The organism is Cellulosimicrobium sp. NPDC055967 (assembly GCF_042269845.1).
Lineage (GTDB): Bacteria > Actinomycetota > Actinomycetes > Actinomycetales > Cellulomonadaceae > Cellulosimicrobium.
Genome location: NZ_JBHJYJ010000016.1, coordinates 1 through 45,343 on the forward strand (window position 1 = coordinate 1; position 45,343 = coordinate 45,343).

35 protein-coding genes are annotated in these 45,343 nt (G+C 75.6%); 15 read left to right on the forward strand and 20 right to left on the reverse strand.

Going from position 1 to position 45,343, the window contains the following annotated elements; genetic code table 11:
- Positions 1-105: 105 nt before the first annotated feature.
- The 3 genes from ACFC2L_RS17070 to ACFC2L_RS17080 all read right to left on the reverse strand — a co-directional run bounded on the left by ACFC2L_RS17070 (position 106) and on the right by ACFC2L_RS17080 (position 2,576).
- Positions 106-861 (reverse strand): hypothetical protein, encoded by a 756-nt coding sequence (locus ACFC2L_RS17070; protein WP_375825527.1) that lies wholly within the window; start codon positions 859-861, stop codon positions 106-108.
- Entirely contained in the window at positions 858-1,475 is a 618-nt protein-coding gene (locus ACFC2L_RS17075) for a nitroreductase family protein (RefSeq protein ID WP_375825528.1), read from the reverse strand. Before ACFC2L_RS17075 ends, ACFC2L_RS17070 begins: the two co-directional genes overlap by 4 nt.
- 117 nt (positions 1,476-1,592) lie before the next feature.
- The gene (locus ACFC2L_RS17080; protein WP_375825529.1) at positions 1,593-2,576 is read right to left on the reverse strand and encodes an aldo/keto reductase; all 984 of its coding nucleotides are present in this window, start codon (positions 2,574-2,576) and stop codon (positions 1,593-1,595) included.
- Positions 2,577-2,686: 110 nt separating this feature from the next.
- On the opposite strand from ACFC2L_RS17080, the gene ACFC2L_RS17085 reads away from it, so the two are divergent.
- On the forward strand, positions 2,687-4,309 hold the full coding sequence (locus tag ACFC2L_RS17085; RefSeq protein WP_375825530.1) for a PLP-dependent aminotransferase family protein: 1,623 nt from the start codon (positions 2,687-2,689) through the stop codon (positions 4,307-4,309).
- On the opposite strand, the gene ACFC2L_RS17090 is transcribed toward ACFC2L_RS17085, so the two are convergent.
- Positions 4,290-4,682 (reverse strand): hypothetical protein, encoded by a 393-nt coding sequence (locus ACFC2L_RS17090; RefSeq protein ID WP_375825531.1) that lies wholly within the window; start codon positions 4,680-4,682, stop codon positions 4,290-4,292. The two genes, ACFC2L_RS17085 and ACFC2L_RS17090, sit on opposite strands and share 20 nt — an antisense overlap.
- 31 nt (positions 4,683-4,713) lie before the next feature.
- Positions 4,714-6,513, reverse strand: coding sequence for an oleate hydratase (locus ACFC2L_RS17095; protein ID WP_375825532.1), 1,800 nt, complete (start codon positions 6,511-6,513; stop codon positions 4,714-4,716).
- A gap of 159 nt (positions 6,514-6,672) precedes the next feature.
- Between ACFC2L_RS17095 and ACFC2L_RS17100 the strand changes: the two genes are divergently transcribed.
- Positions 6,673-7,167: a DUF6174 domain-containing protein gene (locus ACFC2L_RS17100; RefSeq protein ID WP_375825533.1), complete on the forward strand. Its 495-nt coding sequence runs from the start codon at positions 6,673-6,675 to the stop codon at positions 7,165-7,167.
- Between the two features lie 58 nt (positions 7,168-7,225).
- On the opposite strand, the gene ACFC2L_RS17105 is transcribed toward ACFC2L_RS17100, so the two are convergent.
- The 3 genes from ACFC2L_RS17105 to ACFC2L_RS17115 form a co-directional block, all read right to left on the reverse strand.
- Positions 7,226-10,144: an FAD-binding and (Fe-S)-binding domain-containing protein gene (locus ACFC2L_RS17105; RefSeq protein ID WP_375825601.1), complete on the reverse strand. Its 2,919-nt coding sequence runs from the start codon at positions 10,142-10,144 to the stop codon at positions 7,226-7,228.
- A gap of 1,045 nt (positions 10,145-11,189) precedes the next feature.
- Complete coding sequence (locus tag ACFC2L_RS17110) at positions 11,190-13,292, reverse strand: YhgE/Pip family protein (protein ID WP_375825534.1); 2,103 nt, start codon at positions 13,290-13,292, stop codon at positions 11,190-11,192.
- Positions 13,289-14,131 (reverse strand): hypothetical protein, encoded by an 843-nt coding sequence (locus tag ACFC2L_RS17115; RefSeq protein WP_375825535.1) that lies wholly within the window; start codon positions 14,129-14,131, stop codon positions 13,289-13,291. The genes ACFC2L_RS17110 and ACFC2L_RS17115 overlap by 4 nt, the downstream gene beginning before the upstream one ends.
- A 115-nt stretch (positions 14,132-14,246) precedes the next feature.
- Here ACFC2L_RS17115 and ACFC2L_RS17120 point away from each other — a divergent pair, with 115 nt between their 5' ends.
- Both ACFC2L_RS17120 and ACFC2L_RS17125 read left to right on the forward strand, forming a co-directional pair.
- Complete coding sequence (locus ACFC2L_RS17120; protein WP_375825536.1) at positions 14,247-14,954, forward strand: TetR/AcrR family transcriptional regulator; 708 nt, start codon at positions 14,247-14,249, stop codon at positions 14,952-14,954.
- A 63-nt stretch (positions 14,955-15,017) separates the two neighbouring features.
- Positions 15,018-16,061, forward strand: coding sequence for an NAD-dependent epimerase/dehydratase family protein (locus ACFC2L_RS17125; RefSeq protein WP_375825537.1), 1,044 nt, complete (start codon positions 15,018-15,020; stop codon positions 16,059-16,061).
- A 97-nt stretch (positions 16,062-16,158) separates the two neighbouring features.
- Here the strand turns inward: ACFC2L_RS17125 and ACFC2L_RS17130 are convergent, their stop codons facing one another.
- On the reverse strand, positions 16,159-16,602 hold the full coding sequence (locus ACFC2L_RS17130) for an OsmC family peroxiredoxin (protein ID WP_375825538.1): 444 nt from the start codon (positions 16,600-16,602) through the stop codon (positions 16,159-16,161).
- A 255-nt stretch (positions 16,603-16,857) separates the two neighbouring features.
- Between ACFC2L_RS17130 and pnuC the strand changes: the two genes are divergently transcribed.
- The 7 genes from pnuC (at position 16,858) to ACFC2L_RS17165 (ending at position 25,827) form a co-directional block, all read left to right on the forward strand.
- The gene (pnuC, locus tag ACFC2L_RS17135) at positions 16,858-17,511 is read left to right on the forward strand and encodes a nicotinamide riboside transporter PnuC (RefSeq protein ID WP_375825539.1); all 654 of its coding nucleotides are present in this window, start codon (positions 16,858-16,860) and stop codon (positions 17,509-17,511) included.
- A complete protein-coding gene (locus ACFC2L_RS17140) occupies positions 17,508-18,635 on the forward strand; it encodes an AAA family ATPase (RefSeq protein ID WP_375825540.1) in 1,128 nt (375 codons plus the stop codon). Before pnuC ends, ACFC2L_RS17140 begins: the two co-directional genes overlap by 4 nt.
- A gap of 82 nt (positions 18,636-18,717) precedes the next feature.
- Positions 18,718-20,325, forward strand: coding sequence for an ATPase (locus ACFC2L_RS17145; protein ID WP_375825542.1), 1,608 nt, complete (start codon positions 18,718-18,720; stop codon positions 20,323-20,325).
- On the forward strand, positions 20,322-21,650 hold the full coding sequence (locus ACFC2L_RS17150; RefSeq protein WP_375825543.1) for a hypothetical protein: 1,329 nt from the start codon (positions 20,322-20,324) through the stop codon (positions 21,648-21,650). The genes ACFC2L_RS17145 and ACFC2L_RS17150 overlap by 4 nt, the downstream gene beginning before the upstream one ends.
- Positions 21,647-23,635: a hypothetical protein gene (locus ACFC2L_RS17155; RefSeq protein ID WP_375825545.1), complete on the forward strand. Its 1,989-nt coding sequence runs from the start codon at positions 21,647-21,649 to the stop codon at positions 23,633-23,635. The genes ACFC2L_RS17150 and ACFC2L_RS17155 overlap by 4 nt, the downstream gene beginning before the upstream one ends.
- Positions 23,625-24,236, forward strand: a complete 612-nt coding sequence (locus tag ACFC2L_RS17160) for a hypothetical protein (RefSeq protein ID WP_375825546.1) — start codon at positions 23,625-23,627, stop codon at positions 24,234-24,236. Before ACFC2L_RS17155 ends, ACFC2L_RS17160 begins: the two co-directional genes overlap by 11 nt.
- 22 nt (positions 24,237-24,258) lie before the next feature.
- On the forward strand, positions 24,259-25,827 hold the full coding sequence (locus ACFC2L_RS17165; RefSeq protein WP_375825547.1) for an AMP-dependent synthetase: 1,569 nt from the start codon (positions 24,259-24,261) through the stop codon (positions 25,825-25,827).
- 4 nt (positions 25,828-25,831) lie between these two features.
- On the opposite strand, the gene ACFC2L_RS17170 is transcribed toward ACFC2L_RS17165, so the two are convergent.
- Positions 25,832-26,554, reverse strand: a complete 723-nt coding sequence (locus tag ACFC2L_RS17170; RefSeq protein ID WP_375825548.1) for a hypothetical protein — start codon at positions 26,552-26,554, stop codon at positions 25,832-25,834.
- A 311-nt stretch (positions 26,555-26,865) separates the two neighbouring features.
- Here ACFC2L_RS17170 and ACFC2L_RS17175 point away from each other — a divergent pair, with 311 nt between their 5' ends.
- Together ACFC2L_RS17175 and ACFC2L_RS17180 are read left to right on the forward strand one after the other, a co-directional pair.
- The gene (locus tag ACFC2L_RS17175; RefSeq protein WP_375825549.1) at positions 26,866-30,468 is read left to right on the forward strand and encodes a S8 family serine peptidase; all 3,603 of its coding nucleotides are present in this window, start codon (positions 26,866-26,868) and stop codon (positions 30,466-30,468) included.
- A gap of 105 nt (positions 30,469-30,573) precedes the next feature.
- Positions 30,574-31,263, forward strand: a complete 690-nt coding sequence (locus ACFC2L_RS17180; RefSeq protein WP_375825550.1) for a DUF4241 domain-containing protein — start codon at positions 30,574-30,576, stop codon at positions 31,261-31,263.
- A gap of 105 nt (positions 31,264-31,368) precedes the next feature.
- Here the strand turns inward: ACFC2L_RS17180 and ACFC2L_RS17185 are convergent, their stop codons facing one another.
- The 9 genes from ACFC2L_RS17185 to ACFC2L_RS17225 form a co-directional block, all read right to left on the reverse strand.
- Positions 31,369-32,787 carry an alkaline phosphatase family protein gene (locus tag ACFC2L_RS17185; RefSeq protein WP_375825551.1) on the reverse strand — a complete coding sequence of 473 codons (1,419 nt, stop codon included), beginning with the start codon at positions 32,785-32,787 and terminating at the stop codon, positions 31,369-31,371.
- Positions 32,784-34,088, reverse strand: coding sequence for a metabolite traffic protein EboE (gene eboE, locus ACFC2L_RS17190; protein WP_375825552.1), 1,305 nt, complete (start codon positions 34,086-34,088; stop codon positions 32,784-32,786). Before eboE ends, ACFC2L_RS17185 begins: the two co-directional genes overlap by 4 nt.
- Positions 34,089-34,116: 28 nt before the next feature.
- A complete protein-coding gene (locus ACFC2L_RS17195) occupies positions 34,117-34,995 on the reverse strand; it encodes a TatD family hydrolase (protein ID WP_375825553.1) in 879 nt (292 codons plus the stop codon).
- The gene (locus ACFC2L_RS17200; RefSeq protein ID WP_375825554.1) at positions 34,995-35,696 is read right to left on the reverse strand and encodes an EboA domain-containing protein; all 702 of its coding nucleotides are present in this window, start codon (positions 35,694-35,696) and stop codon (positions 34,995-34,997) included. Before ACFC2L_RS17200 ends, ACFC2L_RS17195 begins: the two co-directional genes overlap by 1 nt.
- Positions 35,693-36,655, reverse strand: coding sequence for a sugar phosphate isomerase/epimerase family protein (locus tag ACFC2L_RS17205; protein ID WP_375825555.1), 963 nt, complete (start codon positions 36,653-36,655; stop codon positions 35,693-35,695). The genes ACFC2L_RS17200 and ACFC2L_RS17205 overlap by 4 nt, the downstream gene beginning before the upstream one ends.
- Positions 36,652-37,569, reverse strand: coding sequence for an SCO3242 family prenyltransferase (locus ACFC2L_RS17210; protein WP_375825556.1), 918 nt, complete (start codon positions 37,567-37,569; stop codon positions 36,652-36,654). The genes ACFC2L_RS17205 and ACFC2L_RS17210 overlap by 4 nt, the downstream gene beginning before the upstream one ends.
- The gene (locus tag ACFC2L_RS17215) at positions 37,566-38,804 is read right to left on the reverse strand and encodes an inositol-3-phosphate synthase (RefSeq protein WP_375825557.1); all 1,239 of its coding nucleotides are present in this window, start codon (positions 38,802-38,804) and stop codon (positions 37,566-37,568) included. The genes ACFC2L_RS17210 and ACFC2L_RS17215 overlap by 4 nt, the downstream gene beginning before the upstream one ends.
- Before the next feature lie 290 nt (positions 38,805-39,094).
- Positions 39,095-40,549 (reverse strand): hypothetical protein, encoded by a 1,455-nt coding sequence (locus ACFC2L_RS17220; RefSeq protein WP_375825558.1) that lies wholly within the window; start codon positions 40,547-40,549, stop codon positions 39,095-39,097.
- 69 nt (positions 40,550-40,618) lie between these two features.
- Positions 40,619-41,170, reverse strand: coding sequence for an RNA polymerase sigma factor (locus ACFC2L_RS17225; protein ID WP_375825559.1), 552 nt, complete (start codon positions 41,168-41,170; stop codon positions 40,619-40,621).
- Between the two features lie 140 nt (positions 41,171-41,310).
- Here ACFC2L_RS17225 and ACFC2L_RS17230 point away from each other — a divergent pair, with 140 nt between their 5' ends.
- Both ACFC2L_RS17230 and ACFC2L_RS17235 read left to right on the forward strand, forming a co-directional pair.
- On the forward strand, positions 41,311-43,152 hold the full coding sequence (locus ACFC2L_RS17230; protein WP_375825560.1) for a DUF4012 domain-containing protein: 1,842 nt from the start codon (positions 41,311-41,313) through the stop codon (positions 43,150-43,152).
- Positions 43,153-43,429: 277 nt separating this feature from the next.
- A complete protein-coding gene (locus ACFC2L_RS17235) occupies positions 43,430-44,470 on the forward strand; it encodes a hypothetical protein (protein WP_375825561.1) in 1,041 nt (346 codons plus the stop codon).
- Positions 44,471-44,565: 95 nt separating this feature from the next.
- On the opposite strand, the gene ACFC2L_RS17240 is transcribed toward ACFC2L_RS17235, so the two are convergent.
- Complete coding sequence (locus ACFC2L_RS17240; RefSeq protein ID WP_375825563.1) at positions 44,566-45,186, reverse strand: hypothetical protein; 621 nt, start codon at positions 45,184-45,186, stop codon at positions 44,566-44,568.
- Between the last annotated feature and the right edge of the window lie 157 nt (positions 45,187-45,343).

Sequence of the window (45,343 nt, forward strand, 5' to 3'; positions counted from 1 at the left end):
GGGCAGGGCAATCTGCTCGGTAACCCACGACCTTCATAGCGAGGCCCCGCCCGCGCGACCCGGGCCGACCCGGGAGCTACTCATACCGTCTGACCGACGCGCCGGCTACGAGGGCCAGGCGCCGGGCTCCTCCACGGGGCCGACGAGGCCGACGCGCACGTCGGCGAGGAGCTGCTGCCACGCGCCCTCGTCGAGCGGGCCCTCACAGTCGAGCGCGAGCACGACGGACTGGGTCGACGCGCCGCCGTCGAACGTGGGCACGCTCGCGACGCGCGCAGCACCCCGCACCTGCACCGGGCCCCGCGGGGTGTCGACGTCCCAGTCCTGCGCCACCGCGTTCATGCCCTGGATCGCCACGCCGTCGGAGGTGAGCGGGAGCAGGACGTCGCGCGTGGCCGCCGGGTCGCCGCCGTCCGCGTCGACGGTCTCCGCGAGCAGCGCCTCGGACACCTCGCGGGCGCCCGTCGTCGGAGGCGCGGCATCGCTCGTGCCGTGCCACGAGAGCACGCACGCACCGGCGGACCCGACGACCTGCCACCCCGCGCGCGCGACGAGCGGCGCCGCGGTCGGCGCCCCCGACAGGCTCACGACCTCGGGGGTATCGGCGACCGGGGCGGCGCCCGGGTCCGGGCCGGTCGCCCCGTCCTGCTCGCCCGGGGACGTCCCGGATCCTGGCTCGGTGTCCGGGGAGGAGGGCGAGCCGTCGGTCGCGTCCGGACCAGGGACGCTGTCCGGCCTGCTCGTCCTGGTCGCGTCGTCGGTCGGGTCGGGCGCCTGGCCCCCGGTGCACGCGCTCGCGACGGCCACGGCCAGCACGACCCCGACCGCGAGCGCCACGCCCTGACGCGGCCCGCGGGTCATGACCGACCACCCCACCGGCCGCGGTGCACGACGTCGTCGAGCGGCTTGCGCTCGCGACGTCGCGGCGAGCCCGTGGTCGCCCGGTCGGCGGGGTGCCCGACGGCGACGACCCCGGTCGGGGCGTACGTGTCGGGGATGTCGAACGCCGCGCGCAGCCGCGCGACCTCGCCCGGCGCGACGCCGAAGAAGCACGCGCCGAGCCCCTCGTCGACGGCGGTCTGCAGCATGAGCAGGGCGGCCATCCCCGCGTCGACGTGCCAGTACGGCACGGCCCAGCGGTTCTCGTCGCGGTCGGCCCAGCCCTTGTCGTCCTCGGCGTACCGGTCGAGGTAGACGTCCTTCGACGTGAGGACCACGACCAGCACGGGCGCGGTGCGCATCCCCGCGAGCCACGTGCTCATGCTCCGCTCGGGCTGCTCGGGCGAGCTCGCCGCCCAGAAGCGCGCGACGTCGTCGGGCTCGGTGAGCACGAGGAACGACCACCCCTGCGCGAACCCCGCGCTCGGCGCGCGGACCGCGTTGCGCACGAGGCTGTCGACCGCGTCCGGGGCGACCGGCTCGTCGGTGAACCGGCGCACCATGCGCCGGCGTCGGACGACGTCCTGGAACTCCACGTGGCCCCCTCGGCACGGTCCGGCAGCAGGTCCCCGCACCCTACCCGGCGACGTGCCGCGTCGTCCGGCCCGCCCGGCCCGACGGCGGAGCGTCGGACCGGGCGGGGGCGCGCCGGCTCAGGCGGCGTCGAGGCGGGCGCGCAGCTCCGGGTCGAGGTCGAGGTCCGCCGCGCCGAGCAGCTCGTCGAGCTGCTCGATCGTGCTCGGCCCGACGAGCGGGACCACCGGGTGCTCGCCCCCGAGGAGCCAGGCGAGCACGACCTGGTTGGGCGTCGCACCGAGCTCGCCCGCGACCTCGTGGAGGAGGCGGATGCGCTCGCGCGTGGTCGGGTGGTCGAACCCGTCCCACAGCGGCTTGTCGCGGCGCACGTACGCGCCCTGGAGGATGGGCGAGTACGCGGTGACGGCGAGCGGCGGGCGCCCGTCGACGCCCGTGGACGCCGCGTAGTCGAGCAGCTCGTACGACGCCCAGTTGTGCCGGCCCACCGCGGGCGTCGGGTAGGCGTAGGTGAAGTTCTGCTGGACGAGCCCGTAGGGTGCGACGCCCTGGCGCAGCGCCTCCTCGCGCGCCTCGACGACGCGCCACAGCGCGACGTTCGAGATGCCCGTGATGCCGACGACGCCCTCGGCCTGGAGCTTGCCGAACGCGCCGACCGTCTCGGCGAGCGGCGTCTCGTGGTCGTCGACGTGCCCGTAGAGCACGTCCACGTGGTCGATGCCGAGGTGGCGCAGGCTCTCGTGCGCCTCGTACCCGATGACGTCGGCGCCGAGGCCCTGGAAGTTCGTGGGCTCGACGTTCTGCAGCGGCAGGGCGGGGTCCTTCTTGGCCGCGCCGAGCTTGGTCGCGATGCGGACCTCGTCGCGCACGCCGCGGCTCGCGAGCCAGCGGCCGAGCAGGTCCTCGCTGTCGCGGCCGTGGCCGCCGGCCCACAGGCTGTAGTTGTTCGCCGTGTCGAGGAACGTCCCGCCCGCTTCGGCGAAGCGGTCGAGGATCGCGAACGAGGTGTCCTCGTCGACGAGCGTGCCCATGTTCATCGTGCCGAGGCACAGGGTCGACACGTCGAAGGAGGTGCGCCCGTCGCCGATGGTGCGGTACCGCATGGTGGTCTCCCGAGGTTCGTGGTGGACCCGAGTGGTCCGTGGTGGACCCGTGGTCCTGATGACGTGCTCCACGCTACGGAGAGATCGGCACGGGTGTACGGTCCGATTCCATGGTGCTGAACCAGACCAATTCCTCGTCGGTGGCCGGTCCGGCCGCGGCCGTCGCGCGCCCCGGCCCGACGGCGGAGCTCGCCTGGGAGGCGCTGCTCGACCTGGGGACGGGGCCGGGCTCGCGCGTCGAGCGGCTCGAGCGCGCGGTCCGCGACGCGGTGCGCGCCGGGCGCGTCCCCGTCGGCGCCGCGCTGCCGCCGAGCCGACAGCTCGCGGAGACGCTCGGGGTCTCGCGCTGGGTCGTCACGGAGGCGTACGGCCAGCTCGTCGCCGAGGGGTTCCTCGAGGCGCGCACCGGCTCCGCGACGCGTGTCTCCGCCGCGGCCCGGCCGACGAACCCGGTGGGGCCCGGGGCGGGCGCAGGTCACGACGCAGGTCGTGCGGGACGAGCGGCGGACCGTCGACCCGCGCCCACCCTCCCGGACTCCGGGCGGGCCGCGGGGTCGGCCCGGGCACGCACCAGCGCACGCGCCCGGTTCGACCTCGCCCCGGGCGTGCCCGACCTGCGGCACGTCCCGCGCGACCCGTGGCTCCGCGCGGCGCGCGAGGCGTTCGCGGACGCGTCGAACGACGACCTCGGCCAGCCCGCCCCCCCGGGGCACCCGCACGCGCGGGCCGTCGTCGCCGACCACCTGCGCCGGGCACGCGTCGTCGCCGGGCCGGACGACGCCGTCGTGCTCGCGCGCGGAGCGACCGACGGCATGGCGCGCGTCGCCGCGGCGCTCGTCGAGGCGGGCCACACGCACGTGCTCGTCGAGGACCCGAGCTGGTCGGTGCTGCGCGACGTCGCGGGGCGCGTCGGCCTCGTGCCCGTCCCGGTCCCCGTGGACGACGCGGGCGCGGACGTGGACGCGCTCGTCGCCGCGTCGCGGCGGACCGGGGCGCGCGCGGCGCTGCTGACGCCCGCCCACCAGTTCCCCACCGGCGCCGCGCTCGCCCCCGAGCGGCGCGAGGCGGTGCTCGCGTGGGCCCGTGCCGTCGACGGCCTCGTGGTCGAGGACGACTACGACGCCGAGTTCCGCTACGACCGTCGGCCCGTCGCCGCGCTCCAGCAGCTCGACCCCGACCGCGTGGTCCTGCTCGGCTCGGTGAGCAAGACGATGAGCCCGGCGTTCGGCGTCGGGTGGATGGTCGTGCCCGCGCGCTGGCGCGAGTCCGTGGTGCGCGCGGCCGCCACGACGCACGGCCCGACGGCGGCCCCGTCCACGGTCGACCAGCTCACGTTCGCGCGGTTCGTCGCCGCGGGCGGGTACGACCGCCACCTGCGCGCCGCGCGCGGCCGGTACCGCCGCCGTCGCGACGCCGTGCTCGCCGCCCTCGCGCGCGAGCTGCCGGGTGCCGCGGTGAGCGGCATCGCGGCGGGGATGCACGCGCTGCTCACCCTGCCCGGCTCACCCGACGACCCCGCGCCCGACGCCGCGCACGTCGTGCGCGAGGCCGCGCGGCGCGAGGTCACCGTCGTCGACCTGCGCCGCTACCAGGTGCGCCCCGCCGAGCGGTCGACGACCCTCGTGCTCGGGTACGGCAACCTCGCCGACGCCCGCGTCGACGAGGCCGTCGCCCGCCTCGCCGACGCGGTGCGGAGCGCCCGCAGGAGCGCCGTCAGCCCTTCAGGACGGTGACGAGCGCGGGGAGCGGGTCAGGGAGGTCGCGCGCCCGGCGCTCCTCCACCCACGCCCCCCGCACGACCTGGCTCCAGGCCGGCTCCGCCCGGCATCGCGCGGCGATGCGACCAGCCAGGTCGGGCCGCCCGACGATCGCCTCCTCGACGATCCCCGCTCCGAGCCACGTGACGAGGCGCTCGTCCTCGCTCGCGACGGCCTGCGCGACGAGCGCGTCGAGCAGCGGCAACGGGTCGGCGTCGTGCTCGACGCAGCTCCGTGCCACTTCCGAGACCTCGACCTCCGCCTCCGACCGCAGACGCTCGGCTCGTGTGCCCGCGGTCAGCAGGAGCCAGCCGAGGTAGCGTCGCGCGAGGTCCTCCGGTGTCGACATGCGCCCGATGCTGCCACGCCGGGCCGCGAGGTCACTCGTCGTGGGACAGGAGGCTGAACTCGGCGAGGAGCTCGCCGATCTCCGTGGCGTCCACCTTCTTCTGGAGCCGGTCGCGCAGGATCCGCGGCCCGGGGAGGTCGAGCTCCTCCCCGTCGCGCAGGGCGCTCACCGCGGCGAGCAGCTTGCGGACGTCGTACGTGCTGTTGAAGACCTCGGGGACGCCCCGCTCCAGGTCGAGGAGCTGGTAGGCCGCCTCCATCCCGGTGCGCACGGAGTACTCGGTCGTGAAGATCGTGTCCCGCGTCGTCTCGGCGAACTGGCCGATGAACGCGAAGTTCTTCGCGCCGTCGGGCACGACCTGCGGCCGGTCGCCCGCGTGCCGGGGCATGAAGAACGCCGTGACGTACGGCATCATCACGGGCACGCAGCTCGCGGCCTCGGCGGCGAGAGTCGGGATGTCGGCCTCGGGGACGCCGAGGTGGTACAGCCACTCCTGCGTGATCTCCTCGCCCGTGCAGTCCTGGAGCGGCTTCTTCACGTAGTCGCCCGGCGTCTCGACGAACAGCCCGTACACCCACACGACGATCTCGTCCGGCGACTGCGCCTTGAAGTGCGGCTGCCGGTTGACGGTCCAGCTCATGAGCCACGCCGAGTCGCGCGCGGTGACGATGCCGCCCGTGACGACCCTGCCGCTGAACGGGTCGCGCTTGCAGATGCGCTCGATGTACTCGGGGATGCGCCGGTCGAGCGTCGTGACGGTCGCGGACTGCCACTTGGTGCGCGGGATGTCGGTGCTGAACACGTCGGGCCGGCCGAACGCCGGGTCCTTCGCGGCGACGCGCCGCCACAGGTCCCACGCGGGCGCCGGCCCCGTGTCCAGGCGGGCGGGGGTGTGCTGGTCGCCGTTGTCGGAGTTCTCCGTGAGCGAGCCGATGGTCGCGATGACGAGGTCGTCCTCGCCGAGGTCGATCGTCTGCTCGACGGCGGCGCCACCGGACTCGTGGCCTGCCCCGTGGTCCAGCAGGTGCAGCCGCGTCGCGACCTTGCGGTCGGGCGCGAGCTCGAAGTCGACGTCGGTGACCTCGACGTGGAACCGGAACGTGACGCCCTGGTCCATGAGCCAGCGCGTGAGCGGCAGCACCATCGACTCGTACTGGTTGTACTTGGTGAACTTCAGCGCCGAGAGGTCGGGCAGGCCGCCGACGTGGTGGATGAACCGGTGCAGGTAGAGCTTGAACTCGAGCGCGCTGTGCCACTCCTGGAACGCGAACATCGTGCGCCAGTACAGCCAGAACTGGCTGTCGAGGAAGTGCTTCGACATCACCTCCTCGATCGACTTCCCCTCCATGTCCTCGCGCCGCGCGAGGAAGATCTTCGTGATCTCCTTCTGCGCCTTCTCGTCGAGGCGGAACAGGTTGTCGAACCGCGCGTCCTTGCCGCGGTCCTCGGTGACGCGCTGGAGCGAGAAGTTCGGGTCGTCCTTGTTGAGCCAGTAGAACTCGTCGAGGACCGAGACCCCCTCGGTCTCGATCGACGGCACGGAGCGGAACAGGTCCCACAGGCACTCCATGTGGTCCTCGAGCTCGCGCCCGCCGCGGATGACGAACCCGCGCCGCGGCTCCTTGATGCCGTCGAGAGCACCGCCGGGGAGCTTGAGGCGCTCGTAGACGGTGATCTTCTCGCCCGGGACCTGACCGTCGCGGACGAGGAAGCCCGCCGCAGAGAGCGAGGCGAGCCCCGCTCCGACGAGATGGACGGACCCGATCCGGTCCGTCCGCTCGGGCCTGCGCGGTCGCGCGAAAGCCTCGTAGTTGCCGCTCGAGTAGTACATGCCACTCCCTCTCACCGCCGACGACCGGAAAGGAGCGCCGCCCGCGGTGGCGCTCCCCTGCCATGCTCACGCCGGGCACGAGCGACCGCATCTCGGTGCACGAACGTGCACGGGTCCCCGCGACCGCAAGACCGGGACACCCGGGCACACGAGCAGGGCATGGAGACGACGCCGCCCCGCCCCCGCCCGTCCCGGACGACGGCGGCGCTCGCCCTGGCCGGCCTGCTCGCCCTCTCGGCCGGGGCGTCCGCGTGCGCGCCCGCGGGCGTGTCGTGGCCGGTCGCCGGGCTGTCGGACGCGCGGGACCGGTGGGCCGCGGCGGGGTACGACGACTACGCGTTCACGCTCACGTCGTCGTGCGGCGAGCGGAACCTCGTCGGGGACTTCGACGTCGAGGTCGTGGGCGGCGAGGTGGTCGCGGTGTCCGCGAGCCTCGCGCACCTGGAGATGACCCCGGAGTCGTACGTCGAGAGCGGTGGCCGCACGGTCGACGGGTTCCTCGACCTCGTCGACGAGCGCCACGACGACGTCACCGACGTCGCGTTCGACGGCGAGCTGGGCTACCCGACGTCGCTCACGCTCGACCCGATGCCGCGCGCGATCGACGACGAGGAGTGCTACGCGATCACGGACGTGCACCCCGCGCACGGCTGACTGCCGCCCACCCGGGCGACCGCACGCCGTCGGGCGACCCGGCCGCGCAGCGTGACGCTCAGAGCCGCTCGGCGAGCAGCTCGACGAGGGCCTTGCCCTGCACGCCGGCGAGGTCGTCGGCCTGGGTGCGGCAGGAGAACCCGTCCGCGAGGTACACGTCGCCGGGGGCGGCGTCGCGCAGCGCGGGCAGCAGCGCGTTCTCCGCGACCGCGACCGACGTCTCGTAGTGGCCCTTCTGCATGCCGAAGTTGCCCGCGAGGCCGCAGCAGCCGGCGAGGACCTTGATCGTCGCGCCCGCGTCGCGCAGCAGCCGCTCGTCCGCGGCGAAGCCCATCACCGAGTGCTGGTGGCAGTGCGGCTGCACGACGGCGGTCACGTCCGACAGGTCGGGCACGCGCCACCCGGACTCGCGGCCGGGCGCGGTGTCGACCGACGTGAGGAGCTCGGCGAGCGTGCGCGTCGCCGCGGACACGGCCTGGGCGCGCGGGTCGTCGGGGAACAGGTCCACGAGGTCGGAGCGCAGCACGGCCGTGCACGACGGCTCGAGCCCCATGATCGGGATGCCGTTCACGGCGTACGGGCCGAGCACGGACAGCAGGTTCTCCAGGCGCTTGCGCGCGCCGTCGAGCTGGCCCGTGCTGATCCACGTGAGGCCGCAGCACGCCTGCTCGTCCGGCACGACGACGTCGTACCCCGCCGCGGTGAGCACCTTGACGGCGGCCTGCGGCACGCCCGGCGACATGTTGTCGCTGAACGAGTCGGTCCACAGCACGACCTTGGGGCGCTCGTCGCGCACGGGGTGGCCGGGCCGCTCGCCGATGCGCAGGCCGGGCACGCCCTGGGTCGCGCCGCCGCGCTTCCACCACGTGCGGAAGGGCACCTCGGCGAACGTGGTCATCGAGCGGCGCGTGTCCATGCCGCCCGCCCAGAGGACCGTCTTCGCCAGCGGCCGGAAACCGAGCAGCTTGTTGGCCAGGCGCGGCATGCCGGTCGCGAGCCGTGCCCAGATCGGCAGCCAGCCGAGCGAGTAGTGGTCGACCGGGCGCAGCTTGCCGCGGTACGTACGGTAGAGGACCTCGGACTTGTACTGCGCCATGTCGACACCCGCGGGGCAGTCGCTCGAGCACGCCTTGCAGGACAGGCACAGGTCGAGCGAGTCGCGCACCTCGGGCGCCGCGAGACCGCCGACGAGAGTGCCGTTCACGGCCTCCTGGAGCACGCGGGCGCGGGCGCGCGTGACGTCCTTCTCGTCCTTGGTCGCCTGGTACGACGGGCACATGAAGCCGCCCGCGGCGCTGGTGTCGGCGCGGCACTTGCCGACACCGACGCAGCGGTGCACGGCCTGGGTCATGTCGCCGTGGTCGTGCGCGAACGAGAAGCCCTGGTAGCCGGCGCGACGCGAGATCTTCGTGACCTTCGCGGGCGCGGCCGTGCTCGTCCCGGGCGTCCCCGGCGCGCCGACCTTCGAGAGCAACGGGTGCGCGTGCGGGCGGCGCAGGTCGTCGTCGACCGCGCTCGGGCGCACGACGACGCCCGGGTTCATCACGTCCCGCGGGTCGAACAGCGCCTTGAACTGCTCCATGAGCGCGATCGCCTCGGGGCTGTACATGACCGGGAGCAGCTCCGAGCGTGCGCGGCCGTCGCCGTGCTCGCCCGAGAGCGAGCCGCCGTACTTCGCGACGAGCTCGGCCGCCTCCAGCATGAACGTGCGCAGCACCGACCCCGACGCCTCGAGCGGGATGTCGATGCGCAGGTGCACGCACCCGTCGCCGAAGTGCCCGTACGGCAGGCCGTCGACGCCGTAGCGCGCCATGAGCGCGTCGAGGTCGCGCAGGTAGTCACCCAGCTTCTCCGGCGGGACGGCGGAGTCCTCCCAGCCCGGCCACGCCTGCTCGCCCGCGGGCGTGCGCCCGGCGAGCCCCGCGCCGTCGGCCCGGATCTGCCACATCTTGGTCGCCTCGGGTCCCGCGGGCAGCATCATCGTGGCCTCGCTGCCCGACGCCGCGACGATCGCCTCCGCGTTCGCCATCGCCTCCTCAGGGGTCGCGCCCCCGACCTCGACCATGAGCCAGCCGGCGCCCGGCGGCAGCGGCGGGACGGACGCGTCGCCCTTGGCGCGACGCACGACGTCGACGAGCCGCGCGTCGAGGCCCTCGACCGCGAGCGGGCTGAGGTTCAGGAAGGTCGGGACGTCGTCGGCCGCGGACGGCATGTCCGGGTAGCCCAGCACGACGAGCGTCGGCTTGGACGGCACCGGCACCAGGCGGACCGTCGCCTCGAGGATCGTCACGAGCGTGCCCTCGGTGCCGACGAGCGCCTTCGCGAGGTCCGACCCGTTCTCCGGCAGCAGGTGCTCGAGCGAGTACCCCGACACCTGGCGCCCGAACCGCCCGAACTCCGTCCGGATCAGCGCGAGGTTCTCCCGGACGAGCTCCGCGAGCCCGGGGACGTCGGCGAACGTCGGGTCGCCCTTGCCAGCCGTGAAGCGGCGGCCGCGGCCGTCGACGACGTCGAGCTCGATCACGTTGTCGACCGTGCGCCCGTACGCGACGGCGTGCGGCCCGCACGCGTTGTTCCCGATCATGCCGCCGAGCGTCGCGCGGTTCTGCGTCGACGGGTCCGGCCCGAACCGCAGCCCGTGCGGCGCGGCCTGCTGCTGGAGCGCCGACATCACGACGCCCGGCTCGATGCGCGCCGTGCGCGCCTCCGGGTCCACGTCGAGCACGCGGTTCACGTGCCGCGTGAAGTCCAGGACCACGCCTGGCCCGATCGAGTTCCCCGCGACCGACGTCCCGGCGCCGCGTGCCGTGACCGGCACCTCGAGCTCGCGCAGCACGTCGAGCGCCGCGACGACGTCGTCCGCGTCCTGCGGGTACACCACGGCCTCGGGCACGACGCGATAGTTCGACGCGTCCGTCGAGTACTCGGCCCGGCGCCGCGTGGAGGAGTCCACCCCGCCGCGCACGACCGTGCGCAGCGCCTCGGCGAGCGCCGTGCGCGCGACGTCGGCCGCGCGTTCGGCCTCGCGGAGAGCGGCCGCGCGCTCCGCCTCCGGCGACGTCGTCGCGCGGGAGCCGGACCGCCGCGAACCGTTCCCGTCGTGCTGCGGGGCAGGGGTCGGGGTGGCGTCGATCTCAGCGGACACGTCGCGATTGTCGCACCCTCGCGCCCGGAGCCCCGGAACCGTCCGCCCCGTGGCTCTCCGAACCGCCGAGGTAGAGCCCTGGTCGGCCGAGGTAGAGGCGTGGTCGGGTCTCAGGCCCGCGGCGTGGGTTCGCGGTGGGGGTGGTCTCGGTGCTCGGGGCTGCCGCGCCGTCACCATGGTCGTTCGGGTGGGGGTTCTTGGAGCGCGGCTCTGACGCCCCTTCGCATCCGAGCCCACCCCCACCGCTCGGCCGTCGCCTTCGTCCTAGCCTCGTGATCGCCCGCGCACCGCCAGGAAGACGGGAGGCGGCCCGGCCCGCCGGGCCTGCCGAGGCAGAACTCCGGTCACGCGAGGTAGAACCCTGGTCCGCCGAGGTAGAACCCTGGTCACGCGAGGTAGAACGGTGGTTGGCCGAAGGAGAACCGTGGTCGGACCACCGGCGGGCCGGCCGCCGTCGGACATCGGACGACCACGACACACCGACGGCGAGACCGCGGACTACGCGGCGACAACGGCACGACCCGAACAGGGCGTCGCCGGACCAACCCGACACCGCAGGCAGTCGCCCGAGGCGAACACAGACCAGGGCGAGACGAAACCGGGTCGGGGTGGGTGGTGGTGCCGCGTCGTGGCGGGCCTGGCGGGAGCCGCGAGGAACGAGCGGCGGATGGTAGACGCGGCACCACCACCCACCCCGACCACCCAACGCAACCACACGCCGTCGGGCACAACCGCGGCTCTACCTCGACCGACCAGCGTTCTACCTCGCGGGACCAGAGTTCTACCTCGGCGGACCAGGGTTCTACCTCGACCGACCAGGGTTCTACCTCGACCGACCAGGGTTCTACCTCGGCGGACCAGGGCTCTACCTCGCGGGTCAGAGGACGAGCTCCGGTTGGAGCTTCTTGATGGTCCAGACGCGCTGCTGGCGGGCCGCGAGGGTCGTGACGGCGAGGGCACCGGCCAGGACGAGGAGGAGGACCGTGACGTCGCGGGTCACCGTCGCCATGTTGCCGCCATACAGGAGCTGTCGCAGGCCCTCGACGGCGTACGTCATGGGCAGGAACTGGTGCATCGAGCGCAGCGGCTGCGGGATGGTCTGCCACGGGAACGTCCCGCCCGCGGTGACGAGCTGGACGAGCATGAGGACGAGCCCGAGGAACTGCCCGGCCGCACCGAGCCAGACGTTGAGCGCCTGGAGGATCGCGACGAACGTCGCGGACACGAGCACGAGGAACAGCGCGGTCCCGACGCCGTGCACCGGGTCGATGTCGAGCGCGAACTTGGTCACCGTGAACATCGCGGCGACCTGCACGACGCCGATCGCGGCCGGGGTGAGCCACCCGCCCAGGGCGGTGGCCAGGCCGGAACGGCCCGCGGCCAGCGCCCGCGAGGACAGCGGGCGCACGAGCAGGAAGAGCACGTAGGCGCCGATCCAGGTCGCGAGCGACAGGAAGAAGGGCGCGAGGCCGCCGCCGTAGGTGCCGGCGGACGACAGCGCCTCGTTCTTCACGGACACCGGGTTGCCGATCGTCTCTGCCGTGTCCTGGCGAGTCTGCTCGTCGAGGTCCGGCACCTGGCCGAGCCCTTCGGCGAGCCCGTCGCGGAGCTGGGTGACGCCGTCGACGAGCTCGCCGGACCCGTCGCGGAGCTGCGACGTGCCGTCCGCGAGCGAGGTCGCGCCGTCGGACACCTGACGCGTGCCGTCGGCGAGCTGCGCGACGCCGTCCACGAGCTGCGGGGTCGCGGCGGCGAGCTGCCCGGTGCCGTCGGCGAGGCGGTCCGCGCCGTCGGCCGCCGTCGCGATCCCGGCGGAGAGCTGGGGCGTCGCGGCCGCGAGCCGGGCGGCGCCGTCCGACACCTGGCGCGAGCCGTCGGCGAGCTGGTCGAGCTTCCCGGAGGCCGCGGTCACCTGGTCGACGGCGGCCTGGACCTGCTCGCGCTGCTGGTCGAGCACGGGCGCGACCTGCGCCCGGACCTGGTCGGCGGTCGCCTGGTCGAGGACGCCGTCGGCGACGAGCTGGTCGAGCCGGGCGTCGACGTCGCCGCGGACCGTGTCGAGCGCGGGCAGCACCTGGCCCGCCGCGTCGGCGGCCTGCTGCCCGTACTGCGCGACCTGCGCGTTCCCGTCCGCCACCTGCGCGGCGCCGTCGGCGAGCTGGCGTGTCTGGTCGGGCAGCGACGACGTCGCGCCCCGGAGCGTCCCGAGCCCGGAGGCCAGGGACTCGGCGCCGTCGTCGAGCTGCCCGACGGCGTCCGCGAGCGTCCCGGTGCTCGCGTCGAGCCGCTCGGCGCCGTCGGCGGCCCGGCCCGCGCCGTCGGCGAGGGTGTGCGCGCCGTCGTCCGCGGTGACGAGGCCGTCGCGGAGCTGCGTCGCGCCGTCGAGGAGCTGGTCCGCGCCGTCCACGGCGTCGGCGAGGTTGGTGTGGATGGACGCGAAGCCGCGCAGGAACGTGTCCGCCGCCTCGGTGCCCACCTGCTCGGCGATGGAGTCGCGCACCTTGCCGACGATCTGGTCCGCGATGGTGCGCGCGAGGTAGTTGTTGGCGTCGTTCGTGATGAGCGTGAGGCTCGCCTGCTGCGGCGCGAACTCGCCCGCCGACGCGAGGTCGGCGGAGAACGTCGGGCCGATGACGAGCGCGGCGTCGTAGCGCCCGGACCGCACGCCGTACTCGGCGTCCACCTGGCTCGTCTCGACCCAGCCGAACCCGCCGTCGTCGAGCAGCTGGTCGGCGACGTCGCGCCCGAAGTCGCGCCGCGTCGTCGCCCCCGTCTGGGCGTCCGTCGTCGTCGTGCCCTCGTCGAGCACGACGAGCGCGGCGGGGATCTCGTCGAGCTTGTCGTACGGGTCGTGGTTCGCGAACAGGTAGAGGCCCGCATAGAGCGTGGGGATGAGCGCCATCGCGAGGATCGCGAGGCGCGGCAGCGTGCCGGCGGCGAGGCGCCGGAGCTCGGACAGCCCGAGGCGGATCGCAGTCATCGGCCCTCCTGGTCGTTCTCGACGTCGGCGCGCGCGTCGAACCCGGGATCGTTCCTCAGTTCGTCGCCAGCCTGGGGAGCGACCCCGGGTTCGGCAGCGTCCGTGACCTGGTCGGGATCAGGCACCGGGTCCGGGGCGGGCGGCGAGGTCGGGCGCGTGCGCAGGACGACGACGGGAGGCTCGTGGATCGAGGCGCCGCGGGCCGGTGGCAGGTCGACGCCGAGGTCGCGGGCCGAGGCGCGCGTGCACTGCACGAGCACGCCGTAGCCCGCGGCGGCGAGGGACTGCGCGACCTCCCACCAGCCCGACGGCTCGCCGCCGTGGCGGTCCGGGAGGGTGAGCACGAGGAAGCGGACGTCGGGGTCCTCGGCCGCGAGCGCCGCGAGGAGCGCGGTGCGCACGACCCCGGGGACCTGGTCGAGGCGCCGCCCGCGGTCGGCGGCGAGGGAGTGGTCGGCGAGCCAGCGGGTGACGTCGGAGGGCAGCGACCGTCGTCCGGCGAGCGCGAGGCCCTCGGCGACGACGTCGGACACGGTGAGCGCGTCGTCGGGCTCGCTGATGCCGGGGACGTCGACGACGGCGGTCACGTCGCGCAGGGTGGCGGCGGCGCCGCGCGCGGCCCGTCCGGACCGCCGTGACGGCGCGCTCGCGGGCAGGAGCCGGACCTCGCCCGCGGACGGATCGAACCGTCCCGTGGCGACGAGGGCGAGGGCGGTGTGCCCGTGCCCGGGCTCGCCCGCGACGAGCACGCTCTCGCCCGTGGACCAGGCGAGGTCCATCGGCTCGAGCATCGGCTCGCGCCGCCCGTCGACGCGGACGTCCGTCAGCGTGATCTGCATCCCGGCTCTTCCCTCTCGTGGGTCCCCGGTCCTCCCCGAGGACGCCGTTGACTCACGGTCAACAACGCTACGCCTCTTGTTGACTCGCGGTCAACAACGGCGTACAACGGATGTCATGCCCCGCACGCCCGCTCCCTCGTCCGGCGCCCCGGCCCCGGCCGGCGCGCCGAGCCCGCCGCCCGGCGCACGCCGCCGTCGCGAGCCCGCCGACCGCCGTCGGGAGCTGCTCGACGCCGCCGCGCGGCAGGCCGACGAGCACGGCCTGGACTCCCTCACCCCCGCGGTCGTCGCCGCGCGGTCGGGAGCGTCCAAGGCCCTCGTCTTCCACTACTTCGGGTCCACCGCGGGACTGCGCCGGGCCGTCGCGCTCGAGGCCGTGGCGGGGCTCGAGGCGGCGACCGTCGCACCGGACGATCGTCCTCTCGCCGAGCGTCCGGCGCTCGCCGTCGCGTCGTTCCTCGACGCGGTCGAGACCCGCCGCCTCGTCTGGCAGGACCTGTGGCGCGGCGCGCTCGCCGAGGACGACGCGACGCAGGAGGCGCTCGCGCGCGTCCGGGAGGGCCTCGTCGCCCGGCTGACCTCCACGGTCTCCGCGACGTCCGGCGCGCCGCTCACGTCGCCGCGCCTCCGGCTGATCGCCGCGGGCTGGGTCGCGCTCGTCGAGAACGTCACCGCCGCATGGCTCGGCGGGAGCGACCCGTCCCGCGCGGAGATCGAGCGGCTCGTCCTCGCGAGCGCGGTCGTCCTCGTCCCCGAGCTCCCCGAGCCCGCGCGCGGCGCCGTCCTCGCCATCGCCCGGGCGAACTCGGGCGCGGCGGGCTAGCGTCGGGAGAGCGCCCGCCACACACGGACACAGGGCGGGGCGGACGAGGTCGGGAGGCAGCGCATGCGCGTGGTGGTCGTCGGGGCGAGCGGGAACGTCGGCACGGCGGTGCTGCGCCGGCTCGCGGCCGAACCCGTCGTGACGTCCCTCGTCGCGGTCGCGCGGCGCGTGCCGCGCGCGGACGGGTCGAGCACGGTGCGCGCCCCGCACGACGCGGCGACGTGGCGGTACGCGGACGTCGCCGCCGCCGACGCGGACGAGCGGCTCGACGCCGCGCTCGCCGGAGCGGACGTCGTCGTGCACCTCGCGTGGGCGATCCAGCCGAGCCACGACCGCAAGCGCCTGCGCCGCGTCAACGTCGAGGGCACGCGCCGCGTCGTCGAGGCGGCGCAGCGCGCCGGCGTCGCGCACGTCGTCGTGGCGTCGTCCGTCGGCGCATACTCCCCCGCCCCGTACGCGGGCGACGCACGCGACACCCCGGTCAACGAGGGCTGGCCCGTCGAGGGGATCCCCGGCTCGTCGTACTCCGAGGACAAGGCGGCCGTCGAGACGCTGCTCGACGACCTCGACCGTCGGAGCGGGATCGTCGTCTCGCGCGTGCGCTCGGCCCTGGTGTTCCAGCGCGACGCCGCGTCCGAGATCGCGCGGTACTTCCTCGGCCCGCTCGGCACGCGCGTGCTCCGCCGCTCCCCCCTGCCCGCCGTCCCCCTCCCCGAGGGGCTGCGCCTCCAGGTGGTGCACGCGGAGGACGTGGCCGAGGCGTACGCGCGCATCGTGGTCGGCCGGCACCCCGGGCCGTTCAACGTCGCCCATCCCACGGTGCTCACGCCGCAGGACGTGGCGGACGTCGTCGCTGACGGCTCGCTGCGCACCGTCCCCTACGGGACGGCGCGGACCGCCGTCGCGGCCGCGTGGCGGGCACGCCTGGCGCCGGTGGGCGAGGGCTGGCTCGACATGGCGATGCGCGTGCCCGTGCTGGACACGAGCCTCGCCGGGGAGCTCCTGCGGTGGCACCCGGCCCACGGCGCGAAGGACACGCTCACCGAGCTCGTCGGCGGGATCCGCGACGGCGCCGGGACCTCGACCCCGCCGCTCCTCCCCCGCTGACCAGCCCGTTCCGCATCTCGACCACCGCCGAGCACGACGGAGGGTCGCCGTCCGGACGGACGACGACCCTCTGTCGCGATCGGCACGGTGGCGCGCGTCAGCTCTCGAGCGCGGCGTCCAGCGTGACCGTCGGGACGCCCGCGAGCGCCTTCGACACGGGGCACGTCGCCTTGGCCGTCTCGGCGGCCTGCTGGAACCCGGCCGCGTCGATGCCCTCGACCTCGCCGCGCACCGTGAGCGCGATCGTCGGGATCTGGAAGCCGCCCGCGGGGTCCGGCGCGAGCGTGACCTCGGCGGTCACCTCGAGCGAGACGGGCGTCGCGCCGGCCTCGGCGAGCACGGCCGAGAACTGCATGGCGTAGCAGGACGAGTGCGCGGCGGCGATGAGCTCCTCGGGGCTCGTGACGCCGCCCGCGTCGTCCGCGGCGCGGCGCGGGAACGAGACGTCGTACGTGCCGACCTTCGAGCTCGACAGCTCGACCTGGCCCTGACCGTCCTGCAGTCCACCGTTCCAGGCGGTACGAGCGATACGCGTGGGCATGCGAGATCTCCTTCGACGTCGGGGTACCCGGGAGGGACCCGGGCTCGTCCCGACCGTAACGCCCCGACGGCCCGCCTGCCCCCGAGCGCGGCGCACGTCACAGTCCCCCGAGATCGGCAGTCCGGGTCGAGATCGGCGGTCGCAGTCGAGATCGGCGGTCGCAGTCGCCGATCTCGACCGCAGGTGCCGAAGTCGCGGTGCGCTCGCACGAGCACCGCCCGGGCTCTCGGCGGCGCGCCCGTAGAGTGTGCGCCCGTGAGCGTCGAGGAGATCCTGGGGTTCGTCACGGGCGCCGCGTGCGTGTGGCTCGCGGTGCGGCAGAACGTGTGGACGTTCCCCGTCGGGCTGGCCAACAACGTGGTGTTCCTCGTGCTGTTCACGGGCACGGGCCTGTACGCGAACGCGGGACTGCAGGTCGTGTACCTCGTCCTCGGCGCGCTCGGCTGGTACTGGTGGCTGCGCGGCGGCGCCGACCGCGGGCGCCTCGTCGTGCACCGGACGCCGCGCGCCGCCTGGGTGGTCGGGCTCGTCGCCGCCGCGGCGACCACGGCCGCGCTCGTCGCGGTCCTCACCACCTGGACCGACTCGGCGGTGCCGTTCTGGGACGCGCTGACGACGTCGTCGAGCCTGCTCGCGCAGACGATGCTGGGGCGCAAGTGGGTCGGCAACTGGTGGGTGTGGATCGCGACGGACGTCGTGCTCGTCGGGCTCTACGCGAGCCAGGGGCTGTGGCTCACCGCCGCGCTCTACGTCGGGTTCGTCGCGCTGTGCGTCCAGGGCCTGCGCGAGTGGTCCGCCGCCCTGCGCACGCCGGGCGCCGGGGCGCCCAGGGACGACGGCGCGGGCCTCGCCGAGCCGGGCGCCGCCGGCCCGGCCCCCGTGCCCGACGACGCGGAGCCGGCCCGGTGACGCGGCTCGCCCACGGCCTCGTCATCGGCAAGTTCTACCCACCGCACGCCGGCCACGTGCACCTCGTCCGCACCGCGCTCGCGCGCTGCGAGCGCGTCACCGTCCAGGTGCTCGCCTCGACGAGCGAGTCGATCCCCGCCGCGCTGCGCGCCGAGTGGCTGCGGGCCGAGCTGCCCGGTGCGCGCGTCGTGCACGGGCTCGACGACGCCCCCGTCGACTACGCGGACCCGCACGCGTGGGACGAGCACGTGAAGGTCATGCAGTCGCTGCTCGACCCCGACGACCCGCCCGTCGACGCGGTGCTCACCTCCGACCGGTACGGCGTCGAGCTCGCGCGGCGCTTCGACGCCACGTGGGTCCAGGTGGACCCCGACCGCCGCCACCTGCCCGTGTCCGGCTCGGCCGTCCGCGCCGACCCCGCCGCGCACTGGTGGGCGCTGCCCGCGCCGGTCCGCTCCTGGTACGTGCGGCGCGTCGTCGTGCTCGGTGCCGAGTCCACGGGCTCGACGACCCTCGCGACCGACCTCGCCGCCCACCTCGGGCTCGACCCCGTGCTGGAGTTCGGGCGCGAGTGGTCCGAGGTCCGGCCCGGCGGCCTCGCCGCGCCGTGGCACACCGCCGAGTTCGACCTCGTCGCGCGCGAGCAGGCACGGCGCGAGGACGACGCCGCCGCGGTGTCGCCCGTCCCGCTCCTCGTGTGCGACACCGACGTGCTCGCCACCACGCTGTGGCACGAGCGCTACGTGGGCCACCGCTCCCCGAGCGTCGAGGCGCTCGCCGCCGCCCGCCGCCCCGACCTCTACGTCCTCACCGGCGACGAGATCCCGTTCGTCCAGGACGGCCTGCGCGACGGCGAGCACGTGCGGCACGCGATGCAGGACCGGTTCCGCGACGTCCTCGCCACGACCGGCCCGTGCCTGGCGGACCCGGCCGACGTCGTGCACCACCTCGGCCCCGCCGAGCTGCCGACGCCGGACGGCCGCCGCCCGGGCGTGCCGTGGTTCGAGGTGCGCGGTGGCCGGGCGAGCCGCCTCGCCCAGGCGCTGGCCGCCGTCGGGCCGCTGCTCGCGACCCCGCGCCACGTGGCCGACCCGCTCCCCCAGGCCGGCACCGACGCCTTCTGATCCGCGGACCCGCCCCGGCGAGCCCCGCGGACCTGGCACGGACGTCCCCGCGCCCCGCGCGGGACGGTGGCAGGATCGGCCCGTGACCGATCTCGAGCACGTGTCCTCCGCGCCGACCCGGCCGCAGCCCGCGGGGCCGGCTGACGGGCGCGACCCGTTCGCCCTGGGCGTCGACGACCTGTTCGGCACGCCCGTCACCGGGGCGGGCCCCGACGACGGCGTGGCCCGGGGCGGGCTGCCGCTCGACGAGAAGCTACGGCAGGCGTACTTCTGGGTCGTCAACCACGCGATCATCAGCCCCCACTACGACGTCGAGTTCGCGGCGCCCGGCGCGCGGGAGACGAGCTTCCGGCTCGGCGACTCGAAGGCGCTCCTCACCCTGCCGAGCGACCAGTCGTACTCGAGCTTCGTGCTGCTGCCGCTCCTGACGTTCGCCGTGCGGGGGCGGTGCCTCATGATCGGCGGGCCGGGGCGCGGGAAGACCGCGAGCGCCGTGCTCATGGGCGTCCTCGCGGGCTACCCGGTGCGCGACGTGCGCCGCGCGATGCAGCACGGGCACCCGCAGCTCACCGTGTCGGACCTGTTCGGCACGCCCCTGCCCAAGGACCTGGTGCAGGCGGACAGCCTCGCGGACGTGGACGTCGCGTGGCGGTCGTGGCTGGGCATGCGCGTGAAGATCGTCGACGAGTACAACCGCATCCCGACGCGCACGCAGTCGGCGCTGCTCACCGTGCTCGCGGACGGGTACGTCGAGGTGTACGACCAGGTCTACGAGACGGGCGACGCCGCCTGGTACCTCACGGCGAACGACGACGCGGGCGGCGGCACGTACCAGGTGGTCGACGCGCTGCGGGACCGCATCGACGTCGTCGTGCACGCGCTGCCGTTCAACAACCGCTTCCTCGGCGACCTCGTGGCCCGGGCCGAGCGGCGCGTGCGCCCGGAGGACAACGTGCCGCCGGAGATCGTGTTCGACGCCGCCGAGCACGACGCACTGCACGCCGCGATCCTCGCCGTCCCGTTCCCGGAGCCGGTGCGCCGCCGCCTCGAGTTCTTCGCGAGCCAGCTCGAGGTGCTGGAGCGCGCGGGGTGGCAGTTCGAGTACCGGACGAAGGACACGGCGCGCGTCGCGGGCGTGGACCCGCACCTCGTGGCGACGGCGGACACGGGCCGCGACCGGCTGGGCGACGTGGGTGCGCAGACCCTCAACGGCCTGTCGGTGCGCGCGCTCCAGTCGCTCGTCGCGTACGCGAAGGCGATGGCGTACTTCCGCGGGGACGCCGAGGTGGAGCTCGCCGACCTGCGCGCCGTGCTCCCGTTCGTGCTGCACGACAAGCTGCTCCCCGACCTGCAGTCGGCCCCGTTCGACGACCGCGAGCGCGAGCCGCTGCGCTCGGACCGCGTGTCGTGGATCCGCGACCTCTTCGACACGGCGTGCCGCCAGTACGACGCCGCCGGCCTCGACGACCAGGACGACGTCGGGGCGGTCCTCGCGGACGTCGCGGCCGGGTTCGAGGGGCTGCCCGAGGCGGAGGTGCTGCGCCGGCTCGCCCGGATCGAGCACGTGCTCGCGTCGTGGGAGAAGCACGCCAAGCTGCACGGCCACGTGTACGAGGACGCGCTCGCGCTCAAGTACGCCCACCAGCGGTACACGAACTACCTCACCTGGCTGCGCTGGAGCGGCGCGTGACGCTGCCCGACGGCGCACGGTCGCCGTCGGCCGGGGACGCGGCCCCCGCGGGTCGTCCGCCCTTCGCCGACCGCGCGCTCGCCGAACGGGAGCGGTACGACGCCGTCCTCGCGCGGGCCCTCGCGCTCGGCGCGGACCGCGACATCCTCGCCGACGCGGTGCGGGAGGTGGCCGCGGCCGCGGACCCGCTCGCCCGCCAGCTCGGTGCGGACGCGTTCGCAGCGACGTGCGACGCGCTCGTCGACGCGCTCGCGCGGCTCGCCGCCGCGCGTCGCTGGCGTCCTGGCGCACCGGAGCGACGCGCGCTCCTCGACGTCGTCCCGCGGCTCGCGCCGTGGCTCGCCCTCGCCCCCGCGGCCACGGTCGCGGCGGTCGTCGACGCCGCACGGGCCGTCGGGGGCGGTCCGGGGGCGCGCGGGGACGTGACGGCGTGGGCGGCGCGCGTGGTCGACGCGGCCGCCGTCGGGGTCGGCAGCCCGGCGGACGTCGGTCCGGGACCCTCCGCGGCGGACCTGGTCCGACGCGCGGTCCTCGTCGCGGCGTGGCGCAGCGGGCTCGTGCGCTACCGGGACGCGGCGCTCGACGCCGCGCGGTCGCTCCCGGAGCCGGTCGCGCGGGCCGCGCTGTCGTTCCCCGCGTCCGGGGCGTCCGGGGCGTCCGGGGCGTCCGGGGCGTCCGAGGCGTCCGAGGCGGACGGGACGGCCGACGCCGCGGGGCTGCGGGCCGTGCTCGACCGCCACGCCGCGGACCCGTGGTGGTGGCCCGCCTCCGGGCAGGGCGACGAGCCCGCCGGGACGCGGTGGGTCCGGCTCCCGGGCGCTCCCGGGCCCGCGCAGGTCCTGGGTCGCTTCGGCGGCTTCCGCGGGTTCGGCGGCCCGTGGCTGTCGCCCGCGCTCGTCGTCGGCGCCGACGCGCGCCACCCCGGCCTGCGCTGGGTGCTGCTCTCGACCGGCGACGGCCCGCCGACCGCCGTGGGCACCGCACCGGACACCGCGACCGTCGGCGCCGAGACGGTCGAGTGGACGCTCGTCGCCGACGTCCACGGCGCGTTCGTCGCGCGCGCCCCGGGCGCGGGCGACCACGCCACCGGCGCGGTCACGCCGCCGCGCGCCGACGTCGACGACCAGGGCCTGCACGGGTCGGACCACAGTCCCGCCGGACGGCCCACGCCCGAACCGGCCCCCGACCCGGCCCCCGCCCCGGCCCCCGACGCAGCCCTGACCGACGTCAGCGGCGCCGCGGTGGTCGAGACGCCGTCGGGCCGGCTCGCGCTGCTGAGCCGGACCGGCTCGTACGACGTCCTCCTCGTGCGGTGGCCCCGGTGAGCGCGCCGACGCCGGAACCCGTCGGGGCGCTGCCCGACGAGCGACCTCGCGCCGACCTCGGGGCGCTGCGCCGGCGGTGGCAGGCCGCGTGGCCCGAGGCGCTCGCGGCCTGGGGCCGGTTCACGCGCCTCGGCGCCCCGACGCTGCACGGCCCCGCCACGGTCCCGGAGGGGGTCGGGTCGTTCGCGTGGTTCTCGACGACGCGCGTGAGCGTGCACGTGGACCTCGCCGAGGTCGTGGAGCTGGGGATCGAGGACCACGCGGTCGCGGTCCTCGCGCACGAGGTGGGGCACCACGTGCTGTCCCCCGGCGACCTCACGACGAGCGCGCTCCTCGTCGCGCGCACGCGCGCCGGGCTCGTGGACCAGGACCAGCTCGCGCCGCTCACGGCGAACCTGTGGAGCGACCTGCTCATCAACGACCGGCTGCAGCGCCGCGCCGGGATCGACCTCGCCAGGCTGTGGCGCGCGCTGGGGCCGGGGACGAGCACGGTGATGCAGACCGTGCTGCGCGCGGACGAGATCCTGTGGGGCCTGCCGCGCGGCGACCTCACGGCGTCCGACGTCCCGGTGGCCGAGCGCGAGGCGACGCTCGTCGCGCGGCTCGTGCGCGCCTACGCCGACGACCCCGTCGGGGGCGCCGCGGGGTTCGCCGCGCTCCTGCGCACGCTGCTCGCGTCGGAGGCGGGGTCGCTCGCCACGGCGAAGGACCCCCGCCGCCAGGCCCGGCCCGAGCACGGGGACCGCGAGGCCCGCCGACGGCACCTGCAACGACGGCGGTCCACGCTGCCCGAGGTGGTCTGCGGGCAGGACGAGGTGGCCGGGGCGGTCCCCGGCGGGCTCGCGACCGACCCGCGCGCCGCCGAGCCGGTGCGGCACCCCGTGCTCGACCCGCGCGTCGTCGGGGACCTCGGGCTGGGGACGGCCGACGACCCCGCGACGGACGCCGCGCACCACGCGCCCGGGACGGACGGCGAGGGCGCGCACGACGCGACCGGCCAGGCCCTCGCGCCGGCGGACTACGACGCGACGCTCCGGCTGCTCGGGCTCACGACGGACGCCGCGGCGTCGGCCCGGCGCTGGTACCGCGAGCACGCCGCGCCCCTGCTCGTCCCGTTCCCCGTGCGCGAGCACGTGCGCGCCACGGAGCCGCTGCTCGGCGCGCACGAGCAGTGGGACGTGGGCGACGAGCTGGGCGACGTGGACTGGACCGGGACGCTGCTGCGCTCGCCCGTCGTCGTGCCCGGGTTCACGACCGTGCGCCGGTCGGTCGACGAGGACACGGGTGACGAGCCCGACCGCGTCCCCGTCGACCTCGACCTCTACCTCGACTCGTCCGGCTCGATGCCCGACCCGACGCGCCGCGTCGCGCCGATCGCGCTCGCCGGGGCCGTCCTCGCGCTCTCGGCCCTGCGCGCCGGGGCGCGCGTGCAGGCGACGACGTGGAGCGGGCCGCGGCAGGTCGCCGGCACGGACGGGTTCGTGCGCGACGAGGACCGCGTGCTCGACGCGGTCGTCGCGCACTTCGGCGGCTCGACGTCGTTCCCGGTCCCGCTCCTGGAGCGCACGCACCTCGGCGACCCGGCCACCGGTGCCCCGCCGACCCGCACGCGCCCGTGCCACGTCGCCGTCATCTCCGACGACGGCGTCGTGTCGATGTTCGACGACGTCGTCCGGATCCGCTGGGGCGCGCGACCCGACACCGAGCTCGTGGCGCCCCACGAGGGCGTCGCGGCGCGCGCCGTCGCGGCCGCCGGGGGCGGGGGCACGCTCGTGCTGGACGTCTCGGCGAAGGGCGCCGAGACCGTGCGGGAGCACGCCGTGGGCTACCGGGTCCACGCCGTGCAGACCCAGGACGACCTCGTCGCGTTCGCCCGCGCCTTCGCACGCGAGCTGTGGGGTGCCTCGGCCGGTGCCCCGGCGAGCACACCGTCGAGGAGCACGACAACGAGCAGCCGACCGGAAGGAGCCCACCGTGGCCGATGACCACACCCGCCCGACGGTCGAGGGCCCCGCGCTCGCCGACGTCGTGCACCGCCTCGCCGACACGCCTCCGGACGTGCTGGACCACCCCGTGGTCGTGGCCGCCGCGCTCGTCGGCGACACCGCGGACCTCCTCGCCGGCGGCGGCGCGGTCGGCGTGCTGCACGGCCCGCAGCGCGCCGCCGTCGCGGCGCTGTGCACGCACGCCCCGTACGCGGCGCTCGCCGGGACGGTCTGCTGGCTCCTGCGCGACGAGCACCTGCTCGCCGCGCCCGCGTCCCGGGCCGCCGTGACGCCGGGCGCGCTCGTGCGGGTCGTCGAGCAGACCGTGCCCGCCCTCGCCCTGCTCCGGACACCGGACGAGTGGCTGCACGCGCCGACGGCGCGTGAGGAGCTGGCCCGCGCCGTGCTGCGCGAGCTCGGGCTGCGGCCCGCGGGCGAGAGCCCCGAGGTCGCCCAGGACCGGTGGGCGGCCGTGAGCACCGCGGAGCAGCGCCGGATCGCGCGCGAGATGGCGCAGGAGGCGCGCCGCGCCGAGCAGCTCGCACGCGAGCTCGCGGAGAAGCGCGCCAAGGAGGCCGCCGCGCAGTACGCCAACTATTAGCGAAGCTCCTGACGAGGACTCCATGACGACACCCGACGACGCCCCCGACCTCACGCTCGACGAGTACGCGCCCGGCGCGGCGGTCGCGCTCACCGACGCCGAGCGCTGGCCCACGCTCGACGACGCCGGCCGCGCCGCGCTCGACGCGGTGCGGGACCACCCCGCCGCGCCCGCCTGGGTCCACGTCACCGGCGACCGGCTGCGCCCCGACGACCTGCCCGTGCTCGACGAGGTCGCGGCCCGCCTCGCCGCGGGGCGCGCCGACTCCCGCGCCGGCACCCACGTCGAAGCCGCGGTCGACGCCCGTCCCGGCAGCCGCTCCGAGGGCCCGGCCGCGCCCCCCGGCGTCGCGGCCGCGCCCTCCGCCCCGCCCGCCTGGGTGGGCGCCCTCGTCGACCGGGCGCACGCCGTCGTGCCGCGGTACCGCCGGGCGCGCGACCGCGGGGAGAGCCGGGCCGGGTCGCCGCTCACCGCGGTCCGTCCCGTCACGCGCGACGACCTGCGGCACGACGTGGCGTCGTTCGTCCCCGTGGACGTGCCGCTCGGGCGCGTGCTCGAGGGCACGAGCTCCGGCAGCACGGGCGCGGCGGTCCGCGTCCCGCTGCACCCCGTGGCCGTCGCGGCGGACCTCGTGCTGCTGCAGCACCTCATCACCGATCCGGCAGCGGGCGCCGGCGCGGCCTGGGAGCCCGCGCCCGGCCGCCTGGGCCTGATGAACCTCGTGGACCAGCGCGAGGCGTTCACGTACGCGTCAGCGATGACCGGGTTCCGGCGCGGCCCCGGCGTCGCCGCACCGAGCATGGCGCGCGTCAACCTCGACCCCGGCGCGTGGGCGCACCCCGGCGACCGCGCGGCGTTCCTCGCGGCGCAGGACCCGCAGGTGGTGTCGAGCTCGCCGCTGCCGCTCCTCGCGCTCGCCCGGCTCGCGGAGGAGGGTCTCGCCCTGCACCCGGTCGCGCTCGTCAGCGGGGCCGCGCACCTGTCCGACGTCGCCCGCGCGCGCCTGCGCGCCACGTGGGACGTCCCCGTCGTCGACCTCTACGGGCTGCGCGAGACGGGCGCGGTCGCGGCCCGCACGGACGCGGGACCGTTCGTCGTCGTCGCGGGCCGGCGCGTCTGGGTCGAGATCCTCGACGGCGGCGGCGCGCCCGTCCCCGACGGCGACCTCGGCGAGGTCGTCGTCACGGTCGACGAGAACCCGTACCTGCCGCTGCTGCGCTACCGCACCGGCGACCGCGCGCGGATCGTGCGGCGCGGTGAGCGGGTCGAGCTGCACGACCTGGAGGGCCGGTCGCCCGTGCGCTACCTGCGGCCCGACGGCGCGTGGGTGCCGTCGGTCGACGCCGCCCAGCACCTCCAGGCCCACGGCATGGCCGCGTGGCAGCTCCACCAGGCGGCCGACGGGGACGTCGTGCTCGACGTCGTGCCCGACGCGGCCGGCGACGTCGGGGCGAGGGCCGCGCGCGCCGCGGGTGACGCCGTCGGGCACCTCCTGGGACGCCGCGTCACCGTGCGCGAGGTGAGCCCCGCCCGGCTCGGGGCGGGCCGGGCCCGTCGCTGGTCGAGCGACGTGCCCGGCGGGGCCGCGTGACGCCTCAGCCGAGCTGGCCGACCGGGCGGTAGACGACCGAGGACGCCCTGTTGTCGAACGAGCCGAGCGTCGCGCAGTGCGGCGTGCAGTTCTTCTTCGTCCCCGCGTAGCTGTACGAGTCGTACAGGGTCACCCAGCAGCCCGCGTAGGTCGTGGCGGAGCTGACGACGTTGTTCATGAGCAGGTTCGCGAGGTTCGGGAACCCGTACGTGGACCCGCCGTAGCAGCCGTTGGTGCCGGAGCCGTAGAGCACCTTCGACGCGCCCTTGTAGCTGGCGTCCCGCCACAGCACGCCCAGGACGAGCGAGCTCGCCGCCGCGGTGGTCGCGCGCGCCGTCCCGGCGGACGCCGCCGCCGACGCGTTGAGCTCGGTGACCAGCCCCTCGACGTCGGCGGGCGTCGCGTCGGCGAGGCGTGCCGCGGCGACGTCGCCGCGCGAGGCGAACTCCAGCGCCTCCTCGAGCGAGTCGAAGCACACCTCGGGCGCCGGCGGGAGCGTGGCGGGGTCCTGGCCGGGCAGGAGGGGCTGGGCCTGCACCGCGCAGCTCTCCCCGCTGGACACCTGCGCGTCGGTGGCGTCGGCGGTCGGGTCGGTCGGGGCCGTGCGGTCCCACGTCACGACGCGCAGGTCGGGCTCGGACGCCAGGGCGGGGGAGGTGACCGTGGCGGTCACGACGACGCCGGCCACGAGCGCGGCGGACAGGACCCGGAGCGAGGATCTGGTCATGGTTCTCCTTCTGCGTGGGCCACGCCCCCGGGTTCGCACCCCCCGTGGACCTGACGCGGGAAGGGGACTCCCACAGGACGGCCACGTCCTGTGACCCCGCCCGCATCGTAGAGCGTGCCGGCCCCGTTGTCTCCGGCTCGGGACCCGGTGACGACGCCTGCCGCTGGGCAGGTCGGGCACTCGTTGGTTACCGTGCTCGGGTGGTCTGTGTCCCACCCGGGCGAGACCGCAGGGAAGGACCCATCCACGAACCCTTCGCCGAACCGGCCCTGCCGGGGAGATGAGTGTCGATGAAGCACCGTTCTCTACCCGTGTCACTGACCGCTGCCGCCGCGAGCCTCGCCGTCGTCGCCGCGGCCGCCGCGCCCGCTGTCGCGGACCCACCGCCCGACCCCGGGGACTCCCTCGGCGTGCAGTCGGGCGCGTCCCTCGCCCCGACCGACAAGGTCGCCCCGTCCCTCGCGAAGGCGAGCGGCACCGTCACGGCGTTCGTCGAGCTCGACGCGCCGTCGGCCGTCGACCTCGCCGCGCAGGGCGCGAGCCCCGACCAGGTCGAGGCCAACGCGCAGGAGGTCGCAGAGCTCGCGGACGACGTCGTCCCGCAGCAGGCGACCGCCCGCAGCGCCGGCGCGCGCGACCCCCAGCAGGTGTCGGTGACGAGCACGCTCGTCGCGGGCGTCGTCGTCACGGGCGACGCGGCCCGCGTGCGCGACCTCGCGCGCGACGCCTCCGTCGTCACGGTCTACCGGATCATCCCCAAGAAGCCGGCGAACAAGGGCACGGACGTGTTCACGCGGGCGCTCGAGACGTGGCAGAGCACGGGCCTCACCGGCGAGGGCGTGCGCATCGGCATCATCGACACAGGGCTCGACTACACGCACAAGGCGTTCGGCGGCCCCGGCACGCAGGAGGCGTTCGACGAGGCGTACGGCGACCGCGGCACCGGCCCGGTCCCCGACGGCACGTTCGACGAGCTCAAGTTCCTCGGCGGGCACGACTTCGCCGGGTACGACTACGACGCGAGCGGCACGGTCCCCGGCACGACGCTCGTGCCGACGCCCGACGAGAACCCCATCGACTCGCTCGACTCGGTCGGCTCCGGGCACGGCTCGCACGTGGCCGGCACGACGGCGGCGTACGGCGTCACCGCGGACGGCGAGACGTTCGACGGCGACTACTCCACCCTCACCGACATCTCCGACTGGCAGGTCGGCCCGGGCTCCGCGCCCGAGGCGGGCCTGTACGCGCTCAAGGTGTTCGGCGACCTCGGCGGCTCGACGGGCGTCGTCGTCGACGCGCTCGAGTGGGCGGCCGACCCGAACGGCGACGGCGACCTGTCCGACCGCCTCGACATCGTCAACCTCTCCCTGGGCTCCGACGGCTCCCCCGCGGACGACCCCGAGAACCTCTTCATCGACCAGCTCTCGCGCCTGGGGACGTTGTCCGTCATCGCGTCGGGCAACGCGGGCGACGTGACCGACGTCGGCGGCTCCCCCGGCAACGCGCGCACCGCCCTCACGGTCGCCAACTCGGTCGGCGACACCCAGACCTTCGACGCCGTGCGGGTCGACGCCCCCGAGGCGCTCGCGGGCGAGTACCCCGCCCAGAACTCGGTGGACTACGCGGGCGGGTCGGACGTGACCGCGCCGGTCGCGTTCCTCGGCGGCGACGTCGACGGCTGCCAGGCGTTCACGCCCGAGCAGGCCGCGGCCGTCGCGGGCAAGATCGCGTTCCTCTCCTGGGACGACAACGACGCGACGCGCGCGTGCGGCAGCGCCGCACGGTTCAACAACGCGCAGGCCGCCGGCGCGGTCGGCGTGCTGCTGTCCTCCGAGCTCTCGTCGTTCGTCGCGGGCATCGCGGGCAACGCCGGCATCCCCGGCGCGCAGCTCACCGGCCCGAGCCACGAGGCGCTGCGCCCGGCGATCGAGGCCGGCGAGGTCACGATGACCATCGGCCCGTCGCTCGCGCTGTCGTCGTTCGTCTCGATCCCGGAGATCGGCGACACGCTCAACAGCGGGTCGTCGCGCGGCGTGCACGGCTCGCTCGGCATCGCGAAGCCCGACGTCGCGGCCCCCGGCACGGGGATCGCCTCCGTCGCGTCCGGTCACCTGGACGGCGCGAGCATCAAGTCCGGCACGTCCATGGCCACCCCGCACGTCGCCGGCATCGCGGCGCTCGTCAAGGAGGCCCACCCGGGCTGGGCGCCCGCCGAGGTCAAGGCGTCGGTCATGAACACCGCGACGCACGACGTCTTCACCGGGCCGTCGGGCACGGGCACCGCCTACGGTCCCGAGCGCGTGGGCTCCGGCCGCGTCGACGCCGTCGACGCGGTCGCGAACACGACCCTCGCCTACGCGTCGCAGGACTCCGACCAGGTGTCCGTGGCGTTCGGCGTCGTGCCGGTCGGCAAGGACACCGTGACCGTGCGCAAGACCGTGACCGTGCAGAACACGGGCGACGCCCCGAAGACGTACGCGACGAGCTTCGCCCAGTCCAGCACCGCGGGCGGCGCGACCGTGTCGGTCGCCCCGGCGTCGGTCACCGTCCCGGCGGGGCAGCGCACGGTCGTCACCGTGACGCTCACCGCGGACCCGGCGACGCTCGCCAAGGAGCTCGACCCGACGTCGTCGGCCGACTCCGGCGTCGGCGTGCCGCGCGACTTCGTGTCCTCCGTCAGCGGTCGCGTCGTCCTGACCCCGACGAACGGCACCGCCGCGCTGCGGGTCCCCGTCCAGGCGTCGCCCAAGCTCGTGAGCGACCTCTCCGGCGACACCGTCGCCTTCCCGGGCTCGACGACCACGGCCGACCTCGACCTCGACGGTCGCGGCGTGGCGTCGGGCGGCTGGTTCTCGCTCGTCGCGCCGTTCGAGCTCAAGACGACGAGCCCCCGCCTCGAGGCGGACGCGGCGGTCGGCGCCTCGGCGTCGGCCATCGCGGCGGCCGACGTGCGCGCGGTCGGCTTCACGTCGACCGCACCCCAGGTCGCCGCGGACGGCGGTGACCCCGCGGACGGCGTCATCGGCATCGGCGTCGCGGTCGACGGGGAGTGGGCGAGCCTCGGCTCGGTCTCGATCCCGGCGGTCGAGGTCGACGTCGACTCCGACGGCACGGCCGACTTCGAGGTCGCGGCGATCAAGTACAACAGCGAGACGGACCTGACCCTCGCGGCCACGTTCACGCTCAAGGACTGGACCGCGCCGGACGGCACCGAGTACGAGGCCGGGGACAACGTCGACCTCCAGCCGATCAACTCGGTCTGGGGGAACGTCGACACCTCGGTGTTCGACAACAACGTCGTCGTGATCCCGGTCGGGATCGGCTCGCTCGGCATCGAGGAGGGCGACGTGCCGACCTTCCAGGTCCTCACGTACTCGCCCTACTCGCAGGCCGCCGACCAGCTCGTCGACGCGACCGAGACGTTCACGGGCGACCCGTACGACCCGGCCTACTGGTTCGACGGCGGCGACCAGCTCCTGTACGTCGGGGCCGACGACACGTCGATCCCGGTGCACCGCTCCGAGGCCGCGGTCGAGGCGGGCAGCGGCAAGCTCCTGCTGCTGCACCTGCACAACGGGACGGCGACCAAGCGCTGGCAGACCGTGGACGTCACGACGTCCGCCGTCGTCGACGCGACGGTCACCGCCGAGGCGCGCTGCCTCGGCGGCAAGGCGCACGTCGCGGTCCGCGTGCTCAACGAGTCGGGCGCGACGGCCGACGTCGTGGTGACCACGCCGTACGGCGAGAAGACGTTCCCGAACGTCAAGGACGGCAAGAACGCCTACCAGTCCTTCTCGTCGCGCGCCGCCTCGTTCGACGCCGGCTCCGTGACGGCGACCCTCACCGCCGAGGTCGGCGGCGAGGAGGTCACGACGACCTACGACGCCGACTACGAGGCGCTGAGCTGCTCCTGAGCCGCTCACCGCACCGCGCGAGGGCCGTCACCCGTCCGGGTGGCGGCCCTCGCCGCGTCAGGGGCCGAGCGGGCCCGAGCCGACGGCGGCGGCTACGCTCGCAGCGTGAGCGACTTCCCCACCCCTGACACGTTCTTCGCCCTGCGCCCCGGCCCCGCCGCGGGGACGGGGCCCGCCGGAGGGCCCGGCCTGCGACTCACGGTGCACGACCTGGGCGAGATCGTCCTGCCCAGCGGCCGGCTCGAGGCCTCCGACCCGTTCACGCTGCTCGGCGAGGGTCTCGTCGTGCAGGTGGAGCCGGGCCGCTACCCCGTGCGCGTCACGGTGGCCGACGTCTCCGACGAGCAGGACGGATCCCACCTGCGCGAGGCGTACCTGAGCGTCGTCCTCGCCGACGGCGAGGTGGTGGCCGTCGAGCCGGTCGTCCCGGAGGGCGCCGACGGGCCGCCCGAGGCCGGCGCCGCGTACGGCGTGCCGGTCGACGCCGGGACGGTCGCGTTCGCGGACGCGGACGCCGTCGCCCGGCTCATGCCCGACGGCGACTGGTACGACGAGGTGTTCGACGACGGCACGGACACGAGCTGGTTCGCGCTCACGGACTCCCCCGACCACCTGCGCGAGGGGTCGGCGAACATCCTGCTCCCCGGCGCGCAGGACGGCGAGAACGTCGTGCTCTCCCACTCGGGCTGGGGCGACGGCTTCTACCCGCTCGTGCGCACCGTCGCGGCCGACGGCACGGTGCTCGGCCTCCACCTCGACCTCCTCGTCGCCCTCCCGGACGAGGACGAGGACTGACGGTCGCGCCGAACCCGGGACCGCTCCTCAGCGGCGACCGTCGCTGAGGAGGGATCCCGGGTTCGGCGTCGTGGCGCGGGAGACGGCCGGCCCGGGGGCTGCGGGTCAGACCCGGGCGCCGAGGCCCTGCAGCTCGAGCACCAGGCCCTTGATCGCCGCCGCCGGGATCTGCCCCGCGTCGGACTCGACGAGCGAGGCGACGGAGGCGGGGATCTCGGCGTCGGAGCACAGCACGAGCGGGGTGTCGGCCGACGAGTCGGGCAGCCGGCCGTGCGAGCCCTTCACGTAGGACGCGTCGAGCGGGACGGTGCTCATGGCGTAGCGCAGGCCGACCTTCTTCTTCACGAGGTTGAGGCCGGCCTTCGCCTTCGCGAGCTTGTCCGCGGGGTCGAAGAACAGCTCGGCGGGGTCGTAGCCGGGCTTGCGGTGGATGTCGACGCCGCGCGCGTACTCGGGTGCGCGCGCGTCGTCGAGCCAGAAGTAGTACGTGAACCAGGCCCCGGGCTCCGCGACGACGACGAGGTCGCCGGAGCGCTCGTGGTCGAGCCCGTACCGGGCCTGCGCCTCGCGGTCGAGGACCTCGTCGACGCCCGGGACGCCGCGCAGCAGGTCGGTGACGCGCCGCTGCAGCGCCGGGTCGTGCTGGTCCCCGAGGTAGACGTGCGCGACCTGGTGGTCCGCGACGGCGAACGCGCGCGACGTCCACGGGTCGAGCTGCTCCTTGCCGTCCTGCACGTAGACCTCGAGCAGGCCCTCGCGGCGCAGGATGCGGTTGAGGTGCACGGGCCGGTCGGCGTCCGCGATGCCGTACTCCGAGACCACGAGGACGGTCACGCCCTGGTTCGCGGCGTCGTCGAGCAGGGGCGCGAGCGTCGCGTCGAGCTCCGCCGCGGCGGCGTCGGCCTGCGGGGACGTCGGCCCGAACCGCTGCAGGTCGTAGTCGAGGTGCGGGACGTACGCCATCGTCAGGTCCGGGGCGTGCGTCCGGAGCACGTGCCGGGTGGCGTCGACGATCCACCGGGACGAGGAGATGTCCGCCGTCGGGCCCCAGTACGTGAACAGGGGGAACTCGCCGAACCGGCCGACGAGGTCGTCGTGCAGCGCCGGCGGGCGCACGTACGCGTCCGGGGACTTGCGGCCGTCGGCGTGGTAGATCGGCCGCGGCGTGACCGTGACGTCCGTCGTCATGCCCATCGCGTACCACCAGCAGACGTTCGCCGACGAGTACTCACGGCTGGCGCGGCGCGCGGCCTCCCACAGCTTCTCGCCCTCGACGAGCCGGGCGTGCTGGCGCCACAGGTACACGTCGCCGAGCTCGCGGAAGTACCAGCCGTTCCCCACGATCCCGTGCTGCGACGGGCTGAGCCCCGTCGTCATCGTGGCCTGGACGCTGCACGTCACGGCGGGCAGCACGGTCGCGAGCTCGGACTGCCAGCCGCTCGCGGCGAGCTGGCGCAGGCGCGGCATGTGCGCGAGCGCGGTCGAGGTGAGCCCGACGACGTCGAGCAGCAGCACGGGCTTCATGCGGTCCTCCTGGTGGTGGTGTCCTGCGCGCCGAACACGACCTGACCCGCTGTCGAACCCGACGTCGAGGTCGTCGACGGCTCGTTCGCGTCCTTCATGTCGTGTTCGGCGGGGGTGGGGGTCAGGTGGGTCGTGGCCCAGCGGAGCTCGGCCGCGATGCCGGCGACGAGCGAGGCCGTGGCCGCTCCCTCCGGGAGCACCGACCACGTGTACGTCTCGACGTCGAGGTGGGCCTCGTCGCCGTGCGGGGCCGCCCGCACCGCGTCGACGGCGTCGCGCAGGACGTCGGTCGTCGCGGCGAGCGGGGCGGCGGGCTCGTGGTGCAGCGGCACGTGGAAGTGCACGCGCCACGGCCCCTCCCCCGGCAGCGCGTGCCCGACGCCGTCCCCCGGCCCGGGCGCGGGCCCGTCGCCGAGGGCGTCGGGCAGGTCGTCGGCGGCGAGCACGTCGCCCGCCGCCGTGAGCTCGCGCACCTGGTGGATGTAGCGCTTCTCGGCGAACGCGCCGACGGCGGCGCGCGCGGCCGGGTCGGACGGATCGTCGACGTGGAGCGCGGCCGACGCCTGCACCTTGACGACGCGCAGCCCGGCGTCCGTGATGCGCCGCACCGTGGCCGCCGTCCCCGCGCGACGGTCGGCGAACGACACCGCGAGGTGGCACGTGTCGAGGCACACCCCCACGTGCTCGGGGTCGATGTGGCTCTCCTCGGGGACCCCGGACGCGGTGCGTGCCGCGAGCCAGGCCACGACGTCGTCCACCGTGTCGAGGACGCACCCCGGCTCGGGCTCGACCGCGACGCGCACGGTCTTCCCCGTCCGCTCGCGCAGGTCGCGCAGGCCCGCGCCCAGCGCGACGAACGCGCGCGTCGCGGCGGCGTCGTCGGCCTCCGACCAGGGCTCGCGCCACGCGAGCGGGAGCGTCGAGATCGAGCCCGCGGCACCGTCGGGCAGCAGGTCGGCCAGGACCTCGGCGCACTCGAGCGTGTACGCGAGGCGCTCGGGCTGCGCCCACGTCGGCCGGTAGACGTCGAGCTTGACGACGTCCGCGTGGAAGCCGCCGTACGGGAACGCGTTGAGCGTGTGCACCTGCAGGCCCTGCTCGTCGAGGACGGCGCGCAGCCACGCGCGGTCGGCCGGCGAGGCGGCGAGCCGGTGCGCGAGCGTCGCGGGCATCCAGAGCCCGACCCCGAGGACGTCGAGGCCCGCGGCCGCGCGGACGGGGCCCGCGTAGGTCACGAGCTGCTCGACGACCCCGTCGAGGTCCTCGGCCGGGTGGACGTTGGTGCAGTACGACAACAGCATGGTGGTGGTGCCCTTCCGAGACGGCCCGTTACGCCCGCGCGCCGCGCAGCACGGACGAGCCCTCGAACTCGACGCCCGGCGTCGGCAGGTCGCCCTCGACGAAGCCCGGCACCGGGTCGAGCACGAGGTTGCCGGACTGCCCGTAGAACTCGACCGGGTTGCGCCACAGCACCTTGTCGACGTCGTCCTCGGTGAACCCGGCGGCGAGCATCGCCCGCCCGGTCTTGAGCGTCTTGAGCGGGTCGGACCGGCCCCAGTCCGCGGCGGAGTTCACGATCATCCGCTCGGTGCCGTGCTCCTGCAGGATCGCGACCATGCGGTCCTCGTCCATCTTGGTGTCCGGGTAGATGGAGAACCCGGCCCACGCCCCGGCGTCGAGCACGAGCGCGACGTTGGTCTCGTTGAGGTGGTCGACGAGCACGTGCTCCGACGGCACGCCGGACTCGCGCACGACGTCGAGCGTGCGGCGCGTGCCCGAGAGCTTGTCGCGGTGCGGGGTGTGCACGAGGACGGGCAGGTCGACGTCGCGCGCCATCTGGAGCTGGCGGGAGAACACCTCGTCCTCCTCGGGCGTCATCGAGTCGTACCCGACCTCGCCGACCGCCACGACGCCGTCCTTGAGCAGGTAGCGCGGGATCTCGTCGAGCACCTCGCGGCAGCGCGGGTCGTTCGCCTCCTTGGGGTTGAGGGCGATCGTCGCGTGGTGGCGGATGCCGAACTGCGCGGCCCGGAACCGCTCCCAGCCCAGGAGCGCGTCGAAGTAGTCGAGGAACGACCCCACGTTCGTGCGCGGCTGCCCGAGCCAGAACGCCGGCTCCACGAGCGCGCGCACGCCCGCGGCGTACAGGGCCTCGTAGTCGTCCGTCGTCCGGCTGGTCATGTGGATGTGGGGGTCGAAGATGCGCATCAGGCGGTCCTCCCGGTGGTGACGTCAGGGGCGAGGCGAGCGACGTCGTCGGGCACGACGCGTCCCGCGGCGCGGCGCTCGGCGGCGAAGTCGCGCGCCATGCGGGCGAGCTCGTCGTCCGCGCGGTCGTCGAGACCGGCGACGGCGTCGAGGCTCACGCCCATGAACACGAGCTTGAGGACGGCGTGGCGCCACGCGTGCTGGTCGAGGTGCGCGGCCGCGAACGGCCCGACCGCCGCGGCGACGAGGCTCTGGTCGTTGGTGCGCAGCGCGTCGGCGGCGAGGTCGCGACCGACGGCGACGACCGACGGCGCCGCGCCGTCCGCGAGCGACCCCCGAGCGGTGAGCGCGTCGAGCCCGCGCAGCACCCCGCGCCGCTCGGCGGTGTCGCCGTGCTGGTAGAGGTCGGCGAGGCGGGCCGCGAGGGACGCGTCGCCGTCGGCTCCGGGCCCGAGCGCCTCGGCGAGCGCGACGACGATCGCGGCGCGCGCCTCGTCGTCGACCGTCCCGTGGACGACGCCGGCGGCGTCGGCGTCCGGGCGCACCGGGGCCCGGCCGACCTTGCGGCCGGCGAGCGCGAACGCGCGCGACACGGCCGCGGGGTCCTGCGCGACGGCGGCGCGCGCCTCGGCGAGCCAGCGCTCGCCCTCGGTGGTCGCGCCGTCCGGGGCCGCGGGGGCGGCGGGGGCTGGCTCGGTCATGGCACCTCCTGGGGGTGGTCGGAGACGGGTGGGTCCTGGTCGGGCGCGGGCACCGCGGGGCGTCGGTCCCACGCCGCTGGCAGTGCGTCACGCAGTGCCGCCATGCTGCGGCGCGCGAGGCCCGGGGCGTCGTACGAGTGGCGGGGCAGCTCGACCGCGGCGACGCCGGTGTAGCCGACGTCGGCGAGGGTCGCGAGCACGAGCGGCAGGTCGATCTCGCCCTCGCCGAACGGGCGGTGCTCGTGGTGCGTGCGCGGCATGTCGTCGAGCTGCACGTTCGCGAGGTACGGGGCGGCGGCGCGCAGCGCGCCCACCACGCCGTCCGGCTCGACGACGAGGCAGTGCCCGACGTCGACCGTCACGCCGAGGTCGGCCAGGTCCCCGGCGTCGCCGCCGAGCTCGTCGCGCAGCCGCAGCGCGTCGCCGACGGTCTCGACGAGCATCCCGGGCTCGGGCTCGAGCGAGAGCCGCACGCCGTGCTCGCGGGCGTGCTCGACGAGCCCGGGCAGGCGGTCGCGCAGGAGCGACCAGCCCTCGGCCGGGGACGCGCCGTCGGGCAGGACGCCGGAGAAGAAGGACACGCACTCGGCGTCGAGCGCGGCCGCGATCTCGACCGCGCGGCGCAGGAAGCGCAGCCGGGCGTCGGCCTCGGCGTCCACGAGCGTGGGCCGGTGCTTGCGGTACGGGTCGAGCAGGAACCGCGTGCCCGTCTCGACGACGACCCGCATCCCGGCACCGCCGTGCCGCGCGGCGAGGCGGTCGTGCAGCGCGTCGACGTCCGCGCGCCATCCGTCCGCGAACGGGTCCAGGTGCGGGAACCCGAGCGTGAGCGCGACCGCGCCGTAGCCCTCGTGCTCCAGCACGTCGAGCGTGACGTCGAGCGGGTGGTCCGTGAACCCGTTGGTGCCGTACCCGAGCGTGAACGGCACGCCCTGCCCGTGCTCCTCGCGCCCGCTCACGTCTCGCTCATCTCGGCGCGCCCGCGCCCGGCCCGGCGCAGCAGGCGACCGGCGACCTCGACGCCCGCGAGCACCCCCACCGACGCGAGGCTGCCGCCGCGCGCCGCCCAGGCGGCCTGGAGCGGGAGCATCGCCCGGATCCCGGCCTTCGTCGCCGCGAACGCGTTGCTCGCCGACGGCGTGATCGCGGCGTCCACCTGGCGCGGCAGCGCTGTCGCGAGGTACGCGCCGGCCGCCACGGCCCCGGCGACGGCCGTCGCCACGCGCGTCGCACGGCCCGGGCCGGCCCCGCGACCGCGGCGCAGCGCCCCCGCGCCGACGAGCGCGCCACCCACCGCGGTGGCCGCCGCCACGCCGGTGGCGAGGGACGACGTCGTGCCGTGCACCTCGCCGCGGGACACGAACGTCACGCCCGCGGTGTGCACCGCCATCCCCGCCGCGGCGGGCAGCGCGGCACGCAGGTGCCCGACGCCCGCACCCAGCAGGACGTCGAGGCCGCGGCACGCGGCCATGACGACGGGACCCACCACGTGCTCCTTGGCGACGGTGTCGTACGTCCAGACGCTCGCGGCGAGCGGGACGGCGACCGCGAGCGCCCGCGGCCCCCCGCCCGCGGCCGCGAGCCCCACGCCCGCGGCCGTGAGGCCCACCGCGACCTGCAGTGCGCGAGCCTCGGAGACTCGCCCGGACGGGATCGGCCGCTCCGGCCGCTCGACCGCGTCGAGGTGACGGTCCGCGTAGTCGTTGAGCGCCATGCCCCCGGCGTAGAGGCACGCGGAGGCGAGCGGGAGCAGCGCGCGGCGCGGGGTGAGCGCGTGCCCGGCGGCGGCGGCGCCCGCGAGGGTGTCACCGACCACCGAGAGGACCGCGGGGGCGCGGACGAGGTCCAGGTGGTCGTGGAGGGAGCCGGTCACGGCCGGTCGGCCGGTGCGGCGCCGACGCGGGCCGCCGCCTCGCGGACCCAGTCCGCGAGGGCGACGGTCTGCGCTGCGAAGTCGTGCACGTCGCTCGCCCACGGGTCCTTGAAGAAGAACCCGAGCTCGGGGACCGGCCCCGCGTACCCGGCGGCGTCGGCGAGCGCGAGCAGGCGCGCGAGGTCGAGCACGAGCGGCGCGGCGAGCATCGAGTCGTAGGCCGACCACGTGGTCTGCAGCGTGAGGCGCGAGCCGAGGAAGCCCTCGACGTGCACGTGGTCCCACGCGACCTTGATGTCGCCGAGGTCCGGCACGTTGTCGATGTGCAGCGGCGTGACCTGGCTGCCCGTGAGGTCCTGCAGGCCGCGCGACTTGGACACGAGCTTGCTCTGCACGGCCTCGGGGTCGGCCAGGGTCGCGCCGTCGCCGCCGCCGAGCAGGTTGGCGCCGGCCCAGGACAGGACGCGCAGGCCGCGGGCCGCGAAGGCGGGCGCAAGGATCGTGCGCAGCCACGTCTGGCCGGTCTTGCCGTCCTGGCCCGCGACCGGGACGCCGCGCTCGGCGGCGAGCTCGAGGAGCACCGGCAGGTGCATGCTCGCCGACGGCGTGAACTCCGCGAAGGGGGCGCCCGCGAGCAGGGCCGCGTACGCGGTCACGGAGCTCGGCGGGAGCACGGCGCGCTCCGGGTCCGCGAGCGCGGCGCGCAGGAGCTCGCGGTCGGAGAGCTCCGGACCGGGCTCGGGCAGCGGCTCCGTCGACACGAGGTCGACCACGACGACGCGCGCGAGCCCGTGCCGCTCGCGGAAGTCGACGATGTCCGCGGCCAGGCGCTCCGCCGCGGCCTGCTGGGACTCGCGCGGCGCGCCCTCGGCGGGGTGGGCGGAGTAGCCGGGCCGGACCTCGGCGTCGGCCCGCTCCAGCGCGGCGTGCGCGGCGGTGAGCAGGCGCGGGGCGATCATCCCGGCCTCGACGAGCTGCTCGGCGTGCTTGACCATCGAGACGTCGGAGATGTCGTGGCCACCCACGACGATGTCGCCGAACGACGGGAGCGGGGCCGACGCGAAGGGCTCGGAGACCGTGACGCAGCCCGTCGGCGCGGCACGCCCGTCCGCGATGGCCGCGAGGCCGAGGATCGCGGTGGTCGCGACGGAGCCGCGGGCGCCGACGAGCCAGAGCCCCGTGCGCGCGTCCGGAGCCGGGCGGTCTGACGAGCCGTCAGAAGCGAAGTGGTGCATCGTTGCTCCCGTTCCCGTCGGCGGACGCCGGAGCGCCGCCGAGCACGACGACGATGGCCTCCCTGCCATCGTCGGACCGCACGCCCGGACGAGGGCGTGTGAACGCTCTACGACCCGGTGGGCGCCCGGTCTGGTGCGACCCTAGCCACACTTTTGTCGAGGGTCAATCAAAAGCGTGCCTACTTTCGCGGAGCATGACGCTTGCACGATGCAAAAGCGCACGCCGGGGACGACCAGGCGGTCGGCATCGCGCGGAAACCGGCCGCCAGGTCGTCCCCGGCGAGGTGGGCTCAGCCCGCGGGAGAGAAGTCGAGCTGGTCGTCCACGACGGCCACGACCGACCACACGTTGCCGTCGGCGTCGGAGAGCTCGTACGCGGGCAGGAGCACCGCCGCACCGTCGGGCTGGTACTGCACCGCGAGCCCCAGGCGCGCGTCCGTGATCGTCACGTCCGTGACGGGCCACGCGAACCGGGCACCCTCGCCGACCGTGGGCGGCACGGTCGGCGCCTCCGGCTCGGCGGGTGCGATCTCCGGCACGGCCTGCACGCCGTCGCGAGCCGCCCACGCGATCATGCCGCCCCCGCCGAACCGCGGGTCGCCGAGCCGCTCGACCGCGTCGGCCGGGCTCACCACGTCGTACGCGCCGATCCCGACACGCGGCGCGAGGCTCCCGTACAGCGACGCGAGGCCGCTCCCGGAGTACGTCGCGCTCCACTGCGTCCCCGTGCGCCGCCCCTCGACGACCTCGTAGGCGGACACCTCGGTCGCCCGCGGCGCACCCTGGTCGGCGGGCTGCTCCGCCGCGACGACCTCGTACCCCGCGGGGTCCAGGCCGAGCGCCCCGAGCAGGTCGCGCAACCGCTCGACCGCGTCCGCACCGCTCGGCGGCGCCCCGTGGTCCGGCTCCGCGCACGCGCCCGGCTCGGCGGACGGGCTGACCGCCCCCTCCTCGCCGTCGGCCGGCAGCGGCGTCACGACCACGCAGCCCCACGGGTCGTTCGTCGGGTCGTTGTAGCTCACGCTCGCGAGGCCGTCGGGCTGCAGCGAGACGCTCGGTCCCGTCCAGTCCGCCGACCCCACGACGTAGGAGCCGTAGTCCTCGCGCACCTCGCCCGAGACCCCGAGGACGTCCGCGACGCGCTGCGCGGTCTCCTGCGAGAACACCCCGGCCGCGTCGTACGCCCACGCGTCCGCGGTGGCTCCCTGCGTCGAGAGGCCGTCCTGGTGGAACACCGTGCGCCCGCCCCAGGGACCGGGGTAGGCCATGTCGGCCGAGGCCCGGGCGTCGGACGAGAACGCCTGCCCGGTCGTGGCGTCGGCGGCGGCTCCCGACTCCTCCTGGGCCGCGCCCGCGCCACCCAGCCGGAGCGGCGCGAGCGCCGTGGACTCCACGGCCGAGTCCCCCGCGGGCGACGCTCCCACCGCTCCGGCACCGAGCGCGTAGCCGCCCGCGCCGACGACGAGCACGCCCGCCACCGCCGCGGCGACCTGGAGCGGGGCCCGTCGGCGCAGGCGTCGCGCACGACGCTCGGCGAGCTCGTCGACGAGCGTCGCCGTCGGGCCGTCCGACCCGGAGAGCGGGGCGCCGGCAACCGCCGACCGGTCACCGAAGGCCTCGGGGACGCGGTCGCGGACCGCGGCCTCCAGCGCGCTCGCGTCGGGGTCGGCGTCCGCCGCCGGGTCGGCGGCGCGCAGGCGCTCCAGGTCGGCGTCGTCGGGCTGGTCGGGGGTGTGGGTGGTCATGTCGCCCTCCAGGTACTGCGGGGCCGCGCCGCGGGGGCGCGGCCGGTCGGGTCTACCCGTGATGTGTGCTCAGGCGCCCGACTCTTGCGCGAGGGCCGCCTGCTCCGCCCACGCGGTGCGCAGCCGTGCCCGCGCCCGCGAGAGCGCCGCGTCGGCTCCCCCGCGCGACGTGCCGAGGACCGCCGCCAGGCCGTCACCACCCAGGCCCTCCCAGGCGTGCAGGAGGAGGATGCGCCGGTCGCGGACCGACAGCGCGCCCAGCGCGCGCCGCACCTCGTCGTCCTGCACGACGACGTGCTCGACGTCCGCGCCCTCGTCACCCCGGTCGGGCACCTCGGCCACCGGCACCGCCCGCGCCTTGCGCCGGTGGTTGGCGAGCACGAAGCCCGCGGTGCGGTACAGCCACGGGAGCTCGGCGCCGTCGGGCACGTCCTCGCGGCGCCGCCAGGCCGTCGCGAGGACCTCGGCCGTGAGGTCGTCGGCGTCGGGGCCCACGGAGCCGGCGGCGCTCGGCAGCCGGCGGCGGAAGTAGCGGTAGAGCGGCGTCGCGTGCGCGGCGAAGAGCGCGGCGAACCAGGCCTCGTCGTGGACGGCGGCGTCGGCTTCCTCGTCGGTCGTCACGGCGGCTCCTCGTCGGCGGGTCGGGGCTGTCAACCGCTCTGTGTCCCGGGGATCGCGTTCCTTGCACGGCGCACCCATCACCCGAACCTCACCCGCGACGGCACCGATCCTGCCAGCACCCAGCACCTACGCTAAGGGTCATGACGACGACGGAGCGGGCCGACCTGCCGCCGCGCCACACGGGCCGTCGACGCCGTCGGCACTGGGCGTCGTGGCTGGGCTGGGGCTTGATCCTGCTGGCCGTGCTCCTCGTGGTCTGCGTCGCGCTCCTCGCCCGCGACGCCCTCGCCGCGCGCGACGCGCTGACCCGCGCGCTCGACGAGGTCCCCGCGGCCGAGGAGGCCCTGCGCGCGGGCGACGTCGAGACCGCGGAAGCAGCCCTGGCGCAGGTCCAGCCCCACACCGCGACCGCGCGCGCCAGCACGGACGGCCCGCTGTGGTCCCTGGCCGCGCACGTCCCCGTGTACGGGCAGGACGTCCGGGCGTTCTCCGCCGCGGCCGCGACCGTGGACGACCTCGCCGCGGTCGTCCTGCCGTCGCTCACCCAGGTGCTCGGCGCGGTCGAGGGCGACAGCGTGACGATCGCGGGCGGCGGCGTCGACCTCGCCCCGCTCGTCGCCGCGGCGCCGGCGGTCGCTCGCGCCGCGGACGCGTTCGACGACATCGACGCCCGGCTCGCGCGCGTCGACCCCGCCGCCCTGCACCAGGAGATCGCGGAGCCGTACGCGACGCTCGTCGCGCGGACCGACGACCTGCGCCCGGTCGTGCGCACCGCCGACCGCCTCACCGCGCTCGGCCCCGCCATGCTCGGCGCCGACGGGCCGCGCCGGTACCTCCTCGTCTCGCTGAACAACGCGGAGCTGCGCGCGGGCGGCGGCATCCCCGGAGCGCTCGCGGTCCTCACCGCCGACGGCGGCACCCTCTCGCTGGAGCGCCAGGCCTCGACGGCCGACGTCCCGCCGTTCGCCGAGCCCGTCCTCCCTCTGGCGCCCGGGGTCGAGCAGCTCTTCACGGACCGCGTCGCCCGGTACGTGCAGGACACCCCCCTCACGCCCGACTTCCCCACGACCGCGGCGCTCACGGCGGCCATGTGGGAGCAGGCCCAGGGCGAGACGGTGGACGGCGTGGCCGCGATCGACCCCGTCGCGCTGTCCTACCTGCTGGAGTCCACGGGAGCGGTCCAGGTGCCGTTCGGCGAGGGGACCGCCGCGCTCGACGCGAGCAACGTCGTGCGGGTCCTCCTCTCGGACGCCTACGCCGCGCTCGAGCCCGGGGAGCAGACGGACGCGTTCTTCGCCACCGTCGCGTCGACCGTCCTCGCGACGTTCCTCGCCGGCACCGCGGACCCCGGCCTCGCGCGCGACGCCCTCGCCCGCGGGGCGGACGAGCACCGCGTGCTCCTCTGGTCCGCGCACGCCGACGAGCAGGACCGGCTCGCGGGCACGGTCGTCGCGGGCGACATCGACACCGCGGAGCGCGCGGCGAGCTCCGTCGGCGTGTTCCTCAACGACGCCACCGGCGGCAAGATGGGCTACTACCTCGACACCGACGTCCGGCTCACCGGCAGCGTGTGCACCGACGGCGGGCGGGTCGACACGTTCAGCGCCGCGCTCACGTCGACCGCGCCGGCCGACGCCGGGACGAGCCTGTCGTGGTACGTCACGGGCGGCGGCATCTCGGGCGTCACGCCGGGGAACATGCGCACGGTGGTCGTCCTGTACCCGCCGCGCGGCGGCGAGGTCGGCACCGTCCGGGTGGGCGGGGCGCCCGCCGGGGCGCTCGTCGCGGAGGTGGGGGGACGACGCGCGGCCTCGCTCCCCATCGAGCTCGCGCCGGGTCAGAGCACGGCGGTCTCGTTCACCGTGACCTCGCCTGCCGGTCCGCAGGACCGTCCCGGCGCCGACGGCACGATCGACGTGTGGACGACCCCGACGGTGTCCGCTCCCGGCCTCGAGGTGGTCCCGGTCGCCGCGTGCGGGTGACTCCTCACGGCGTCCGGTCGGGCCCGACGCCCCCCGCCCTCGCGGGTACGGCGCCGTGGAGGGACGACGGCCAGGATCACGGCTGGATAACGATGCTCCCGGCGGCCACAATTCACCCGGACGACCGTCCAGTTCGGGGCCCGATCCTCGCTATTCTGGGCGCCTGTCGCTCGACCCGTGCCACCGGCCCGTGGCCCCGCTGCATCACGGACCGCACTCCGGCGCTCTCTGTGTACCGGAACACCAGAATCCTTGAACCGAGACGGGTGAAGAAGCCATGCGTACCTCGAAGGGTCTGCGCAGCACGGGACGGGCGGTGCTCGTCGGAGCACTCTCCGCGGTCGCCGCGCTCCTGACCGTCCCCGTCGTCGCGACGTCCGCGAGCGCTGCCACCGACGACCCCGAGACGTACGTCCCGGAGATCACCGTGGCCTCGCCGGTGTGCGACGGCGACGTCCCCTACCTCGACTACGTCTTCGAGCTCCCCGCGGACTACGAGAACGACGAGACGAACCCGCTCACGATCACGTGGGTCAACCCTGACGGCGAGGACGTCGTCCAGTCCGGTCTGCCGCTCTCGGGTCGCGTCCTGTGGCCCGGTGCCGAGGTCGACGGCGCGGGCAGCCCCGTCGACTGGCCCGGCTGGAGCCTCGTGGACGGCGAGTGGGTCGTCGGCGACGAGTTCGACTGGGTCCGCGCGGGCGTGACGGTCGTGTTCGAGGTCAACCCGACGGCCGAGACCGTCGTGGCCTACCCGCCGTCGACGCCGGAGTGCGCGACGAACCCGCCCGGCACCCCGGAGCCGACGATCAAGGTCGACGTGCTCACGCCCGTCTGTGTCGAGGGCGTCTCCTACCTCGACTACGGGGTCTCCGTGACCGGGACGCCGAACTCGACCGTCACCCTCACGTGGCACAACCCCGAGGGCGAGGACGACGTCATGGCCGACCTGCCGCTCACGGGGCGGGTCCTGTGGCCCGGTGCCTATCCCGAACGCTTCGTGGACCTGCCGGCCGACGAGGGCTGGGAGCTCGTGAACAACATGTGGATCAACACCGCGACGCACGGCTGGGCCACGGGCACCGTGGACGTGACGTTCGCCGTGAACCCCGAGGTGACCGTCCCGGTGACCTACCCGCAGGACACGAGCAACTGCTTCCCCGGCGTGACGCCGGTCGACAACCCCGTCGCCGGGAGCCAGAACCCGACGCTCGCGGAGACCGGTGCGACGGTCGGCCTGTACGCCGCCATCGCGGCCGGGCTCGCCGTGGTCGGCGCGGCGATCGTCCTGCTGACGCGCCGGACCCGCAAGGGCTGACGCGCACCGCACGCACGACGAAGGCCTCGCACCCGGACGGGTGCGAGGCCTTCGTCGTCGCGGTCGCCGCGGAACGACCGGCGGGGGCGGACCGGTCAGGCGGCCGCCCAGGCGCCGGCAGCCAGGCGCGACTCCAGACCCTCGAAGGCCCAGCGGTCGACGACCAGCACCGCGCCGCCGGGGGCGTCCGGGACGTACCACTGGAGCTGCTCGACGGTGCGCACCTCGGCGCCGGAGCCGTCGACGCACGAGAGCGTCCAGCGCGCGAGCGTGGCGGGCGTGCCGGCGACCTCGGCGTCCGACTCGGACGCCTCCCCGACCGCGCGGGCCGGGAGCTGGTCGTTGCCCGGGCAGGTGGCGCCGTCGGGCACGTGGGCGGCGGCAGGGTCGACGCCGTCGAGGCCCGCCCCGGTGAGGATCTCGAAGCTGGGGCACACCGCGTCCTCGGGGCACCCGCCCGAGCGGACCTGCGTGACGCCGTCGGCGGGCTGGAGCACGGACCAGTACTCGGCCGCCGGGAGCTGTAGGGGACCGACCGGGACCTTGCCCTCGTCGGCGTGGGCGCCGTGCGCGCCGTGGTCCTCCGCCGTGGCCGGGCCCGAGCCTCCGTCGGCGGTCGTCTCGGGTGCGGACGCACCCGAGCAGCCGACGAGGAGCACCCCGCCGAGCGCGACGGCCGCCAGGGAGAGGGAGAAACGGGTCGTTCGATGGTGCACGTGCACGATGGTCGCCTTTCGCGGTCGGAGGTCCCCGCAGCCCACTGGGGGAGCCGCGGGGACCTCGTCGGTCTTGTCACGCTAACGAGAGCGGACGCCGGTCGAGATGCGTGAGTCCCACACGGTGGCGGCTCGCGGGTACGGGATTCCCCGTACC

Bases quoted from the DNA above. Each gene is read 5' to 3' on its own strand.
- ACFC2L_RS17070 (WP_375825527.1), bottom strand. From the start codon at position 861: ATGACCCGCGGGCCGCGTCAGGGCGTGGCGCTCGCGGTCGGGGTCGTG.
- ACFC2L_RS17080 (WP_375825529.1), bottom strand. From the start codon at position 2,576: ATGCGGTACCGCACCATCGGCGACGGGCGCACCTCCTTCGACGTGTCG.
- ACFC2L_RS17085 (WP_375825530.1), top strand. From the start codon at position 2,687: ATGGTGCTGAACCAGACCAATTCCTCGTCGGTGGCCGGTCCGGCCGCG.
- ACFC2L_RS17090 (WP_375825531.1), bottom strand. From the start codon at position 4,682: ATGTCGACACCGGAGGACCTCGCGCGACGCTACCTCGGCTGGCTCCTG.
- ACFC2L_RS17095 (WP_375825532.1), bottom strand. From the start codon at position 6,513: ATGTACTACTCGAGCGGCAACTACGAGGCTTTCGCGCGACCGCGCAGG.
- ACFC2L_RS17100 (WP_375825533.1), top strand. From the start codon at position 6,673: ATGGAGACGACGCCGCCCCGCCCCCGCCCGTCCCGGACGACGGCGGCG.
- ACFC2L_RS17110 (WP_375825534.1), bottom strand. From the start codon at position 13,292: ATGACTGCGATCCGCCTCGGGCTGTCCGAGCTCCGGCGCCTCGCCGCC.
- ACFC2L_RS17115 (WP_375825535.1), bottom strand. From the start codon at position 14,131: ATGCAGATCACGCTGACGGACGTCCGCGTCGACGGGCGGCGCGAGCCG.
- ACFC2L_RS17120 (WP_375825536.1), top strand. From the start codon at position 14,247: ATGCCCCGCACGCCCGCTCCCTCGTCCGGCGCCCCGGCCCCGGCCGGC.
- ACFC2L_RS17125 (WP_375825537.1), top strand. From the start codon at position 15,018: ATGCGCGTGGTGGTCGTCGGGGCGAGCGGGAACGTCGGCACGGCGGTG.
- ACFC2L_RS17130 (WP_375825538.1), bottom strand. From the start codon at position 16,602: ATGCCCACGCGTATCGCTCGTACCGCCTGGAACGGTGGACTGCAGGAC.
- ACFC2L_RS17165 (WP_375825547.1), top strand. From the start codon at position 24,259: ATGACGACACCCGACGACGCCCCCGACCTCACGCTCGACGAGTACGCG.
- ACFC2L_RS17170 (WP_375825548.1), bottom strand. From the start codon at position 26,554: ATGACCAGATCCTCGCTCCGGGTCCTGTCCGCCGCGCTCGTGGCCGGC.
- ACFC2L_RS17185 (WP_375825551.1), bottom strand. From the start codon at position 32,787: ATGAAGCCCGTGCTGCTGCTCGACGTCGTCGGGCTCACCTCGACCGCG.
- eboE (WP_375825552.1), bottom strand. From the start codon at position 34,088: ATGCTGTTGTCGTACTGCACCAACGTCCACCCGGCCGAGGACCTCGAC.
- ACFC2L_RS17195 (WP_375825553.1), bottom strand. From the start codon at position 34,995: ATGCGCATCTTCGACCCCCACATCCACATGACCAGCCGGACGACGGAC.
- ACFC2L_RS17200 (WP_375825554.1), bottom strand. From the start codon at position 35,696: ATGACCGAGCCAGCCCCCGCCGCCCCCGCGGCCCCGGACGGCGCGACC.
- ACFC2L_RS17215 (WP_375825557.1), bottom strand. From the start codon at position 38,804: ATGCACCACTTCGCTTCTGACGGCTCGTCAGACCGCCCGGCTCCGGAC.
- ACFC2L_RS17220 (WP_375825558.1), bottom strand. From the start codon at position 40,549: ATGACCACCCACACCCCCGACCAGCCCGACGACGCCGACCTGGAGCGC.
- ACFC2L_RS17230 (WP_375825560.1), top strand. From the start codon at position 41,311: ATGACGACGACGGAGCGGGCCGACCTGCCGCCGCGCCACACGGGCCGT.
- ACFC2L_RS17235 (WP_375825561.1), top strand. From the start codon at position 43,430: ATGCGTACCTCGAAGGGTCTGCGCAGCACGGGACGGGCGGTGCTCGTC.